Genomic DNA, 57,447 nt, shown 5'->3' with positions numbered 1-57,447 from the left:
AGAACGCATAATTCGGGAACGGATGACCGTATCTGACGCCGAAGTTCTTACACCTGCCTCCTTGGTCAACCCCAAACCATTAGTAGCGGCGATTAAAGAGTTCTTTGGCTCCAGCCAATTGAGTCAGTTCATGGATCAAACCAATCCCTTAGCAGAACTGACCCACAAACGCCGCCTCAGTGCCCTAGGTCCAGGGGGGCTAACCCGCGAACGAGCAGGCTTTGCCGTGCGAGATATTCACCCCAGCCACTACGGACGCATCTGCCCCATTGAAACACCAGAAGGACCCAACGCCGGCTTAATTGGTTCCCTAGCCACCCATGCCCGCGTTAACCTCTATGGATTTTTAGAAACACCCTTTAGACCAGTAGAAAACGCCCGCGTGCGGTTTGACCTCGCACCGGTTTACATGACTGCCGACGAAGAAGACGATTTGCGGGTAGCACCGGGAGATGTGCCAGTAGACGACAACGGCTACATCATAGGACCCCAAGTGCCCGTGCGCTATCGCCAAGAGTTCTCCACCACCACACCAGAGCAGGTGGATTACGTGGCAGTTTCTCCAGTGCAGATAGTCTCTGTGGCTACTAGCATGATTCCCTTCTTAGAACATGACGATGCCAACCGGGCACTCATGGGTTCTAACATGCAACGGCAGGCAGTGCCCCTACTCAAGCCAGAGCGCCCTTTAGTCGGCACTGGCTTAGAAGCACAGGGCGCCAGAGACTCCGGCATGGTGATAGTCTCCCGCACCGACGGCGATGTCACCTACGTCGATGCTGCCGAAATTCGCGTCAGAGTCCGTAATCAATCGTCAATCACCAGTGGCAAAACAACTGATAAAGCATCACAGACAACCGACAAAGTTCAAGAAATTAGATACACCCTTTCTAAATATCAGCGCTCTAACCAAGACACCTGTCTCAACCAAAAACCCCTAGTCCGCACCGGAGAGCGAGTAGTTGCTGGGCAAGTGCTGGCAGATGGCTCCTCTACCGAAGGCGGAGAATTAGCCCTAGGGCAAAACATCGTAGTCGCCTACATGCCTTGGGAAGGCTACAACTACGAAGACGCCATCTTAATTTCTGAGCGCCTAGTGCAAGACGATGTCTACACCTCAATTCACATCGAAAAATATGAAATTGAGGCCAGACAAACCAAACTAGGCCCAGAAGAAATCACTAGAGAAATTCCCAACGTCGGTGAAGATGCCCTGCGACAACTAGACGAACAGGGCATCATCCGCATTGGTGCCTGGGTAGAAGCTGGGGATATCTTAGTCGGCAAAGTCACCCCCAAAGGTGAATCTGACCAACCCCCAGAAGAAAAACTCCTGCGGGCCATCTTCGGCGAAAAAGCGCGAGATGTGCGCGACAACTCTCTGCGAGTGCCCAACGGCGAAAAAGGAAGGGTCGTCGATGTGCGCCTGTTTACCCGCGAACAAGGTGATGAACTGCCACCAGGAGCCAACATGGTAGTCCGGGTGTATGTCGCCCAAAAACGGAAAATCCAAGTCGGCGACAAAATGGCAGGACGCCACGGCAACAAAGGCATTATCTCGCGAATTCTCCCGGCTGAAGATATGCCCTACTTGCCCGACGGCTCCCCAGTAGATATAGTGCTCAATCCCTTGGGTGTACCCAGCCGGATGAATGTCGGCCAGGTGTTTGAGTGTCTCTTGGGTTGGGCGGGTCATAACTTAGGGGTGCGGTTTAAGATTACACCCTTTGACGAAATGTATGGTGAGGAGTCTTCTCGCCGCATTGTCCACGGCAAATTGCAAGAAGCCAGAGACGAAACCAGCAAACTCTGGGTATATAACCCCGATGACCCCGGCAAAATTATGGTCTTTGATGGTCGCACTGGCGAACCCTTTGACCGACCAATCACCATCGGCGTAGCTTATATGCTGAAGCTGGTGCATTTAGTCGATGACAAAATCCACGCCCGGTCAACAGGCCCCTACTCGCTGGTTACTCAGCAACCCTTGGGTGGTAAGGCCCAGCAAGGCGGCCAGCGGTTTGGAGAAATGGAAGTGTGGGCGCTGGAAGCATTTGGGGCAGCTTACACCTTGCAGGAGTTACTGACGGTGAAATCTGACGACATGCAAGGGCGGAATGAAGCCCTCAATGCCATTGTTAAAGGCAAGTCAATTTCCCGACCCGGTACTCCTGAATCCTTTAAGGTGTTGATGCGAGAACTACAATCTTTAGGCAAAACAAAAGTGGTTCAAAGCTGATCTTTCTTTTAGTCATGAAAAATCAGCTATTAGTTTTTAAAAATTAGAAAAGTTTCATCTGCTGGGGTTCTGTTTGTTTTGCAGCTGTCTTCCCTCCAGCCTCTGAAATCCAGGATGGTATATCAATACTATATTCTAGTGGGAAAATATAAAGAGGTATTCCTTTATAAACTGCATAAGCAATAGTTAGCCAGGTTCCGCTGCCTTCTCCGTTAGGATTTTTGCAGGGCTTGCAACCAGTTGGGCAAGATTTATTAGGAAAAGCAACCAGTAAAGGCTTATCCGACTCGGCGATCGCTTCTATCATCCTCTTGCTTCTATTAACAAAGTGCCATTTTTCATGCCCTTCTACTTCAAATTTTTTCAATGGCTTTTTATAATATCCTGCCGCTCTCACAATGAAATTATCTAAGCCTTCAGCATCGCCGACATACCAGTAAGAATTACTTTTTGTAATGAAATTGCCACTAATTTCTTTATAAATTCTCTTTTCCTCATGGGTTGTTAACTTTCTGGGCCCGGTAAATGCAATATCTAAAATCATGATTTTCTCCTCATTTCTTATTCTATTATAGCGTGACCCCATGCTATAATACAAGAAATTGAGGGAAAATTATGAAAGTTTCAAGCGAGTTAATGAGCCAGACAATGAGTAAGTATGTACTATCATCCTTGCTTTATCAAATGGATAGAACTAAATGGACAAAAAACTTTAATCAGCATGATCTAACTATTGAAGCTTGGGCCACTGGCGTATGGGTAAAACAAGCCGGACTGGTTAGTTATGCTGATTTGGCGAAAGTTTTGAAACTGGAGGCAGATACAAAAGCCTACCAGCTATCTGTGGAAAAAGTGCCGGGCGGTTTCTTGGTCAGCTCTTTTCAGGGTGGTGCTCGCAAATATTCTGTTTCTATTAAAAATAAAAAGTGGACTTGTGATTGCATGAGATATCGCTGCTGGTTTAATCGAATGCAGGAAGAACTACCGCAGCTTTACAAGGCTTTAAACCACAAGATATTTTGTCATCATATAGTTGCAGCTTACGAGCACCAAAAATTTTTAAAACAAAATTCTTAGGGGAAAATAGTAGAGGTGAGCGATCGCCTCTATTTTTCTCCGAGTGATTGACAACTTCATTGCCACCGGCTCCAAACCAGAATGGATGGTGATGGCAGTCATCCCCGTGATTCCCCCCGATTTGCGCCCAATGGTGCAGCTAGATGGCGGTCGGTTTGCCACCAGCGACTTAAATGATTTATATCGCCGGGTAATTAACCGCAACAACCGCTTGGCAAGACTACAAGAAATTTTGGCACCAGAAATCATCGTCCGCAACGAGAAGCGGATGCTGCAAGAAGCGGTTGATGCCTTAATTGACAACGGTCGCCGGGGTCGGACTGTGGTGGGGGCTAATAACCGCCCGCTGAAGTCGCTCTCAGACATTATTGAAGGTAAGCAAGGACGGTTCCGGCAAAACCTGTTGGGTAAACGGGTGGACTATTCGGGACGTTCGGTAATTGTCGTGGGTCCAAAGCTGAAGATTCACCAGTGCGGGTTGCCGAGAGAGATGGCAATTGAGCTATTTCAACCTTTTGTCATCAACCGCCTAATTAGAAGCGGCATGGTGAACAACATCAAGGCGGCTAAAAAGCTGATATCGCGCAATGACCCCAGCGTGTGGGATGTGTTGGAAGAAGTGATTGAGGGGCATCCAGTATTACTCAACCGCGCCCCGACTCTGCACCGCTTAGGCATTCAGTCTTTTGAACCGATTTTAGTTGAGGGGAGAGCGATTCAACTTCATCCCCTAGTTTGTCCGGCTTTTAACGCCGACTTTGATGGCGACCAAATGGCGGTGCATGTGCCCCTGTCGTTAGAGAGTCAGGCAGAGGCCAGGCTGTTGATGCTGGCTTCTAACAATATCCTCTCCCCTGCCACAGGTAAACCGATTATTACTCCCAGCCAAGACATGGTTTTGGGGGCGTATTATCTAACGGCGGAAAATCCCGGTGCGACCAAAGGCGCGGGCGGATATTATTTCTCCCTGGATGATGTGATTATGGCATACCAGCAGGAGCAAGTAGACCTCCACGCCTATATATATGTCCGCTTTGATGGCGAAATGGAGACAGACCAACCAGACACAGAACCTGTAGAGGTGACTGAAAACTCTGATGGTAGCCGGACTTTGCTTTATAAATTCCGCCGTGTCCGTCAAGACGCCAAAGGAAATTTACTTTCTCAGTATATCCGCACGACCCCTGGTCGAGTGATTTACAACAAAGCGATTCAAGAAGCACTTGCAAGTTAGGTAATGGGTAATGGGTAATGGGTAATGGGCAATAAGTAGAAAGGCGTAAATAAAAATAACTATTGTTTTGAATTCTGTTGAACAGTCTAAAACCCTCTTGCCCCTTGCCTCTTGCCTCAAGGCAAGACTCACAACTAACAAATAACTATTGTTTTGAATTCTGTTGAACAGTCTAAAACTCTCTTGCCTCATTGCCTCTTGCCTCTTGCCTTCTGCCTCTTACCAAGACTCACAACTAACAATTGATTGACAAATGACAGAAAAAATGATTTTTCGCAATCGTGTGGTTGACAAGGGTCAACTGAGAAATTTAATTTCCTGGGCGTTTACCCATTACGGGACTGCACGCACAGCGGTGATGGCGGATAAGTTGAAGGACTTGGGCTTTCGCTATGCCACCAAAGCCGGGGTTTCTATCAGTGTAGATGACTTGATGGTGCCGCCCACCAAGCGCCGATTGTTGGAAGCAGCCGAAGAAGAAATTCGCGCTACAGAGACTCGTTATCAGCGGGGAGAAATTACTGAAGTGGAACGGTTCCAAAAGGTAATTGACACCTGGAATGGAACTTCGGAACTGCTGAAAGATGAGGTGGTGGTCTACTTTAAAAAGACCAACCCCCTGAACTCTGTGTATATGATGGCATTCTCTGGGGCCCGGGGTAATATCTCTCAGGTGCGGCAGTTGGTGGGGATGCGGGGACTGATGGCAGACCCCCAAGGGGAAATTATTGACTTACCAATTAAAACCAACTTCCGGGAAGGGTTGACGGTTACAGAATATATTATTTCTTCTTATGGTGCCCGCAAGGGGTTGGTGGATACTGCCTTGCGGACTGCGGACTCTGGTTATCTCACCCGGCGGTTGGTGGATGTCTCCCAGGATGTGATTATTCGCGAATTTGACTGCGGCACCACTAGGGGTGTGCCGGTGCGGTCAATGACCGAGGGGGCTAAGGTGTTGATTCCCTTGGGAAATCGGTTGATGGGCAGGGTATTGGCAGAAGATGTGCTACACCCCACCACCAAGGAAATTATTGCTACCCGAAATACGCCGATTTCTGATGAATTGGCGATCAAAATTCACAAATCTAATGTAGTAGAAGTTGTAGTTCGCAGCCCCCTCACCTGCGAAGCTGCTCGTTCTGTGTGCCAACACTGCTATGGCTGGAGTTTGGCCCATGCGAAAATGGTAGATTTAGGGGAAGCAGTGGGGATTATTGCCGCCCAAAGTATCGGTGAACCTGGTACCCAGCTAACGATGCGGACATTCCACACCGGGGGTGTGTTCACCGGGGAAGTCGCCCAGCAGGTACGCTCGAAAACCGATGGCACAATTCGTCTGCCGCGCAAATTGCGGACTCGTCCTTACCGCACCCGTCATGGTGAAGACGCCATGTATGTAGAAGCCAACGGCGTGATTGTGTTGGAGCCGAAAAAAGAAGGCGGTGAGACCCCAGCCAACCAAGAAATTCATGTGACCCAAGGTTCTACACTTTATATAGTAGATGGGCAGCAGGTAAAAATCGGTCAGTTGCTGGCAGAGGTGGCTCTGGGGGGACGTACCACCCGCGCTAATACAGAGAAGGCGGTGAAGGATGTAGCCACCGACTTGGCGGGAGAAGTGCAGTTTGCCGAAGTGGTGCCAGAACAAAAAACCGACCGCCAAGGCAACACCACCATCACTGCCGCTAGGGGGGGTTTGATTTGGATTCTCTCTGGGGAAGTTTATAACTTGCCACCAGGGGCTGAGTTGGTAGTGCACAATGGAGATGCGATAGTCTTCAATGGCGTGTTAGCAGAAACCAAATTAACCACAGTCCACGGTGGTGTAGTGCGGTTGCCAGAAGCGACCCCCGGCAAGAGCACGCGCGAAATTGAAATTATCACCGCCTCTGTAGTTTTAGACAAAGCCTCAGTCACAGTCCAAAGCTCTCAAGGTCGGAATAATTATTTAGTTTCCACAGGGAATAATCAGGTATTTAACCTCAGAGCCACCCCAGGCACAAAAGTGCAAAATGGGCAAGTAGTTGCTGAGTTAATTGACGACCGCTACCGCACCACCACCGGCGGCTTTTTGAAATTTGCTGGGGTGGAAGTCCAGAAAAAAGGCAAAGCCAAGCTAGGCTATGAAGTAGTCCAGGGCGGTACTTTGTTGTGGATTCCTGAAGAAACCCACGAAGTCAACAAAGATATCTCTTTGCTGTTGGTAGAAGATGGGCAGTTTGTAGAAGCCGGCACTGAAGTTGTCAAAGATATTTTCTGCCAAACCAGCGGCGTGGTAGAAGTCACCCAGAAAAACGACATTTTGCGAGAAGTGGTGATTAAGCCAGGTGTACTGCTGATGGTAGATGACCCAGAAGCAGTGATGGGGCAAGATGGCACCTTTATTCAACCCGGTGAAGAATTTCAGGGGTCAGTGGCTACAGAGTTGCGCTATATCCAATATATAGAGTCACCAGAAGGTCCGGCGCTGTTAAGTCGTCCAGTTGTGGAGTTTGCCGTACCCAGCAACCCAGATGTGCCTTCCACTACCTCAATTAGTCAACAAACCGGGCGTTCTATTCAGTTGCGGGCAGTGCAACGGTTGCCTTACAAAGACTCTGAGCGAGTCAAGTCTGTGGAATCGGTGGAACTGCTGCGGACTCAACTGGTGTTAGAAATTGAGCAAGAGGGGGAACAAGACCACAACGCCTCACCTCTGGCTGCGGATATTGAATTAGTACCCGACACCGAAGATGACCAAGTGCAGCGTTTGCAGTTGGTGATTTTAGAATCTTTAGTCATTCGTCGCGACATCTCAGCCGACGCCACTCAAGGTAGCACCCAAACAACTCTAGAAGTAGAAGACGGGCTGACCATTGCCCCTGGCTCAGTGGTAGCGCGGACGCAAATCTTGTGTAAAGAGGGGGGTATTGTTAGGGGTGTGAATCGAGCTGCTGAAAACGTCCGCCGCTGTTTGGTGCTGCGTCACAGCGACATGATTTCTATCCCCACCCAAGGCCAACCGAAGGTGAAGAAGGGTGACTTGCTGGTAGAAAGTGCAGAAATTGCCCCTGGGGTGTTTGCACCAGAGTCTGGGCAGGTGGTGGAAGTGAAAAAGGCAATCTTGCAGACCTCCGAGTCAACAGGCGCTGATGATGGAACTTTAGCCTCTAGCTCTTCTCCTTACACTGTGACTCTGCGGGTTGGTCGCCCTTATCGAGTCAGCCCTGGGGCTGTGTTGCAAATAGAAGATGGAGACTTGGTGCAACGGGGCGATAACTTGGTGCTGTTGGTGTTTGAACGGGCGAAAACTGGAGACATTATTCAAGGTTTGCCCCGAATTGAAGAACTGCTAGAAGCCCGGAAACCGAAAGAAGCCTGTATTTTGGCTCGTCGGGCTGGAGAACTGAAAACGGTTTATGGTGATGGCGATGAAGCGATCGCCATTAAGGTTATAGAATCTAATGGAGTAGTCACCGATTATCCCCTTGGACCTGGACAAAACTTAATGGTGCCCGATGGTGCCCATATCTTAGCCGGACAACCCCTGAGTGATGGCCCCTCTAACCCCCACGAAATTTTGGAAATCTTCTTTAGCCTGGGTTCTGAGGATGGAATCTATGCCTGTGCCAGCCATGCCCTGCAAAAAGTGCAGACCTTTTTGGTGAACGAAGTGCAGATGGTTTATCAGTCTCAAGGCATTGATATTTCTGACAAGCACATTGAAGTAATTGTTCGCCAGATGACCAACAAGGTGCGGATTGATGATGGTGGTGACACCACCATGCTGCCTGGGGAGTTGGTGGAATTGCGCCAAGTTGAGCAAGTGAACGAAGCGATGGCGATTACCGGCGGTGCGAGGGCCCAATATACCCCCGTGTTGCTGGGTATCACCAAGGCATCGCTCAACACCGACAGCTTTATTTCTGCTGCATCGTTCCAAGAAACCACCAGAGTGCTAACTGAAGCCGCCATTGAAGGTAAATCTGACTGGCTGCGGGGGTTAAAAGAAAACGTGATTATTGGGCGGTTGATTCCTGCCGGGACTGGTTACAACGCCTATGAAGAAACCGGCGCCATTGAAGACTACGCGGTGTTAGAAACTAGCGGCGTTTTAGACGAAGTCGATGACCCCTTGGATATGGTGCTAGATGACCGCACCGCCCGCGCTTATAACTTAGATGCGCCAACTTTGAGTGAGTCTAGCTTTGGCAACAGACGCACAGAACGGTCAATTTTAGACGAAGAAGATGAATTGATTGCTGATGTTGAGACCCACCACCCACCCCCTCACCCCACCCGCTCACCCAAGCACGGACGGAGCGAAGCGGAGTCTGTGCCATCCGTCAACCCACGGACGGAGCGCAGCGGAGTCGGTGGTAGGGACTCACCAAGGTGTTTGTGTAGCTCTTGATTCGCTTTCTTTAGCCCCCACAAGGGGCGTCGGAGTTATGGAGTTTTGGCGATCACCCTCCTGCGGTGAGAGCTATTACATTTTCTTAGGACAAACCAAAATACAAGCGATCGCTCTTCTTGGTTACTCAACGCATAAGAGGCGATCGCCCTCCATTGTCTGCTAGTTAGACTGTGCTGGGGTTATGTTTTGGTACTCTTCCCATTGCCAGATAGCAGTGATCACAGATGGTTCTACACCAATAGCTTCTAGGTGCTTACATCTTGCCGCTAGCTCTTGGGCTGCGGCTTTTTCTACTTCGTAATCTCCCCGAAAAGAGTAGTGTTCAACGTGATCTCCTTTCCAATAGATATATCCATGATGGTCTTTAGTTAGACCTTCAATATCATGAAACCACTCTTGGTAATTGCCGCCTAAAACTTTCTTGTGTAGCTCACTAAAGCTTTCTTGTCCTACTTCAGATAAGAAACCATTAACGGACATTTCAAGCAGCTTTAGTTGTCGCGGTGATAGCTTGTCTCCGTCTTGCGTCAACTGCAAAATTTCAAGTGCTTTTTCGATGTTGTTCATTGTAACGCCAGTGTACTTTATTAAAGCAAATTGGGGAGGTATCGCTAGTAATTAAAATGGGTTGTCTCCCAAGTCTTCGCTGCTGTGTTGTTCACCTGTGGTTATTTCTGCGTAAACTGTGCCGTACCCGCTTATGGTTTTAATAGCAGCTTCGAGAGCCTCTAGAATCCAGTTATTAGGGTCAACGCTATCGCCACTAAACTGAAAATTTGTGAGATAGGCATTGTAGAGGATTTCGTCATAGGTTCCCGGTAGTTTATTAATGCATACTTTTACAGTGTTATCCTCTGCTGGGTCTGGTAGAGTTACCGTGATTTCGTGGTTTAGGTAGATGAGTTTTGCTTGCATAGGATCGAAATAATGGAGAGAACGCGACGGGCCGCACCACACCGGAGGCAATCGCTTATCTATGCGACTATCTCCGGTAGGACGTTCGGCGAAGCCGTTGTTAATTAGTTGTTTTCAAAAACTTGACTAATTAAGTACACAAAATGGGCTGGATCTTCTTGTTCTGCATTCTCAGAGATTTCGGGGTTGCCCTCTTCCCGCAATCTTGACAAAGGAGTAGGCTTAAACCATAAATCTCGCTCAATTGGTAATCCCATTGGGCCGCGAAATCCTCGCAGCTCTTGCAAAGAAAAATAGCCTAGTTCTTCCTCCTGTGCCTGGACTAAACCAAAGAAGAGATCCTCACCATCAAACTCTGTCCCGTACCAAGTCCAGTCAAAATCTGGGGTAAAAAACTTTACATAAGCTATGGGGTCAGGGTTTTTTTCTTGGGAATAGAGAGGCGGTAGTTGAGCGCGAATCTCAGCAGGTAGCAATTCCAGTGGTTTCATTGTTAAAATCTCCATAAGTCAGATGCTCGTGAAAAAGCGCTTACCTACTGCAATCGGGGGCGCTTTTTCCGTTGTTTGTGATAAAGAACTAGGCGATGGCTTGCAGTTCCAAACGAACGATCGCTTCTCTGCGTTCAAGTTTCAAAATTGAAAACTCATTGCGACGCAGACATAACTCAATAAAAGCCGTTTCTCGCCTGCTGCGGTATTGGCTCAAAATTTCCTGCTGCTCCCAGGCGCTGGGGTGTTCATCCAAAAGTTGCTGCTTTTTAGCTTTCCGCTGTGCATCGTTTTTGAGCGTTGCGTTAAAAGCAATCTCTGTGTCAATTTCTGCTTCAATCTGCTTGATTTTGCTGTGAGTCTGCTCAATTATTAGGTCAAAATCAAAAACTTGCGCTTGCAGTTTAGCGATCGCACTTGGGTATTCGCTCAAGTTCATGGTTACAATCCAATTAGTTAATTAATGTTCGGCTTGGGTAGTTTATCGATTTGCCCAGGTCGTTTTTTTACGCCCAGCTTGAATCATGGTAATCAGCTATCAAATCTTTTCTTTCTTGAATTAGCTCTTGTTCAAATTCCCGGTGGGCTGCTGTAGCATCACTTGCCAAGTCGGTAATTTTTTCAAGAATGCAAGTCATGTCTAAATCTTCAGACTCGCCCGAATAGTAGCGTCTGACAAAGTTATCAGCAACAGAAAGAAATTTCTCAAGATTAGTTACAAAGGTTTGCTCTGTAGCGATTGGTTCAAGCACGTTATCGGATGCCTTAAATTAGTTACCTTATAATAATAGCGCGATATCACGCTATTGCAGCATGTATGCAAACCTTCTTAATAATTTATTAGCAAGATATCACGCTATTATGTAAGCGTAGATTCAAGGAAAGATTATGGCGCGGAAGGGTGGAAATCCTGATTTGAGATCGCACTGCTTCACCGTCAAAGAAGAACCTAAGCCAAATCAATTGCTGGTGCGTATGTCTGACAATATGTATGCTGTTGTAAAATCTAAGGAAAATCCTTCAGAATACGTCAGGCAGGCGATCGCTGAGAAAATGGAGCGTGAAGGTGAAGCGCCCACGCCCACTGGAGGCGATCGCTAGATTGTTGCCTCTGCGAAGCGATGGCGCAAAGCGCCCGCTTTCTTGACATCGCCTGCTCCGCCTCTTTTCCCCTAAGAATTTCGCACAACTCTTTGGAGAGAGGAAACCTACATTCTTATATTTTGTATTCTTTATTACCTGTATTTACTTACTTCTGGGAGTGTAGGGAATACCCAGATGCTCAACCGCCCTGCGTTTGGTTTCCTCTCCCCTTCTGTCGTATTTGCTAGTAGTCACTGGTGAAGAGTGACCTGCTAACTTTTGCACAGTCACAATGTCAGTACCGGAGTCCAGCAGGTCTGAGCAAAATGTCCTTCTAAAGTCATGGGGGGAGAACGAGTCAACGCCAGCTTCAAGAGCGCGTTTCCTCAAAATCAGTAGCACCGCTTGGGGAGTCATGCGCCGCAGCTGCACTAATCCGCCTTTGCGAATGGGGCACAGCAGGGGGCCCGGTTTCATTCCCCGAACTGTGAGCCAATCTTCCACCACCACCACCGCCACAGTCGGCAGATATACCGTGCGGTCTTGACCACCCTTACCTTCTCGGATTTCTAAAGCGCCACTGTTTCTAAAATCTTTCAAATCCAAGTTAACCGCCTCAGCCCGCCGCAACCCAGCGCCGCGCAGTATGGCAATTAGCGCCGCATCTCTCGCCCCTTGCGGTGTTAGGTCTTCAATGCACACCCCCATGAGCGCTGCAATTTCCGCTTTCGTGAGCGCCCTGCCCCTAAGCCCTTTTTTTACTTTGACGGTAGGAAAATCCACAGCCTTAGCGTAATCATCTGCATTCATTAAATCCAGTCTACAGGCTTCTTTGAGAGTTCGCCGCAATGCACACAGCATTTTATTAGCTGTAGCCGGGGCGAATCTTTGCATTAAAGCTGTGCGGATAGCAGCTGTGTGTTGATAACGCAGTGCTGACCAGTCCAAAGTCATGGCATCACACTCACCGTTTGTTAGCAGGGATGCGATCGCATTTAATGCCCCCTCCATTGTTGGCCTAGATCCCACTCCAAGATGAGCCAAGTACACCGCTGCCGGGTGTAGAGTCAGTGGCGGCGGCTGGGCTAGAACGAGTGTTTTGCTTAGAAGCTGGCTCATTTGCTTATCAGAAGTACAGTTCTAGAAAGTAATTCTCTTGTCATCGAACGGGGTGATAAAGTTCATCCTCAGCATGAAATTCCCAGCCTACGCTCATGGGATCTCGGCTGCGTGTCCATCTGGTGAACTCTTTCTCACTCTGGTTTTCCCTTTCAGTAATCAGGCTTTGGGGACTCACAGCCAATCTTTGGGCTAGGTTTTCATTTTTGAATGGTTGCAGTTCGAGTTGAGTGTGGTGGTATGAGAAAGGCTGCTTGCGAGGTCTGGTGTTGTTATGTTTACCAGATACTATTGCCAATTCCATTTTTTCCAGGTGTTTGGTAATAGTTTCCAGTTTGGTTTCTATTTGTTGCAGCTTTTCTGTTTGCTGAGATTCACCGCCGGGGGCAATATCACTGCTATCAAACTGTGCTATCAATTCCTGTAAATCTTGCAGTAAGGCAATTGTATGTCCTTCTCGGTGCAGTTTGGATAATTGCCGTACTGCTGGAATCAAGGCAGTAGGCACACGAATCATTTCGCTAGGTGGAGTTTTGTTGGCAACCATTTGATATCAATTGCGATATCGACAACCTGATTGTAGACTCAAAGCGATGGCACCTGAACTTATAACCAATATTTTCTTAGGGGAAAACAAGCGATGAGGAAGGAGGCCCGCTGAACGCGAAGGGCCTTGCCGTGCCGGAGGCGATGGCGCGGAGCGATCGCTATTCCCCAGAGAAAAAAGTAAATTTCCCCTAAGAATTAAATGAGGCGATGGAAATACAATTCATTTATCTGAAGTGAATAAATATCTCTAGTAATGAAAATTCGCCGTTTTTGGAGCTTGGCTGTTGCCCTTGCGCTGTTAATTGGGTGTACTCCTGTACTAAGAAAATATCCAGCACTCTTAACACGAATGCCAGTTAAAATCAAATTGGCTTACACTACACCGTATCATCCATCCAGCCACATTCTGAGCAGTCCCAATGAACCCGTGAAACATAATCACGGTCAAAGGCAGCACCACACTGGGGGCACTTCCCGGTAAATATTGGGTGCCAATCAATCAGTTCTAATTGTTCTTGAGGCGTCCATCGCCCGTGCGGTTGAATTGTTTCCTCACCGTTGTAAAAACTGCGCTTCGGCACCAATTCATCATTTATATATCTTGCCCCTTCCGGTTCCCACTGTTCCTTGTCGGCGTTGGTGTCTTCTCGAAAGTCTAGGCAACTATTCCCCTCTACCCCACCAGGATGAACGGCACAAACCAAGTGGGGATTGTGGCAGTAGAGAAGGCAGCGATCGCATTCTGGAACTTTCGGCATTTGGGGTAAAACTTTCTTATTTCTTAGGGGAAACGAACTTGTTTCTTGCGGTGGCGAAACGCGAAAGCCCCCTGTGACAGCTTCCGTAACTATACCCCTACATAGCGCGCAACGCACCTAAGCTCTTAAACAATATTTTCTTAGGGGAAAGCGAGCGATAGGAAAGGAGTCCCACGAAAAAGGTGATGTTACCAGAACCGCATTTAATTCAAGTCAAACAACTTTCACAAATTCTGTTGATATCAAAGTGTCCAGCGATTCAGCGGTATCTTGTAAGTACTCATCTGCCATTTCCTTGCCCATATATTTGAGCAGTGTAGCGTAAGGGTTAACGGCTGAATAGTACAAAATCACTAATGCTTCATAACAGCTTTGAGGGCTGCTGTACACTTCCCATCCTTCTAGGAAGTAGGTATCAGCTTCTTCTTTGCAACCATTCATCACGTAGGCGAAATAATACCCTGTTTCGGTTTTTTTGTCGTTTTCGAGTTCAGCAAGGAATTTCTCCAGAGGTAGACTGGTGCATCCACCACCTGAAAGGGGGAGATGGGGAGCGTTAGGGAAGGGGCAGGACATAACCTCGATTCTTGGAGGATCTCCTTCCCAGGCGGACAAAAGTCGTGCTTTGAAGTTATCCATAGTTACCGCCATACCTTGAAGTTGCAATCCCAGCGTCCAGGGCGGTCTGTTGATGATACCTTTGCATCAGTGCCACCATATTCCTCAGCAGTTTCCTGGCACTTCTTTTGTGCTTGGGACTTATTTCTGGCACCAATTTCCTCGCTTTCAGTGCAAGGCTGGGCATCGCTATCTGGTAAATGTTCGCCTAGTTCGTTGTCAGTCCTGAGTTTAGAAAACCATCCCATCATTTTCTCCTGTGCTTGTTATATGCAATGGGAAACGAGGCTCGTCAGAGGCGGTGGTGCGGAGCGCACCTGGAGTAGGCGATTGGCACTTCTTCTGTGCCGATAGATTGCGTGGCGTAGACATAGGCGATTACCAGGGCGTACACAACGCGCAACGCCTAAAGAACCACCATAATCTAAGCCTAATAGGAATTTAACCCGCGTAAGCAATGCCGTTAGTTATCATCCTGCTGTGTTTCGGAATCAACTGCTGGACAAACGCAGGTTAAATCATACCTATGTTAGCAAATTTTTGGCGAAAAGTCTATCGTAGTGGGTGGTTGACGGGGATAGTAATAGTTTTACTAGTTACCTTCAACACCCTATTTAGTGCAAAAGGTGCCACCACTGTTGAGGGTTTTGAAACCGGCTCAAAGGGCAGTTATGCAGCGGCTGATGTCACCCTTAGTACAGGCGTGTGGAATTTAGATGATGCCTTGATTGGCAATTTAGCAGCCGATGCCAAAAGCGGAACCCAATCTACCCGCATTCGCAACAGTGGCAAAGCAACGATGAAATTTAACCGTACCACCGGGGCTGGTACAGTTACTATTAAGCATGGCAAGTATGGTAGTGATGCTAGTACCAATTGGAGTTTGTGGTGTTCTACTAATAGCGGTAGTTCATGGTCACAAGTAGGTTCTACAGTTACAACCAGTTCCACAACACTAGCCACAGCAACTTTTACGCCGAATATTTCTGGCACTGTTCGCTGTGAAGTTCGCAAGACTGATGGCACTACCAATAGAACCAACATTGATGATATTACTATCACTGATTACGGGACTTCTGGTGGTGGTAGTGCAAGTGTACATTTAACTATGGGTAATCCCAGCGGTGCGGTAACTAGCACTTCCTATCCTGGGAATTACTTGATGGAAAAAGACCAGTACGCGCTATCGTACAACAACACTACGAGAATCCCTAACTGGACATCGTGGCAATTAAATTCTTCATGGTTGGGCAGCACTCCAAGACAAGATGATTTTCGCAATGATACTACCTTGCCCAGTGGTTGGTATCAGGTGCTGGCAACTGATTATCAAGGTAGCGGATTTGATAGGGGACACATGACTCCTTCCGGCGACCGAACCAGCACAGTTGCTGTTAACTCCAGTACGTTTCTGATGACAAACATGATTCCCCAAGCACCCGATAACAATCAGGGCCCTTGGGCAATACTGGAAGGCTACGCTAGGGATTTGGTAGCTCAAGGCAAGGAGCTTTATATAATCTCTGGTGGTTACGGTGTTGGAGGTACAGGTTCTAATGGTTCTGCCAGCACAATCGCTAGTGGCAAAATCCAAGTGCCTGCAAGAACTTGGAAGGTGATCGTCGTTTTAGACACTCCAGGGTCTGGGGTAAGTGGGGTGACGACAAACACACGGGTTATTGCTGTTGATATGCCCAATGCACAAGGCATCAGAAACAACGACTGGAAAACCTACCGAGTTTCTGTTGATTCAATTGAAGGTAACACTGGCTTCAATTTCCTCTCTAATGTCTCTGTAGGAACTCAAGATGTGATTGAGTCCAGAGTAGACAACCTGTAATATTCGGGCGTTAATCAGTTCAACTAATTAGCCTGTCCAATTATTTTGGATGGGCATTTATTGTTCTTAAGTCTCTACAACTTTGGTTGATATTCCTGCTAGGTCGTCAGCTTCTGTCTTACCTAAAATGTAAGCATCAATGCTGATAGTACCAATGCGGTAAACTTTAATATCGCTCAAATTAGATTTTAATACTTCTACTAAGTTTTTGAATTTGTTAACAGTTTCCTTTTGTGGCTGGCTGTGCCACTCTTTTTCTACTGCACAGTTGCGGAAGAAATAATCTACATCTACTGTTTCAACAGGTGCATCTTGAGGATGACCAGTCAGTTCTAAAAGCTTTGCAGGAGTTAAATCAAGACCCGCACCTTTCCAAAGAACTGCTTGAAAAGGATAATCAGACTCGCTCATCATTAACAGACCAGCGCTGGCCTGCTCCAGTTTTTGGATAATTTCAGTAGTCATTAGTTATTGGCTGTTGGCAACGTCTACAATTTATCACGCCTATATTTTTGATTCATGCTTCTTTAGTAGGTAAGCGGCGATCAGTTTAACAGCACACTGCGCGATGGCGTAGGGCGATTACTAAAAGCGATCGCCTTTCTCGTAGGCTGCACAGCTTCGCCTTTACTAGGCCGAGTGTCCATCGCTTCTCTTTTTCTTTTGTACTAAGAAATCTACCCCACCGCACTCTTAACACGAATGCCAGTTAAAATCAAATTGGCTTACACTACAACGTATCATCCATCCAGCCACATTCACAATCCCAGTGCACCCGTGAAACATAATCACGGTTAAAGGCAGTACCACACTGGGGGCACTTCCCGGTAAATATTGGATGCCAATCAATCAGTTCTAATTGTTCTTGAGGCGTCCATCGCCCGTGCGGTTGAATTATTTCTTCACCGTTGTAAAAACTGCGGTTCGGCACCAATTCATCATTTATATATCTTGCCCCTTCCGGTTCCCACTGTTCCTTGTCAGCGTTGGGATCTTTCCTAAAATCCATGCAATTATTTCCCTCTACCCCACCAGGATGAACGGCACAAACCAAGTGGGGATTGTGGCAGTAGAAAAGGCAGCGATCGCACTCTGGAATTTTGGGCATTTGGGTAAAATTTTCTTAGGGGAAACGAACTTTAGCAGTAATCAGCAGTTGTTACCAGTTGAAACTTTATTCCAGGTTTTCCCTTTTTCTTTTTCCCCATACACCAGCACCATTGGCCTTCGCTATCTGTTCAGCCTTTTCAAAAGCATCGTGGTTGGGGCAATTAAGAGCATTGCTATCGAAGTAAGCATTACCAGACTTGAGCATTTCTTCTTGAAAACTCAACTCAATTCCCCACGCTCCGGAAACCTCAGCCACTACCTCAGCCACAGTTCGCCCGTAACGGTCTGTTTCGATAGGTATGATAATTACTTGGTTCTTTGCCAACGCCACCAGCGATCGCAGTTTCTCCTTAGCTTCGTCACCATGAGGTTGCCCTGTCGCTTTACCGTGCTTTCCTTCTGGGGCATTGATCCCACAAAGTCGAATTTTTTTGGTTTCATTCCCGCGCTTTACGGTGATGGTGTCTCCATCTGCAACACTCGTTGCTGTCCAGTCCTCGGATACTGGCATTAAGCGGGGTAATGTGGAATCAGCCACTTCTTCCACAAGTAATTTAGTTCTGGGGTAAAGTGCCGCCGCTGCACCAATTACACTCAAGGTAATCAACAAGTTGATGAACAGTGGCTTCATTTTTTAGGTTTTGAACTCCGACGTTATTTTAATGGGCTTTTTAGCATTTGACCAGGATTTTAGAAATGGGAAAACTTTCTTAGGGGAAATGAACTTGAGTTCAGGCGATATCTTGCACTACTTTGGCACAACCATCAATTCTTGCAGCATTGCTTGATTAATTCGTTGGGCTTCTTCCCCAGTGGTTTCATTAATGTCAAAAAACTGGTGTACCTGTTGCTGAATGTCTGCTGGTAGGGATTGGAACTTTTCAGCATTAACTACAAGCCGACAACCGGGGTAAGGTGTGAAGTCTTCAAAGGGTTCCATTCCAGCACTGATGAGCAGCCGTGATAATTTGGTGATGGGGTGATGGAGTTTTTGGTTGTCCTCAGTGCAGTTGATTTCTGAGCAGAAATAGCCGCACAACCAAGATAGGGCATCAGCATCTGGTTTTAGTGCAGCAATGAGTTTTGGTAACAACTGCTGATTGAGTTGGACAGGTTGATTATCAAAGATTTTATCTAGGCTTTCTGGGTTACGCTGCTGGCAATACCCGACAGCTGACTCAGCTAATATATCTAATTTTGATTTACTGCCTTTACCAAATCCCCCAGTCATGACCTCTACCTCATCAGTATGGGAATTTTACCAAAGTGTCTGTGACTGTGGCTCATTCTTAGGGGATAAATGGGGCTGTTTGTTCGGGGAGCCGTGCAGCCTACTGTAGGCGATGGCGCGGAGCGCACCTGGAGGAGGCGATCGCCTAAAATGGTTGGACTTGCAGCAAATTGAATCTGCTGAAAGTCAATGGCTCCACCCCATGCCTGTTGCAATTAACTCTGTTTCAGCTTGCGCTTGAGTGAACCAATACCGAAAGCGGCAAAACCTAATAAACTAGGCACAACAAACGGTTCAGGAACTGTTGCCACATTTGAGGGTTCCAAAGTAAGGTTGTCTAAGGCAAAATATGCTGGAGTATTTAGACCAAATGGCCCAATATCTGAAGAAGTGACTGCGAAGGAAAGCTTTGTGGCGCCTCCCAAACTCGATAGATCCACCAAATTCCATGTATCAACAAGATAGTCTTGTGAATTATCTGTAAAACGGTAATCTGCTAGATAAAAATCGACGCTACCTGTTTGTTGATTTGCAGCATCAAGACCCGTAATCTTCAATAGAAAAAAGTCAGGGTCGTTGCCGCTAGCACCACCAAATTTTTTAGCAAACTGGTCTCCGTTAAGTATTGATAAGGCGGCATAAGTTGTATTGGTAATTTGAGCCGACTTGGCACTAAAACCTGTTGGTAAATCGATATAAGCACTGCCAGGAGCGAAGGTAAAAGCAACTCCATAGTTACTAGAACCATTAAAGCCACCTCCAGTATAAGCACTATATTGGTTAAGGAATCCTGGTGTGGTTGTATCAGTAGTGTTGGAATAAGACCACCCAGACCAGCTTTGAAAGGTTGGGTTGTAATTGTTGTTGAAAAATGCACCTTGACTTGTGAAACCGCCAGCACCATCAGCACCATTGTAGAAAGATTCTGATGAAAGGGTTAAATCTTCAAAATCAACGACTTGTGCAGAAGATGCTGATGGCGAAGCTACAGCTGTTAAACAAAAAAACGGTAAGAAATAGAGCCATTTAATTTTCACAAAATTTTTCTCCATACAAACTATACAAATTGTACTGTGGCATGCGCGATGGCACAGACTGCCTAATATTACCAATTTAATTTGCTTTCTTGTGGGAATGTCTAACTTATTGATAGTACAAAAAAACTACTAAAATCTATTTTCAAGAATTTGCATAAAGAGTTGATTTAGCCCTGATAAGTATACAGACAACTTTCTTCATAGCAAGTTGTGGCCTCTCTTTCGGCGGTTAAATGTTTTTCTCTGGAAAAAGATTAAACAGCTTAATAGACGACGGTCAATTTTGTGCTATCTATGGGTAATTTTTATTATTGAAAAGCAGTTATTTGTTTATCTAAAATTTATAATTATGCGGTATTTACTGAGGGGTATTTACTGAGTAAAAATCAAAATTGCTGTAAAATTTAGTAACATTTTTATTGCAATTGGTCGTTATTACAACTATTGTTTGGTGTGATATATCACCTATTAAATTAAGCCTTGGGGCAGATGACAAACCAAATTTTGGTAGTCAAACAGCCGAAGATTGGGCGAATGATTCGAGAAATGCGGCTGCTGACGGGACTTACACAAGAACAGTTTGCAGCACATATAGGTGTCACTTATCCCACAATTAACCGTTGGGAAAATGGGCATTTTCAGCCGTCACCCCTGGCTATGGAGAAGATTGAAAAAAAGCTGCGGGACTTGGGAGAACAGGGAGAGAATTTGCAGCAGAAGTACCTCAATTAATTGGGGGTAAATCTGTGGCGGGTATGTTTGCAAACTGCTAACCGTTGGTAAAAGTGGAGTAACTAAGTGGCAACAAAAGAAACTAAAACTTCGGCTGCGGTCAGTTCTAGCAGTGAACGAAACCGAACTGCTAAAACTTCGGCTTCGCTCAGTTCTAAGGCAAACGGTAATGGTAGCAAGTTGGGGTTTGAGGAGAAATTATGGCAAACTGCCGATAAGTTGCGGGGTCACTTAGATGCTGCTGAATATAAACACGTGGTTTTGGGGTTGATATTTCTTAAATACATATCAGACGCTTTTAACGAACTCTACGAGAAATTGTCCCAGGACGAATACGCAGAACCTGAAGACAGGGACGAATATAGCGCTGAGAATATCTTTTATGTTCCCAAGGTTGCGCGGTGGTTGCATTTCCAGAGTCACGCCAAAAACCCACTGATTGGGCAGTTAATTGATGAGGGGATGGATGCAATCGAGAAAGAAAACGCTTCTTTGAAGGGGGTATTACCGAAAGAATATGGTAAACCTGCTTTAGATAAACGGTTGCTGGGGGAGTTGATAGACCTAATTGGGACTATTGGGTTAGGAGATGCCGAAAGTCGCAAAAATGATGTTCTCGGAAGAGTTTATGAGTATTTTTTAGGACAATTTGCCAATGCAGAGGGGAAGAAGGGGGGACAGTTTTACACTCCTCCGGCGGTGGTGAAGGTGTTAGTAGAAATGTTGGAACCCTACAAAGGGCGAGTTTATGACCCCTGCTGTGGTTCTGGGGGAATGTTTGTACAGTCGGAGAAGTTTATTAAAGCACATGAAGGCAAGATTGGGGATATTTCTATTTATGGTCAAGAGTCTAACCCCACGACTTGGAAGTTGTGCAAAATAAATTTAGCCATTAGGGGTATTGATGGCAATTTGGGGGCAAAAAATGCTGATAGTTTTCGCAATGATTTACATAAAGATTTAAAAGCAGATTATATTCTGGCGAATCCCCCTTTTAATATGAGCGATTGGGGAGGGGAAGGATTACGAGAAGATGGGCGTTGGATTTACGGCACACCCTCGGCTGGTAATGCCAATTATGCTTGGATTCAACATATCATCAGCCATCTTGCACCTCATGGTTATGCGGGGTTTGTGTTGGCTAATGGTTCCATGAGTTCTAATCAATCAGGGGAAGGGGAGATTAGAAAGGCTTTAATTGATGCTGACTTGGTTGATTGCATGGTGGCGTTACCAGGGCAGTTATTTTATAACACCCAAATTCCCGCTTGTTTATGGTTTTTGACTCGGAATAAATCAGGGGGTAAGTTCCGCAAGCGCCGAGGAGAAACTTTATTTATTGATGGGCGCAAATTGGGGGTTTTAATTGATAGGGTTCATCGGGATTTGACGGAGGAGGAGATAAAAAGAATTGCCCAAACTTATCATAATTGGCGGGGTACTGGGAAGGAAAAATATATAGATGTTCCTGGTTTTTGTAAGGGTGCAAGTTTTGAGGAAATTCAGGGACATGGTTATGTGTTAACGCCGGGGCGGTATGTGGGGGCTGAGGAGGTGGAAGAGGATGATGAGCCGTTTGAGGAAAAGATGGAACGGTTGACGCAGAAGTTAGAGGAGCAGTTTAGGAAGTCGGCAGATTTGGAGAGGAAGATTAAACAGAATTTACGGGGGTTGGGATATGGAATCTAACTACTTTCCCAACGGATGGGAAATGACAACATTATCCGTCATTGCCCGAAAAGATGGTCGTGGTTTAGTGGATGGCCCGTTTGGTTCAAATTTACCTGCTTCCGAATATGTACCTGTAGGTATACCAGTCATTAGAGGTGCAAACCTTTCGCTTGGAGATGTTCGCTTCAAAGGCGAGGAATTTGCTTTTATATCTGATGAAACTGCAAAACGTCTGGAAAGAAGTTTATGCAGTTTTGACGACATAATTTTTACAAAAAAAGGCACACTTGGTCAGTTAGGAATAATACCGCAAACACATCGATATAAAAAATTTCTCATTTCATCGAATCAGATGAAGTTATCTGTAGATCAGGATATTGCATCTCCACTTTTTGTCTACTATTACCTTTCATCTGCTGCGAGTCGAGAAAAGATTATTCGAGATTCAGAAGCAACTGGAGTCCCTAAAACAAACCTTACATATCTCCGCACATTTCCAATTTTGTTACCCCCCCTCCCTGAACAAAAAGCGATCGCACAAATCCTCTCCTCTCTGGATGACAAAATCGAACTGAACCAACAGATGAACGAAACCCTAGAAGCAATGGCTAGGGCAATGTTTAAGTCGTGGTTTGTAGATTTTGACCCTGTACGCGCCAAGATGGAAGGGAGACAACCCGCAGGTATGGACGCAGCAACAGCGGATTTATTCCCTGATGAGTTTGAGGAGTCGTCTTTGGGTTTAATTCCGAAGGGGTGGTCGTATCAACCTGCGGACACTATTTGCAGCATTGGAATTGGGAAAACTCCACCAAGAAAAGAATCAGAATGGTTTTCTACCAGTTGCAATGATATTCGCTGGGTATCGATCCGTGATATGGGAGAGAGTGGAACATTTATTTCCGACACGAAGGAATATTTAGTTTCAGAAGCCATAGCTCGGTTTAATGTGCGGGTCGTTCCAGACCATACAGTTCTTTTAAGTTTTAAGTTAACCATTGGCCGGGTTGCTATAACTGATGGAGAAATGAGTACAAATGAAGCGATTGCACATTTCAAATTAGGTAACAAAGTAGAATTATCGAGTGAGTACCTGTACCTATATTTGAAAACATTTGATTATAACCAGTTAGGGAGTACCTCATCTATTGCAGAAGCTGTTAATTCAAAAATTATAAAAGCTATGCCTATCTTGACTACTGATAGCAGATTGATGGAAAAATTCACAAATCAAGTAGCTAACATATTTGCAAGAATTAAGAGCAATCAAAGAGAATCGCATACACTTACTACTATCCGAGACACCCTATTACCAAAATTGATGTCAGGACAAATCCGAGTTAATCAAGTAGAAAAACTATTAGAGGCTATAGCAGCGTAATGGAAGATAGAGTACCTTTGTTTTCAGGTAGACAACTCGGATCTGTTCTACTAGAACGAGAACAGCAAATTTCTCAAGATATAGAAGAAACTGATAGTAATACTTTGCTCAACACAAGTGTAGAAGACTGGTGTGATTACTATGAGAATCATTGTAAATTTGAAATACTGCAACTCAAAGATAATGAAATTCGTGTTGATCAAGAAGAAGCATTAGTACCTGTAACAAATTTTTATCGAGGCTTGACCCACGAACAAGGAACTAAGTTTATTTATTTTATTTCATTTGAGGGTGAGCAAGAGCTATTCAGATACCAGCCATCTGTATATATTGGTGATTTTGCTAATCCATTGACAGCAAAAATATATAATGGTGAGCTTATACTCGAATATCCTGAATGGCAACCAGAAGTTACGATAATTCAATCAAGATTTAAACATGATTTGTCTAACATTCAAGAACATATAAATTTTATTAACAGAGACATTTTAACTTTTAATAACTCAATTCGCGCGAAAGTAAAGCCTAAAATTGAAAATCGTCGCCAAAAACTTTTAAAAGCTCAGGAGCTAGTAACAGCTTTAGGTTATCCCTTGAAACAAAGAGATAATATGCCACAGACTTATATTGTACCAACAGTTCAGAGAAAACTCATTGTTACCAGACCCTCTGCAAATACGACCTCTTTTGTTCCCGAACCTGACTTAGAGATGAAGGAGTATGAGCATATATTATCTGTAATTACCAATATGGTAATGGTGATGGAAAGGAGTCCCAAGGCATTTCAAACAATGGAAGAAGAACACCTCCGACAACATTTTCTCGTTCAGCTTAATGGACACTATGAGGGACAAGCTACCGGAGAGACTTTTAATGGTGACGGAAAAACAGATATATTAATCCGCGTTAATGGTCGGAATATTTTTATAGCAGAATGCAAATTTTGGAGGGGAGATAAGGGATTTCAAGAAACTATAGAGCAATTACTAGGCTATACAAAGTGGAGAGATACAAAAACTGCACTCATAATATTTAACCGTAACAAAGACTTCACAGCAGTAGTTCAGCAAATTCCAACAATAATAAAGTCTCATTCAAACTTTAAAAGGGAGCTTTCTTGTAATTTTGAAACTGGTTTTCGGTGTATGCTTCATAACCGCGACGATGTGAACCGCGAATTTATCCTGACAACTCTAGCTTTTGATGTGCCTACTAAATGAGCGCTACATTCACCGAATCCACAGTTGAACAAGCCACCCTAGACTGGCTAGAAGAACTCGGATACACCCCCCTTAATGGTGCTGAAATCGCCCCCGACATACCCCACAGCGAACGCCAAGAATATAACGATGTCGTCCTTATTAACCGCTTGCAAACCGCCTTAGAAATTATTAACCCCCAGATTCCCTTTGACGCAATCCAAGACACCATCAAAAAAATTACCCGCACCGAAACCCCCGTTTTAGAAGAAAATAACCGCCGCTTTCATCAATACCTCACAGAAGGGGTAGATGTTGAATACCAACAACACGGACAAACTCAATATAAAAAACTTTGGTTAATTGATTTTGATGAAATTGATAACAACGATTGGTTAGCAGTTAATCAATTTACCGTCATTGAAAATAAAAATAATCGCCGCCCTGATGTCATCATCTTTATTAATGGTTTACCCATCGCTGTAATTGAACTCAAAAACGCTGTTAAAGAATACGCCACCATCAAAGGTGCATTTAATCAACTGCAAACTTATAAAAAAGATATCCCCTGTTTATTTTCCTATAACGAAATCCTCGTAATATCAGACGTTGTTAATGCCAGAGTGGGAACCTTAACCGCAGATTGGGAACGGTTTATGCCTTGGCGTTCTGTAGATGGTGAAAATATCTTTCCTAAAGGACAATCAGAACTAGAAACAATTATCAAAGGCATCTTTAATAAAACTACTATATTAGATATTCTCCAATACTTTATCGTTTTTGAAGTAGACCAAGACACGATTATTAAAAAAATCGCCGGCTATCACCAATACCACGCTGTTAATAAAGCCATTACTGCTACCATCAAAGCCACCCGTCTTAATGGTGATCAAAAAGTTGGCGTAGTTTGGCATACTCAAGGCAGCGGTAAAAGCCTAACTATGGCCTTCTATGCGGGGAAACTCATTCAAGAACCAGACATGAGAAACCCCACTCTAGTTATCCTCACCGATAGAAACGACCTTGACGACCAATTATTTAATACCTTCTCATCCTGCGCTGATTTATTACGCCAAACCCCAGTTCAAGCAGAAAATAGGGAAAGTTTAACAGCATTACTCCAAGTTGCAGCGGGGGGAATTGTTTTTACCACCATCCAAAAATTTGCCCCAGAGACGGGTAACGAATACCCGGAACTTTCCCCCAGACGCAATATTGTTTTAATAGCCGATGAAGCACACAGAAGCCAATACGGTTTAAAAGCGAAAGTCGTTCAAAAAGATGATGCGGCTTATATTAAATACGGTTACGCTAAATATTTAAGAGACGCCATCCCTAACGCTTCCTTTGTGGGGTTCACAGGTACACCCATTAGCCAAACTGATAAAAATACTGCTGCCCTGTTTGGTAATTATATCGACATTTACGACATTCAACGCGCTGTGGAAGATGAAGCCACGGTCAAAATTTATTATGAGGGACGACTGGCTAAACTAGATTTGGAACCTTCAGAACGTCCGAAAATTGACCCGGAATTTGAAGAAATCACCGAGGACGAAGAACTCACCAGCAAGGAAAAGCTCAAAAGCAGATGGGCAAGATTAGAAGCTTTGGTGGGTGCAGAAAAACGCATTGCTCAAATTGCTAAAGATATTGTCGCACATTTCGAGAATCGCACCGCAGCACCGGAACTCAGAGATGGTAAGGGGATGATTGTTTGCATGAGTCGCAGGATTTGTGCAGACTTGTACAACGCCATCACCCAACTTAAACCAGAATGGCACAGTGAAGACGATAGCCAAGGTTTTCTCAAAGTGGTGATGACTGGTTCCGCTGCTGATGAAGAGAAAATGCAACCCCACATCCGCAATAAAAAACGCCGCAAAGATTTAGCTAAACGCTTCAAAAAAGCAGATGATCCTTTTAAATTAGTCATAGTCCGGGATATGTGGTTAACCGGCTTTGATGCCCCAAGTCTGCATAGTCTGTATGTAGATAAACCGATGCAGGGACACAATTTGATGCAAGCGATCGCTAGGGTAAATCGCGTCTTTAAAGACAAGCCAGGGGGGTTGGTGGTTGATTACCTGGGTATCGCTGAACAACTCAAGGAGGCACTGAAAGACTACACCGAAAGCGATAGAGGGGAAACAGGTATTCCTACAGAACTTGCTTTAGCTGTGTTGCAAGAAAAATATGAAGTGGTGCAAGGGATGTATCACGGCTTCAACTACCAGAAGTTCTTTACAGGTAAACCCACAGAACGAGTATCAATGATTCCCGCTGCCCTGAATCATATCTTGGGACTAGAGGACGGTAAACAACGCTATATCAAGGCTGTGACTGAATTATCCCAGGCTTTTGCCCTAGTTAGCAGCACTGATGAGGCGATCGCTATTCGGGATGAAGTGGGATTTTTTCAAGCTATCAAAGCAGCGATGGTGAAGCATACCACAATTAACGGCAAAAGTCCAGAAGATGTTGATGCAGCAGTTCGCCAGATTGTCTCGAAAGCGATCGCTAGTGACCAAGTAATAGACATCTTTGCATCTGCTGGACTGAACAAACCAAATATCGCTGTCCTGTCTGATGAATTTCTCGAAGAAGTGCGGGGTTTACCCTACCGGAATGTGGCCCTAGAAGCCTTACAAAAATTAATCAATGACCAAATCAAAGTTAGTTCCCGCAAAAATTTGATTCAATCTCGCTCTTTTCGAGAAATGTTAGAAAACACCATCAAAAGATACCAAAATCGTGCTATAGAAACCGCCCAAGTCATCAACGAATTCATTGAACTAGTAAAAGCCATGAGGGAGGCACAGAAACGGGGTGAAAACTTAGGACTAACTGAAGACGAAACTGCTTTTTATGATGCCCTGGAGGTGAATGACAGCGCGGTTATCAGCTTGGGAGACAACACCCTCAAAGCGATCGCTCGTGATTTGGTAAAAGCCATCCGCTCTAATTTAACCATTGATTGGACTGTGAAGGAAAATGTCCGGGCTAAGTTACGTGTGACAGTTAAACGATTACTCAAAAAATATGGCTATCCACCCGATAAACAGGAGAAGGCAACGGCAACAGTGTTGGAACAAGCGGAGTTGTTATGCAAAGACTGGGTAGCTTAGATGACGGCATACAAGCGGGGAAATGTCACTCTTGGGAATTCAAAGGTGCGATGGTGTACCCGCCCCCTGGAAGCGATCGCGCTCCTCTAGATCCAGCAATTAAGTAAACATCGTCCTAAATTTGTGCCTGTCACCTCAGTTAAATAATTTTAAAAGAGTGTTATATGATAAACAGACAAGAGAATGATAAAAGACGCCCATCAAATAAAATACAAGCCGCAAAGAGTATAGGTAGATTAACTTTAGCTGGAATAATCACTTTTACGGTTGGGGCATTTACAAGTTTAGACCGCTATAACAACTATTGGGACAAAACAATATTTCGTGTCCAAACTGTTGATTTTAACATCTTATCTCACACTTTACCAACGAAACTCTCTTATGCAATAACTCAAAACCAACCTGAAGAAGTACAACGCACCTTAGATAGTAATTACAGTCTGTTTGGGTTAATTGTGACAGATTCTAGTGGACAAAAAATTATTGCCTACTCTGGTAAAAATTCTGACCGTTCTTCCTCTTGGAAAGCTGCTCTCAATCCAGAAAAATTAAAAAATCATTCTTACGATTTGTTGCTTGACCCTCCTCCTGTCTTCTCTCAGTGGACTTATAGTAATTCTCATGCTATTAACCGTACCGCTACTAATTTAACAAATAAAGGTCGAGTTATTGGCAGAGTTTACTATGTTAGGGGTGTAAGACCAACCTTCCAGGATGATTTTTCAAACTGGTTGAGTAATCCCCTATCTGAAAGTAGTCGCATTCAAACTTACACAATGACCTTACTGGCCTGTGTCACAGGTGGCTTGGCTATTTGGACTTTTTTAGAATACATTCTTTACAAAAAACGGGTATCTGAAGCTAAAGCTAAAGAAAGAGAACAGACATTAAAAGATTACAATAAAGCCTTAGCAATTCAATTAGCTGAGAGAATAAATGAACTAACATTATCCCAAAATCAAAGAGAACGAGAAAAAAGTGAATTAATTAGGGATACTAATAAAGTTCGTAATCAGAATAATAAGCTTTATCAGGAAATTTCTCAACTGAAGGAATCGCTCAATAGGTTGCCAAAAAATGCAGAAGATTTAATGCCTCTGCAAGCCGAACTAGAAAAAACTAGATTAGAAGCTGAACAAAATCTAAATAAACAGAAACAATACCAACAAAATATTGGACAATTAAATGAGCGTTTGCGGCTTGCTCAGAAGAAACAACTAGAAGCTACTGAATCAAATGAAATTAAAGAAAATGAATTAGCTCAACTCCAAAAACAAATACAGGATATTGAAAATTCTCGTTCCTTGGCTGAATCTGAATTAGAAGAACTCCGAAGTAATGAAAAAGGTTCCCAAAAAATTATTACTGTATTAGAACAAAAATTATATAATCAAATATTGGTACAAGAACAACTTAACACTCAACTAGAGCTTTTGCAAAATTCTTTATTAGAATCTCAACAGCGAGAACAAGAATTAGCACAGCGTGAAAAGCAGACACAAGCTGAATTAGAGATTTTAGGCGAAGAAATTGAACGTATAAAAGAGGATGAAGGTCGGCACCCTTTAAATAATTTTGAAGTGTCCATTAAAAATACCTTAGAGCAGCATTTTTCTTCAGAAAGAGTATTGACACAATTTGATGTAGGTACTGGAAAGCAAGGGAGTAAGTTTACTGATTTCATAATTGTTATGAATAAGTGCTGTATCGTTATAGAAGCTAAATCTTATCAGGGAACAATTACATCTGTTGGTAATCCGCGTAATACTGGATGGACTTGTAATACAGGAACTAGAAAACTGTATATTTATGCTTGTTGGGGAGAAAACCCTTATCAGCAAGTTAAAACTTATGCCGATTCTTTGTACCAATATGTCAAATCGTCAAATCGGAATAGATTTCCTGTATATGGTGTTGTTGTATTTCCGGCGAACTCGGATATTGATAATGACATTGAATCTAATATAGGTGGTTTTTACAGAGTGACCACACTGAATAATTTGATTACTGTTATTGAACAATTAGACAACCAATCTCATTTACAAAATGCAAGAACTTATCAACAAATTTTGCAAAGACTTAATGGTGTACCTAATCAACAAGCAGCTTAATCGTAAAAATACAGGTGGTATCTAGTGTCTAATTCTAAAAACAATCATACTTTTATAAAGTTTATAGCATTTGCTGGAGTTTTGAGTTTATCAGGTTGTAAGCCTAATCTACCCAAACCCCCAGTTTCCTCACCTTATACTGTCATTGAAAATAAGCAGCAAGGCTTACAAACAAGTTCTTTAACCATAGGAATTTTGAGCAAGCCTGGTTACTATCAAGAACTAACTACTTACTTACGTTCTCAATTTGGTAATAAAGTTCAAATAGTCCTTGATGGTGATGAATCTATTTCTTATGAAGAAGTCCGAAAAAGGCTTATAAATAAAGAGTGGGATATTGCCTTTACTTTATCACCAATACTTTCTATAGCTGCTAAAAATAACGATTATCGTTTTGCAGCCCGAATGTTTCCTAATAATCCTCCATATTACCAAGCAGCTTTATTTGCCAAATCTAACAGTAGTATTCAATCACTCAGTGATTTAAAATCTACAAATACTATTGCTATGGGAGATTTTAATTCAGCATCCAGCTTCTACATACCTGCTTATGACTTATTTGGTAAAAGTCTAAAGGTAAACATGGGGCATCGAGGAAAAGATATTAAAGATTTAGTCAAAACTGGAAAAGCTGATTTAGGAGCAGCCGCTTATGACACAGTTAAAAATGATAAAGCTTTCAAAATTATTCACCTAAGCAAGCAAGTTCCTGGTTCTAGTGTTTACCTATCACCTAAACTTTCTGAATCTGACCGTGAGATTATTAAAAAACTTATGCTTGATGCACCTGATAATATTAAAAAACAAGCTAATTATGGTAGTGGCGAAGAACCTAATTACTCACAGTTGATACATATTTCTCGCAAGGCAGAAGAAGTTTTACGATGTGCCAATTTTCAGATAAACCCTGTTAACTTTTTTTGCTCTAAATCTAAAAATACTCCAGTTCAACCATTAAATACTTCTAATACAGAAATGTTAGGGCAAATTAATGGATGGAGTCGCAGAGATAGTGAAACTGAAACTTTCAATTTATCGGGAAAAGATAATAAAGTTTACCAAATAGTCATACCTCGAAAAATTCTCAATCAAGTTCCCGGTGCTTCTAATCCAATCGCTTTACAGGGTAAAGAAGTCAAGATAATAAATGTTGTACCTCAAAAAACACAACGAGGAATCTTAGAATTAAAAATTACACAGCCTAATCAATTGAATTTATTAGAAAATGTGTCCAATTCTCCTACTCAATCAAGCGTTCAAGTAAAACGAGTTATATCTAATTCTCCCTCTCAGTCAAGTTATCAGGTCAAGCAAGTTGATGACGGCGATACAATAACTGTCACTGATAAATCTGGTGAAGAAATTAGAGTGCGATTTGCTTGTATAGATACCGCAGAGATACCTCATTCTGATGCGGAAAAAAACAGTACCGCTCCTGCTAATAAAAATCAGTTTCTATGGGGCAATAAAGCCAAAGAACGATTAGAATCACTAATAAAACCAGATACTCAGGTAACACTAAATATAGTAGATACTGACCGCTATGGTCGTAAAGTTGCTGAAGTACGTTTACCAGATGGTACTTTTACTCAACAGATATTAGTTAAAGAAGGATTAGCTATGGTTTATCGAAAATACCTGAAAAGCTGCCCTAGTGCCACTATTGTAGAACAGGCTGAAGCTGAGGCTAAACAACAAAGTTTAAATATTTGGGGGGACTCACAATTTATCGCTCCTTGGGATTGGCGATCACAGAAAAAATCATCAAACAAACCTAAATTAAAAACACTGTAACCACCACAGGAAAAATGTCCAAATTACCATCTCAATTCCTGACCATTACTGCATTAGCACCAGTGCTATTACTGTCACAATTACAACAAGGCACACAAGAAGGCATTACCAACCAACAATTAAATGATCAATCAATGATAGCAGTTAATTGGGTGCAACAATCTGGAGAATACAGAGCTTTAGCTTATCAAGCATTCAATATAGCCAAACTCACCTTTGACCAAGCTAAATCAAAAGACATTTCCCGCCCAGCTATTATTGTTGATATTGACGAAACGGTTCTTGATAATAGCCCTTATCAAGCTGGGTTATTTGATAGTGATAATGTTTTTCAACCCGATACTTGGAATCAATGGGTCAAGGAAGCAAAGAACAAATCTATTCCAGGAGCACTTGAATTTGTTAATTATGTAAATAGCAATGGAGGGAAGGTATTTTTTATTTCAGACCGAGACGGAAAGAGAGTTAATAAATATCAAAAAAGCGCTGTAGAAACAGCCACTATCAGTAATTTAAAATCAGTTGGATTCACAGGAGTAAATGAACAGACAGTTTTGCTAAAAGGAAAGTTTAGTAAAATAATTGATGGTAAAGAAAATACTTCTAAACAATGGCGAATAGAAGCAGTAAAGAATGGTAGTGCCGACGGAAAAAAGTATACAGTAATCGCTTTAATTGGGGATAACCTCAACGACTTTGATGAAACAGCAGGTAAGAAAAATCAACAACGTCGTGACCATGTAGACAAGAATCGCAATTTTTATGGTGTGCTTGATGCCATACCAAATGGGGTGATTGAACCTGCTTACATTGCCATTCCTAATCCTATGTATGGAAACTGGGAAACAGGAATGTATAACCCGCAAGCATTTAAAAAACAAAGTCCTTTAGAAATGAGTCCAGGAGAGAAAAATCAACAACGGAAAGAATCTTTAAACCGCTGGTTGCCCAAGTAATATCAAGTCCGGTTGATTAGTTATAATTCCCGCAAATGTGCAAAACAGCAATTAGCAATACTGGAATTGGGAATCTCTCTTGAGTAGAGTTAGGTTTTTGCGATTACCTACGGTAGGCTGCGCCAACGCACCTCTACAAAATTCTTAGGGGAAATATAGCGATCGCGAAGCGCTACGCCCTGGAATCGCCCTTCTATCCAATACAAGCGTGGAAACCACAATACAAACTAACTATAGCCAGAGTGATATGGATTTTGTAGTTGTCGATACAAAGGTAAAGTTAGTTGAGAAGAAATAAGTAAGCTAAATAATATGTCAAATGGCAAGTTTCGCTTTTTGAATAAAAACGACAGAATCTATTTAGAATTAGTTTATCAATTAATTATCGATATTCAAAATCGAGACTTAGATGTGAGTTTAGAGTCAGCTTTAAAGGTGCTGATAACTCATCAAGAATGGCATCACTGGCTATTGACCATGTTTGGCTTCAGTCAGGCTAAACCCGAACATTAAAGCATAAGGTAGAAGTGAGTAGAGAGTAGTTCACCTCTCGGTATTCACCACCCTCACCCAGAACACAGCCTCCAGCACCACCTCAAATGCCGGGTCAAACTGCTGTTAAGAAAGATAGATAATGAAGCTTTTTTCCGTTACTCAGAGAAAAATATCAACAACCACCGCTTGTCTTTCTTGAGTAAAAATTGCTTAGAGTTCAGTATTACCATATAAACCTTTGCTAGGATAATTTAAAGAGTACTAACTGCTTTTTGAAAGCTATAGGAATCTGAAAAAAATAATTCAACTAGGTAAAAGCATGGCAAAGATCAATGGTACTAGTGATAACGACTTCCTCAATGGCACGACAAGCAATGATTTGATTAGAGGCTTGGCGGGTGATGATATTTTATTTGGTAACGGGGGCAGCGATACCCTCGAAGGTGGGACTGGTGACGATTTCTTAGATGTTAGCAATTCAACAGGCGATAGTCTGCTTTTTGGTGGCGCTGACAATGATAATCTCTTTGCTACTAACACCTTGGGCGATAACACCCTTTATGGTGGCACTGGAGATGATAATTTGTATGTTGACTTTTCAGCAGGCAATAATCTACTTTTTGGTGGCGATGGCAATGATTTTCTTTCTGCCTCCACCTTTCTGATAGCTTTAGATTTCAACGGCCCTAAGCCGTCTGGCAATAACACCCTCATTGGTGGGGCTGGTGACGATTTCTTAGATGTTAGCAATTCAACAGGCGATAACCTGCTATTTGGTGGAATTGGAAATGATTCTCTGTCTGCGGAATTCTCATCTGGCAATAATACTCTCAATGGTGGTGCTGGCGACGATTACTTGAGTGTTGAATATGCAACAGGCGATAACCTGCTATTTGGTGGGATTGGCAATGATTCCCTGTCTGCGGAATTCTCATCTGGCAATAATACTCTCAATGGTGGTGCTGGAAAAGACACCCTTCGTGGTGGTTTTGCTGCTGATGTCCTCTTTGGAGATGGCGGTGCAGATACCTTAATTGGTAATGGCGGTAATGACACTTTAATCGGTGGCGCGGGTGATGATATTCTGATTGGTGTGGATTCTTCCGAGGAACAACCAGGTCAGTTAGAGCGGGATACACTCATTGGCGGTGCGGGCAGAGATACCTTTGTTCTGGGAGAGCCTTTCAAGCTTTATTACGATGATAGTCAGATTAGGTTCATCATCGCGCCCCCTCCAAATGAACCACCACCAAGCTATGCTTTAATTGCTGACTTTGAGCCAGGGAAAGATATTATTCAGCTTAAAGGAGCAATCGAGTATGAGCTAGAAAAAGTAAGTCTACCAAATGGTGTTTCTGGTCTAGGCATTTTCTTTGATGCTGATCGCTTTGATGGTAATGGTTCTGAACAATTGATTGGTATTATTCAAAGTCAACAATCTCTAAATAATCTGCAAATAAGTAATGGTCGAGCAATCACAACTATCACCTAACAACTCTGATAACTAAGCTATTACGCTTGTATAGCAGGGAACCCCACCATTTCCCTTAAGAAAATTATCAAAGTGTTCCTTGGGGCAAACCCTCCCCCAACACAATCAGGGAAACCATGCGATCGCTTCCAGCGGGGCGTAGCCCATCGCCTGCGGTAGGCTGCACAATCGCTTTTCCACCATTTCCCTCAAGAAATTATCGTAGTGTCCCTTGAGCGATCGCCCCACCCAATTCTTAGTACAAAAGAGGCGATCGCCTACGGTAGGCTGCACGGGGTATTGCAACGATTCACGAAAAATTCCGCCATATCGCTTAAAACACTTATCCAGAGAGCATTCCAGTGATTTTAGAATTCCTCTCTCATTTAACATCCAAAACATTGCCTGGTTTGAGCCAATTTAGGCAATGTTTAATAATTACTCTTTGCAATCATCAAGGTTTTGGGCGTTTCTCTGATGAGGTATCAGCTTCCGTTTTAGGCAATGAATAACTCTCTCAAAGAAATAGACCACTGGCAGTGATCACTTTTGGCGCACCGCAGATGAGCGCAACCTGTTATGAGTGAAAAGCTTCCTAGACAAGCATTTCACGCCAAATGGCGGAATTTTTCATCAATCTTTGCTATACCCCATCTAAGCCCCAGCGATACCCATTTCTACGTCTAAGGATACAAGTTTATTTAATTTTAAGAGATTAATGAGATATTAAGTTGAAAACCTAATTCAGATAGAAACTTATGACAACCGAGCAAGAGCTTCAATCTCTTTTTAATACCTTAGATCGCGATCAAGACGGTAAAGTGTCCATTAATGAGCTTTTTTTAAGTCCTGGCTTAAGTGCAATCATCTCATCAGAAACAAATACCAGTAGCCCCCAGGAGTTACTAATACGGTATGATTCAGACGAAGACGGTAGTATTACCTTTGAAGAGTTAAAGGAAGCAGTTGAGAAAGCAAATAATTTAACCTAGCAGTCAAAAAACCCAATACGGGGTACAGTTAGGTCGAGGGGGAGTATTATCTCCTTCTCCCGCAATTCTTAGTGGAATAATAGAACAGCACCTACTGTTCAAAACTATGGTTAAGAAATTATTTAATAAAGAATTTGGTCGCAGCCGGAAGCAAGCACTTGAAGAGAACGAAATTAGCACAGGTATAGTGCAGCATCCAGTCACGGGACGCTGGCAGACCTGGATTACCTTTACCGGGTTAGACATTCAGTGCATCACCGCCCACAACCAACGGGATGATGCTGATAAAGTAGCAAAAGCGATCGCTGATGCCTGGACTGAGGGGAAGTACCAAAGTGGGGAGGAGGTAACAGCATTTATTAAATCGCTGCCCTCAGACGCGCTAATTGACCCATTACCCCAAGAGGTAGTAGTGAAACTGAGTCAGCAGGCACTAAGGGCAAGAAAATAGGCTTTCATGTTTTCTTGTTGAAAAGTGATAACTCGGCTGTGGTTGTTGGTACCAGTAAATTGGGTGAAGATGCGGCAGAAGTCATCATCAGTAATATCTGGCAATAACTCGTAAACACTTCTACTTCAAGGATTGAGTAAATGTATAGCAGACAGCACAGAACTTTTAAAAATTCTTCCAATTCCTCAGACAAACCAGCAAAGAGTCAATTTGCACCGCGTCCCTTTGCCGCTTACCCTCCAAGCGAAGCGACACCCCAACAACAGCAAACGCCAAACTTACAGACTCAAAAGTCAGACGTAAATGAGTATAAAAGCGGCCTTATAGATGGCTCAAAACTTACACCCCGTACAACTCCAGCCCGGACACCAAGAATTCAGATGAAGCTCACCATCGGTCAGCCTGGGGATAAGTATGAACAAGAGGCAGATCAGATGGCGCAGGATGTGGTGCAGCGAATTAATGCCCCTCAGAGTGAAAGTGTTCAGCGTCAGGAAACACCTGAAGAAGAACTGCGAATGAAACCGCTGTCTGGTACTCTTGGGCGTCAGGAAATACCTGAAGAAGGAGTGCAAATGAAGTCAATGGTGCAACGTCTGTCTGTTGGAGGTGGGACAGATGCCACACCAGATATTGAAGAATCCATCCAGGGGGCAAAGGGTAGCGGACAGCCACTGACAGAAAATATCAAAGAACCGATGGAACGGGCGTTTGGGGCTGATTTCAGTGGAGTGAAGGTTCACACAGATACTCAATCTGACCAGTTGAACCAATCGATTCAGGCAAAGGCGTTTACCACAGGTGAGGATGTGTTCTTTCGCCAGGGGGAATATAATCCTGGGAGTCGAGGGGGGCAGGAGTTGTTAGCCCATGAGTTGACTCATGTGGTGCAGCAGAAGGGAAAAGGGACGGAGGGAGATGGGCAAGGAAAAGCGTTGCTACAGAGAAAGATCATGTTTGAGAAAGGTACGGAGTACCTAAACACCGAGGGAAGTGACCAAAAAGTATTTGGATTGAAAGTACCCGATATCTATAGGCAGCAATTATCGGAGGTGTCCAAATTGGAGAAAGAAGTATTGGTTATTGCCGAGCAACCAGGAAGTGGATCGGCGAGTTACAGTTACGACGAGGATAGACAAAAAGGAATAATCAAAGTGGGAGTATTAGACGAAAACTACGACGAAGAGACAAAGCAAAGTGTAGCGAAAAGTAAGATCATCGCCATGTGCCATGAAATGCAACATGCGATAGATGATTTAAAGGTTGGCAGCCCACAGGAAGGAAGGGTGAGAGGGAGTGGCCCGTGGTACGACAAGATCATGAGTGAACTACAAGCGCACGCGGTGCAGGCACAGGCAGGGAAGGAGATAATGAAAGAGGGTGTGAAAATATCACAGAATGATGAAATACTGGCATCGGGTTTTAATGAAGAGGGATTCAATCAAGGCGGTGTGATGTATAACAAATTGTTGTTGTACTTTAAAATGTACGGAGTGGATCTCGATGTGGGAATGGGGACAGGTGTAACGGAAGAAGAAAAAAATCAAGCACAAGTGAGCCAATTCATCTTCCTTAACTGGGATGTGATCAATGCCCTAATTGAGAAGGTGAATCCTACGGAGTCCAAGGGAAAGGGAGAAGAACTACAGCCCCTGGGAAAAAGGAAAAGAGAATAAAGAGTGATAGCCACTCTTATAGTGCGATCAGCTACGACAAGAGCTTTTCGCCATCGCCTCCTATTGTAGGGTGAGTTAACAAGGTAATGCACCGAACCAATCATCAGGTGCCCTACGGCGTAAACCACCAAATATCTTGTCAAATATCCTTTCTCATTTCCCCTAAGAAAATTATTGCAGTGTTCCTTGGGGAAACGCTCCCACCAATACAATCAGGGAAATATAGCGATGGAAAAGGAGGCCCACCATAGGTAATGGCATCCTAGATTTTCTGCTAGGAATCTTCTTTTAGAACATTAGCGACAACTATTAGCGCCTCTGCCATTTGCTCTTTTGAAGAGAGATTAAATAGAAAGGCGTTTTTGGCTGTGGTTTGATTCTGGCCTATTACTATTTGGGTTGTATTTTCACCACCCAGCAGCTTTGCCACTAGCTTTGCCTTTGTGTCTAAGTCCATGCACTTGGTCATTTCCGCAATAACCGTGGCCTTTAGCTCTGCATCCAAACTCTGGAATATTTGCTGCAAGAGTGCAGTCTTCTCTTCAGTAGTCAAGGCTTCCCACCCGATAGTCAATTTAAAATACCCTACCCTATTACAAAGTGCTTTTTATTTTTCTCCCTTCAGATAAAAGTACTTATGCAGAAATTTACAAATATTTATACTTAAGCGGGTACTTTTAACTTTGTTTCTGCCTTTTGGAGCAACATAGAGTGAGCGATCGCCTCTAGTATCTTGGCTTTATCGTTTCCAGAGAGGTGCGGCACAATCTGTGCAATTTCATCGCCTGTAAGGTAAATTGCTATTTCATTGGCTTCTACTTTTTCGATGCCTAGCCGCCGCATTGCTTCTTGTTTGATAGGTTCTTCTAGGCAGTTAATCAGGTTGAAGTAGTGGCTGGTCATAAGATCTTGCTGCTTGCCCGAAATAAGCTTGGAAATTACAGCATCGTTCACGCCACTTTCTCTCGATATCTGCGCCGCAGATTTTCCAGCAGCGATCGCCTTCTTGAGACTTTCCACTAGGATTTTTCTGTGATCAACCATTGATTTATGTAAGAGTTTAGTGTAATATCTTATTTATATCAAAGTTTTTGACTGGCTGCAATGGTGCAGGACTCTCTAATAAATCACACCCCCACTATTTAGGCATATTGGGGGCGGAACTTTTGCGTTTGTCTTTATATTATGTCACAAAAAACCGTTTCCCCATCCCCTCCTCTAAATTTGGAGGGTGCATGACTGAGCAGCACTATAGAATTACGCTTGATGAAGCCATTGCACACTATCAAGCTGGATGGATTACGACAACAGAACTGCTCGGTTTTTACTTTAAAATTTTCCCAAACTTTCCAGTTAAGTCTCAAAAAGAAATTTGCCAAGAATTAGGCATCAAAAAATCAGCTTTTTATGCAGCAATTATAAAGCTTGATAGTGCTGGATTATTACCTGATTCATACAAACGAGATATTTATGAAAATTCTGAACGCCAAGTAGTTAAGCAGCTTCAGCTTAAATTAGGTGGAGAAACTGAGGTTGTAACAACTATTGGCAGAATTGATTTACTGACTGATACAGAAATTATTGAGGTCAAACAAATTTCTGACTGGAAAGCTGCACTAGGCCAAGTTCTTACATACTCAGCATTTTTCCCAGAGCATACTAAACGAATTCATCTTTTTGGTGACTGTACACCAGAGAAACAAGAGGTTATTTGCTCAACTGTTTCAAGCTTTGGTGTTGTTGCAACTTTTGAAGAGGTGGAATCATGAAATTTTACAAGTTATCAGAATCTGATCTACCTCTAATTTTCTCTCTTAACGAGTCAGAGATTAAGGTTTGGTGTTGGTTGAGTGTGCATCTACCTTTTAATAACAGTAAGGATTTAGAGATTGATACATCGCAATTAGCTGAAGAAATTGGAATCAGCCGCCGCAGCGTCCAAAGGGCTTTGAAGACAATTCAGGAAAATGAAATCTTCGATGTTGAATTTACCAAAGCCAAGGTCAGAAGAAAAACGACACAGATGTCGCCTAACGACACAGATGTCGCCGAAACGTCATCAATGTCGCCGAAACGTCATCAATGTCGCCGAAACGACACAGATGTCGCCGAAACGACACAGATGTCGCCAAAGAACGCTGAAACCTTTACACAGCAAGCATCTCAAAACCCTAAGAATATTCAGACTTATACAGACTATATAGACTCTCTCTCAGACAGCGATAGAGAGAGTTTTTTAGAATTTGGCAATAAAAAGGCAAATCAGCTTCCTAGAGTTCCAGAACTTCCCCTGAAGTGGATTGAGTCACACTTCGAGGAGCTGCGATCGCAGTGGGAGAAGTCACGGGGCAAGATTCCTGCCAGTCAGTCGCAGAAGTGGGAAAATCACCCGCTGCGGGAAGAATGGTTAGAGAAGATTAGGCAGCTTGGGCCCCTTGGATTTCGGTCTGAGGATATGCCTAACGAGAAACTGAGATTTGAGTTTGTCAAGTGGGCCGAGGCTAATAACTTAATTTGGGGGGCAGATTCATGAATTTTGAAGATTTACCCCAATTAGAGCCTTTACCCCTAAATCCAGAGTCGGAAGGGGAAGATAAAGAGATTTTCTACCCTAGTTGGCAATGCTTTTGCTGTCATGATTCAGGAATTGTGCAGCAGCATCTAGCGCGGCTAATAATGCCCAAGTATTGCTCAAATCGCGACAAATGGCCTGCCTGCCAAAACTGCGGTGCTTTTAACGAGCGCTGGAGTGGCGCGGGGTTACAAAACTTTGATACCCGCTTTAACCTCAGAGTTTGCCAAAAATTAGACCTGATTAGCCGCAACGACTGGAAAGAAACTGTGCAGCGGCAAATTGATATTAAGGCTCTAGCCAAAAATATGGCCATGCCTGGGGTGAGCGATCGCACTGCCAACGATGCAGCAGAAGTACAGCAGCGCAAGCAAAATGCTGAAGCTTACAACTGGGCAGCCGCATCAACAGCTTATTTAGGTGGTGGTGAAGATGAATAAACGTGAGGGTTTAAAAAAGGCTGTAAAAATTTCCACCCTTGATGAGGAAAGCGATAAGCTACGGCCCGCTGAAAATATGGAGAGCAATCACAGTGTTGTTCGTAACCATAGTAACAACCCTTGGGATATTTACCCGCAGCAGTGGCAGATTGAGGGGGTTAATTGCTCCTATGATGGCAACACAATATTTTGGGGCGATAAAGAAATACTAGCTACTCCCAAAATCAAAAAAGAGTACCTAAACCCCATGTGGTATCTGCACCTGCTTAATGATAGTTGGCTGCATATACAAGCGATCGCGCTATTTTTAGCAGATGGCTCAAATTTAAGCAAAAGTGAATTAGCCTCTGCTTTAGCAATAAAGCGATCGCAAGTCTGCGATGCAGTGGATTTGGGCACTTCGATTAATTATTTCTCTGAGAAGAGTAAAAAAGTTCACCTCATTTTCTTAGGGGAAATTCAAGAAAGCGATGAGCTACGCCTCACCATAGATGAACGCCTATTTTCTGAAAGCGAAAACCGAAGCGGCACTGTTGTAAGCGTCGGTAAATCGGGATTTTCAATGCAGTGGGATGGCTGGCTAAAGGTTCCCTATAGTTTTGCCCAAGTTAAAGACTTAAAACTGGTTAAAGAGGAAAAACTCTTATGCAACAACTTGACCTCTGCTCAGGAGTTGGCGGCGGATTCTGCCTTGCAGGAATGCAAGCTGGATGGGAACTTGTTGGAGTTGCAGACAACAACGAGTTCTGCTCAGACATTCTCTCAAAACGATTCCCCAGCATCCACAACTATGGAGACGTGCGATCGCTTGCAGAACAAATCAGAGTTGGACGGCAGCCAATTGTTGGAAGAGAAATCGACGTTATCACCGCCTCACCTCCATGCCCCCCATTCTCAATTAACGGTCAAAGACTCGGAGCATCTGACGAGCGAGACTGTTTCCCCGCAATCCTCGAAACTTTTAGAGAATTGCAGCCAAGATTCGCAGTCTTTGAAAACGTCTCAGGGCTTCTTAACTGTCCCTACAGGCCAGACACAAACAACCTCTATTTTTCTTACCTACTCAGGCAGCTTGCCCTCAGCGGGTACGATGCGGAATGGATTACTATCACCAGCGGACACTTTAGCGCCCCCTTCCTTAGAGAAAGATTACTTTTGGTTGCCGTCTCCCAGCGCCTTATCATCGAGTGGGAAAGGGCGGCCTCCTGGGCAGACCAAGCTAGAGGTAGACTTAAAGAATTGCAAATTGCTTCAGAAAGGAGAGGTGTTAAACCCGGTTATCCTCTCAGGGTGGTACAGTCTCCCGGAGACCTGGTGCGACCCCTCGGAGTCAAGAGCCGCAACGGAATTATTAGAAAGCAGAGACAAGCACTTGGAAATCTTCTCGATCCAAGAGTCGCAGCCGTCGCCGTTGCCAGAGTCCAGTATCTTAACTCAATCGCCGCAGCTAGAGAACAAGCAGCGGTTTAGAGCTGTTACTGTCCGCCAACCTCGCGCTTCACTGATAGGTATCCACAAGTTTTTCGAGTGCCGATCTAAACCAACTAATTACCGGGGAAAAATATTAATTCACGCCGGGGCTAAGTACTCAGACACAAAAAAGCTTTATCAAAAATTTGCTGATTTGCTACCACCACTTGAAAAGCTGCCATTTAAAGCAGTAGTAGCTGTTGCGAACTTAGTTGATTGCTTGCCGATAACTCCAGAGCTTATTGCTCAACAGTCAGAGTTAGAAATCAGGTGTGGAGATTGGCAAGTTGGTATGTATGCGTGGAAGCTAGAAAATGTTCAAATTCTTTCAGTACCAGTTTTCGCTGCTGGTAAGGAGGGGATGTGGAATTTGGAAATTCCCGCTTACCGGCTAGCCCTTCAGCCTGTAACTCAAGAAAGCCTCAAAACCGCAGAGTTTATTATTAATCCTCAAGAGCAGATTGGTAGAGTACAGCACCACTCGCCAAATTTATTTTCCCTTGTTTGGGCTGATGGTGAGATTGATTCTTATAGATGGGAAAGAGATGAAACTCTGATCCAAGAGTTAGCGATCGCCCCGTCTGATTTAGCGCAAAAATTAACATCAGCTTGTACTAATAAACCTTCTCCTTTTTCTGAGGGTGACCCAATCAGAGTTAAAAAGAGGGGGAAACTGAAGGGCAAGTTTGGGACTATTACCAAAGTCTTTCAAGCTAAAAGAGAAGTGCTTGTCAAGTTTGACGGATGCTTTTACAACATCGGGTTTCAGTTTGGCGATGTTGAAAAGATTGATCTCCCGGCTGAAGCTTCTGCTTACTCGGTAGAAATACAAGCTGGTGAGTCCAAACCTACTGCTCCTCTGGATACGGGCACCATCGCACCCCAAGCATTTTTAGGTGATAGGGAAGCTGATCGCTCTTCATCAAGAGTACAAAAACCTGACCTGCGTACCCGATGCAGAATACTGCCAACTAGTAGCCATCAAAAATACAAAAATCAGCAGGGTTATGTTTGTGGTTATCACACAGCGGACAGCTCTGAACTTTGGGTAAAATTGGATAACCACAACAAATCCCTTCGGGTATTTCCTGATGAGGTGGAATTCTTAGGGGAAATGCAGCCAAACTTTCAGAGTGGCGATCGCATTTCTTACCAAGATAAACTGGCTATTTTTTTTAGCTACAATGGAGCTACCAAAGAAGCTTTAATTAAACTTCATAACGAAGCCGAGTGTATTAGTGTTCCTATTGTCGCCATTCAAAAAGAAAATAAGCTCCCCTCTTTAATTTCCACCCTAGATAAATCAAAAGCATCTGGACACCTTTACAAATACATTGAAAATAAGAAACTCAAGGATGGCTGTATTGTTTCTTATCCTAAAGTTGAAATTCGCGATTCTGATAATATTACTCATTGGCGGTGGGGTTACCAATGGGAATACAAAGACGAAGATGGTAGGTGGCGCAACAAATCTATTGCTTGCCCAGTTAGTCTAGTTCCACTAGTTAAACAGATGATTGAACGCAACCATCCAGTGGTTAAAATTAGGGAATTTATTGAATCTTCAAAGCCGAAAAAGGCTAAAGAGAAAGTATGACAATTTGCTCTAAGTGCGGTAGTAAAGAGGTTTATAGAAAGCACCCCAGTGATTTAGTTTTGTGGTGCGATATGTGTGGCAACTCTTGGCAAGACAATCAAACTCTGCGTCCATTGAAACAACACAGTTTTTGGAAATCTAAAAATCCTTACAAGGGCAGACATCATGTTGATGTTTGTCTGTGCCCTACTGATTCTCAAAAGTACTCATTTTCTTTGAGGTATGGAAATTCATTTCCTCTTGAATGGGAAAATCCAGATTATCCTGAATATCCTCGCTTAAAAGGTTGCTTTAACTCTCCAGATGAGGCAATTGATGCGGGTATTGAGGAGATTTATTCTGAGGATTAATGTGCTAAAATCCTTGAATGAGGAGTAAATGAGAGCAAAAAAAATAGCTGAGACAACGCCATTAGCATTACTATAAGGAGGGGAAATGACTAATTTAAAAAAACTAGCAAATTATGCAGATCCAAACTGGGATTACTCTAGTGTTTACGGCATTATTTTAAGCTCTGGCTTTGATGATTTGATTAAGGAGATGGCATCTGTAGAAGATGCTACGCCAGAGAGCGATGCACAATTAGTTAAAAAACTGGACTTTGTGATTGCACAGTTGCAATCTGCCAGAATTACTCTTGGTAAGGAGTTAATTTAAGTAATAAATTTATTTAATAGGTAAACACTTGGAAAAAAGGAGGACTAATTAGTTTATCCTCCTTTTTTTATAATATTTTTTATAATACAAAATTGTCATGTTTGTAACCATTATAATCTATCTACTCTTCAAGACTAACGAAATTTGATTCAACATCTCTTACTCTAATTGATTCTCTTGTGAGATGGTTTTGTCTTTTTTCAGCTATTATGATCCGTTGTTTCTTCATATCGCAAATACTAATTACTCTCCACACAGCGTTAGGATCTGAGTTTTCATACCTTACGAAGTCATAGAGTTTTATCACTGTTTTACTTTCCTAGTACAAAGTTGTTAGAGTAGTGATGGCGTTTTTGTTGCTGCTCTCACTCACTACAGGCTTGTTTGAAAGCTTCTATACCGCCGCTGTAGTGGCGCTGAATTCCTCTCTCTATTTCTTCGTCGCTTAGTAGTTCTATGTCATCTTCAGTAATATCGCGCCAAGTGCAATCAGCTATCCACTCTTTGGCTGCCTTAATAAGCTGGGGTGATAGTTTTAGATTCTGTGTGTGTATGTTCATGTTTCACAATTCTTAGTGGATGAATATTATGGCGGCGATCGCTCCCATCACTAGCCCAGCTATTAATAAAGCTGCACCAATCTCTGGGAGCTCAATATTAGATTCATTTAAAAATATTACCTTCACTCCTATTTTACGGAAATTTGCTGCTACTTTTGCAGCTGCTTCGATAGCAATTGAGTCAGTTTTGGTTATTCCTGTTACATGAAACACACATTTATATTTGATGCTAATTACAGTTTTTTTACTGTGCTAATGCCATAAGTAGCAGTAACGGTACATTATAAAAACGTTTCTTTGATGTACTCACACAGTAGAGCTACTGCATAGAGTTAAATCAATGCAATAGCCCTATTTATAAAGCTGTACTTATGGTTAGTTGACTAAGTAAGAAAATCAGCTAAGAAAAAGATTTATAAGTAAATATACTATAACTAATGTATTCTTTTTCTGGTTTAATTATATAAACAGCTTCGCTAGACAAGGAAGTTTTACTATGAGTCAAAAAGCTCAAACTGCCTCTGATATTCAGTCTGAATCAAAGATTGTTTGGTTAAAGAATATCGATGCTATTCCTTATGTTAGAGAGCATTTTGATACTTGTTGTACAAGAAGAAAGGGAAAGGTTAAATATCAAGACCATGAGATCATTGGCTATGCAGAACTAGAAGACAACGCTCCTAACACTGGTAGAAGTGGGTGTTTTGCTCGGCGGATATTTTGGCTTGCAAAGCATGATCGCTTTTATGAGCCTGATGGAACTTATAGGGAAGGATGTCCAATGGAAGCTATAGATCCATTAACTGTTTTTCCAAAAGTTCTAGGGCAGAAAACAGCAAGAGCTTGGAATGGAACATTGCCACAAAACGTTGACTAATCAAGGTAAATCAGCACAGTGCTTTTAGTGGAGGCAAGCTTGGTTCGGACTCATATAGGGTTGGTGTCACCAACCCTATATGAGGTAGAAAGCGATCGCAAAAATTAGCAAACACTGGAACGTAACGGTAATGATGCTTGAGGATAATGCCCTGAACAATGTATTTCAGTTGTGCTGAATCAGGTTTAGGAGAAACGTTTCTCCTAAATTCATTTCAAGGTTAATCATGTCGCAAAGGAGCGAGACAGGAAGCGTTAGCAGCGAACGCTCCCAGACATGAAGGTAGCAAGAGAAAACACACTCAATAAGTGATTGCTGGCAGGGGTTTGGTGACTGGTAGAATTAAGAGGCAGATGTATCGAATGACTTAATAAAAACACTGTAAAGCTTGTTGGTTGCGCGGGTGGGTAGGTGTTCAAAATGAGATTAATGCGAATATGGCTGTAATCCCTTCAATGCAAGACTTCAACGGCAATCGGTCTAAGGCTACCCTACTTCAAAGTTCCGGTGTATTGCGGTTGTTATGCATCTCGGCATAAACCGAACTTACTCCTAGACAACTCATGTATCACGTGCTTCAATATCCATGCATTTTTACTGGAGAGGTAATTCATGCTGAAGGATAGCTAATAACTTCTTTGCATGAAACTCAGAAACATTGAATGCACGCAGATCAGAGCCAAGTTCTGTGTACACTTTTGCATTAGAACATTCAAAGCAAAGCGTAGTTGTAAATAAAAGCTTCTCCTTATCGTAGAATGCTAATCCCCAGGGTGGGTTGTGACACCGTGCCGATTCACCCGCACAGAGACCTTGAAACAGTTGGACGATGTGTTGCGCTTCATTGCCATCAAGCAATCGACGGTCTTGTATATAGTTCCAGAAGGACTCTGGCCAGCCGTTTTGCGGAATAATATCTTGGTTATGTAGCCTGAGCAACTCAACCTTAACTGCTTTATCAATCGGAACGTCCCAAGCCGGAACCTTCCAGAAACTCGTACTCATAACATCACTCCTAGTTTTGAAACGGGAACCTAGTAAACTAGACAAATAGCAAGAATAATCAGGTTTAGGAGAAACGTTTCTCCTAAATTCATTTCAAGGTTAATCATGTCGCAATAGGCGCTCCTAATCTTTCACAGCTTGTCAATATAAGGGTTCAAGTCATAGTAATGGTTAGCGGAAAGCCAAATAGGGGTAAAACCGTGCAGCCTACAGTAAGTGATCGCCCCTCTCCTAACTGCCCAACAAAAAAGCGATGGGCACTCGGCTCGCCTTCTTGCGATCGCTCTTTGCGAGTTTTAATCCTCTTGCGGGGAATTAGTTAGTGCGATCGCTTGATGTGGTGATTACTTCTTTATTAGGCGGTTGGCATTACAACATTCTTAGTACAAAGAGGGCAATTGATCTGTTCCCCTGGTGTCGCTAAAGGTAAGGGTAGACAACAGTGTAACGACTGTGAAAAAACTTATATAGTATAAAATAAATAACCAATACCACTAAGTATAGGTTACACGATATCAGTGTCAAATTGCGTTTTAGTTTTCTGTAAACTCTAATTGTACTTCATTTCTGGAGTGAGGGAACTTGTTAACAAGTTTTGTTTTGGAAAGAGGACGCTGGTAACGAGTAATGTTTGGACAAGCTTCTGGTTCCCCGCATCCAAATGTTGATGAACTAAGTCGTTTAAATTAGGCTTTGGTAGCTTCTATCTTCTGCCTTTTAGATAGTTCTCTTTTTTTTAAAATAGCCCCAAATCCTAATGCTGTAATTGTGCCAAAAATGCTAAGAGGTTCGGGAACAGGAACTTCGCTGTACCTCCAACTAGGAGCATAATTATATGGGCCAGTTCCAATCTGATTTTCAGATATAGATCCAGATGGGCTACATGAACCTGTGTAATTACTACAATCCTGTGCCCTTGTCTTTCCTGATACTATTAAATCTGCTAACCATTGAAATGTTAATGTTCCAACACTTTTAGGACTAATGGTGTATGTTGCAGTATCTGTTTTAGAGTACGAGTCTGTAAAAGAAATTTTTGCAACATTCCATTCGGCTCCAGCAGTTAGAGAAATAGTTCGTGTATCAGAATTTTGCCTTGTAATAGCTGAATTACTGTCGTTTGTTTGCTGCCAAACTGTATACACAGGTTGTTGTGCTACACCTAAACTATTCTCATATTCGTAATTGATTTGTTGAGAATTGTAGCCCAGAAGTGTTTTTGTGATGTAACTGCCTTTAACTGTTACAGCCATTGATATTTGACTTTGAAAAATAATAGAACCAACAGTTAAAAAACCAGCAGTAAATTTTACTATATTTAGACTGGATTTCATCCTCATCATTTTCTCCAAGTGTTTGAAAAACTGCGTTATTTACACAAAAGGTGGTTTAAGCCAGGGTTTGTATATACGTAGTAAGAACGAAAAGGAAGAATCTCACGAATTAGTCGTGGGGCTTGAATGGTTAATTACAAATTGCAATGACCATCCGATAAAACTAAATAATAAGTGAGTATTTTTACCTTACCTTTTCTTTAAAGAAGAATAATCTATTTACTGTTAAATAAAATACCTTGCCTACTTAAGTTTATCAAATCTTTAATTATATAATTAAAGAAGCTTTGACGCATAAAAAGAGATAATTGCGTTTAAGAATATCGTGAAGTTTTTGAAGATTCTTTTATCAGGAAATGTAAAGCAAGTAGGGGCAAGGTAACTTGGGGATGTGGGGACAACTTTTGATGACCTGCTGGTAACATCCTGTCAAGCAGGGGGAAACCTGTACCAATTGAAGGGAATATAATTTAGGAGCTTCAAACCCCTACTGTTCGCTATGCAGATTGGTTTGGGGCAGCGCATTCAAATCGGAAGTGACAATTGCCCCGGTGAAACGTTACCTCGCCGCCACCGATGGTAACTGAGATGACATCCAGTACACAAGCATACTAAGTTTTCCCGCCTATTGTCTGATGGGTCACAATTCCAATGGTGTACCTGTAGCGCGTAGGCTTTGCGCTCTGATGTAGACAAATCATGCTTCTCACCAGGACGCAGGCAAATTTTACCGCACCTTTGGCAGCACCACCCAGAGGCTTCTTTAATTCCTACGGCTATTTCTTTCCAGTTTTCTGGATATCTGCTCATCAATGTATAAAATTTAACTTAATTTAATAACTGGTCTAACTCGGTTAAAAGTTTCTCTAGCTTTTTTACCTTTTCTGGATTTTCCCACACCTGGGTAGTTTTTAGCTGCTTGCCAATGTCTGAGTATTTAGCCTTTAAAGTTTCTTTTGATGTCGTCGGTGTTTTTTTGGGTTGTAGACTTTGAATCATTTCCTTAATCTCGCTGAGTGAGAGATTTTGGCTAATTGCCACATTCACCAAGTACTTGCGATCGCTCTCTTGCTTCACCTTAGCGATCGCTCTTGCTTTAGTGTATTCTAGTTTCCCTAGCCTTAATGCCTCTAGCACATCATCAGGAAGATTAAGCAGGGGTAAACGGCTGGTACGAAAGCTTTCAGCAGTAAACCTGCCGACAGTAGCTAGTAGAGATTCAATAGTTTCCAGTTGACGGGAAACGTTTTCCGTCAGTTCTAACCCCCGTCTTTTGGCATTAGCGGCTTGGTTAAGGATTGGGGCGATTTCATTGGCATCAATTCCCAATTCCGTTGCCAACAGTTCCAGAATCCCCTCAGTTTCATCAATCGGGTTTAAATCTTCCCGCTGTAAGTTTTCAATCAGTGCAATTTGTCTTGCTTGTTTATCGTCCAGGTCTTTGCTAATGATGGGGACTTCAGTTAGTTGAGCTTCTGTAGCTGCCCTCAAACGTCTTTCCCCCGCTACCAACTCATATTCTCCACCTTCTAAAGGGCGAACCAGCAAAGGCTCTAAAATACCGTGTTGCTTCACTGACTCAACCAGTTGAGCCAACTTATCAGGGTCAAAGTAGCGGCGGGGTTGCCTCGGATTAACTCTAATTTTTTCTATGGGAACTGTAGCCGATGGGGTGGTTGTTTCTACTGGACTCATACTCATAGACAGTAAATCTTCTACCCCTTTCATTTGTGGCACTTCACCGAGTTTCTTTTTAACCATTACAATTTTTCCATCCCTTCAGCAATTTGATTGAGGACTTCTATAGCTGGGTGCTTCGGCTGATAAACGGCTAATGGCTCGCGATTCATAGCAGCATCAGCAAAAGCAGTGGCGCGGGGAATTGCTGGGTATACCCTTGCTAGGGATGACAACTGCTCCTGTAATGCTTGGAGAATGACTTTATCTTGATTAGCATTACTGAATAGAGTAGGTACAAAACCAGCGATCGCTAGTCCTGGGTTAACGTGCTTTTTCACCTGCTTGATGGTTTGCAGCAATAACTCAGTTCCTTTAAACGCCTTGAAGTGGGTTTGAGTGGGAACAAGTACGTGAGTTGCCGCACTCAGTCCTAAAATGCTGAGAATGCCCAAGGACGGAGGGCAGTCTATCAGAATAAAGTCGTACTGCTCAACAACAGACTCCAAAGCTTGCTTGAGCCTATATTCTCTACCCATTGCTGACGCTAACTGCAACTCTACAGCGCTGAGGGTGATGTTGGCTGGTGCCAAGTCTACACTGTGTAAATTGTGGTGAATTAGTGGTGCAGTTGGTTCTTCTGCCAAAATTGCACCTCCCACTGTTTCCTCTAACTCGTGGGGTTCTAGTCCCATAAACGTTGTTAGAGATGCTTGGGGGTCTATATCAACTAGTAGCACCTTGAAGTTGTTTAGGTGTAAGTGATACCCCAGATTCATAGTCAGGGTAGTTTTCATTACCCCACCAGCTTGGTTAAAAATTGAAATAATTTTAGCCACAGGTCTTCACTAGTTCATGGTGAAAGTCTATCTTAAATGGAGTAGTGCAACATTGAACCAGAGAAGGTAGATGCTGTAATGGCATTGAGCCGAGATAAGGGCGAGTGCGATTCGTTCTGGAGAAACCCAGTTTCTGGGGGGATTCCAGGCTTTAGTAGAGTAACCCTTATGGGGCTGAGTCCGCACTTTAATCCTCTACTAATGACAACTTGATATCCATGTAAGTGAGGTTCTCAAAGAATCAATTCTTACTGCCCTGGTGCGGGGTTAAAAGCACATAAACTACCAATAATGGTAGCCCCTACGGAGAAGACTGACTATCAAATCTGTAAAGCGGGGATGAAAGCGGTTAATGGTGGTAATTGCTGAAAGCACCAACTGCAAGCAAGAGTTTATGGGGAGAGTAAACGAAGTGTCGTTGAGCCATCGTCAAATCTCGCCAAGGGATATAAGCTTGTGTTTCGGACACACCTTGGGTTGGAAATAACTGGCATGGGGTTTTGGACTGTTAGGATCTTGCTACCGAAGCAGCGTACCTCCTAGACCCCCGGTGGATAGACACCCTCTAAAGACTCAAAATAATGGATATCAGGAACGAAATAACCCAAATTATAGTTCCTATAGTGGTCGATATGTAGGTAAGCAGTCAAGCTAAAAGCTTATTTGGGAGGGATGGGTTAAGAAGCAAAAGCCTAGACCGAAATAACGGTCAAAGCCTGAAAAGGGATGGAGTAATGTCCGGGATAAGCAGACGTAACCCGCAATGTGTCTGTATATAGGGGTGTAAATAGCAATGAATAAGCCTAAATCAGATTCAACATTGAATACTGAGGGATGGAAAACTATCAACTGGCGACAAGTCGAGCGATATGTTTTCAAATTGCAAAAACGCATCTATGCCGCTTCACGTTGTGGTGATATTCAACGAGTTCGCTTTCCTCCAGAAAACCCTAATGAGGTCTTGGTCGAATAGGGCATTAGCAGTCAGAAGGGTAACACAAGACAACCAGGGAAAAAAGACCGCAGGAGTGGATGGTATTAAATCACTATCCCCAGCAGCACGCCTTGACTTGGTGAAAGGTCTATTCATTAACGGTAAATCCAAACCTACAAGGAGAATATGGATACCAAAACCAGGGAAAACCGAATTTAGACCGCTCTCGATACCCACTATTTTTGACCGTGCCTTACAAGCAGTAGTGAAAGCTACCCTTGAACCGGAATGGGAGGCTCGTTTTGAACCATCAAGCTACGGTTTTCGACCCGGTAGGTCATGCCATGATGCTATTAAACACATCAAAAACTGCATAGTATCAAAATCTAAATTTGTTTTAGATGCAGATATCTCGCAATGTTTTGACCGAATAAATCAGGAAGCATTACTTCTGAAATTAAACATGAACGGTTCAGTCAGGCAACAAATTAAAGCTTGGCTCAAATCGGGAGTGATAGATTCAGGAAAATTTGCAGCTACTACGGCTGGAACACCACAAGGCGGTGTAATTTCGCCATTATTGGCATCCATCGCTTTACATGGATTAGAAAGCCTGATAAACCAAGAATTTCCTGTCAACTCAGCCGGGAAAATCAGAGGGGCTAAAAGCAAATTTGGCTGCGAAATATCTCAAGTAACCTGTATTAGGTACGCGGACGATTTTGTAGTTTTAAATGAATCTTTAGCGGTCATTAAGAGGTGTGAGGAATTAATCAAAGATTGGCTCAAAGGTATTGGCTTAGAGTTGAAACCAGAAAAGACGCGAATAGCACATACGCTATATCCACACCTAAGTGAAGATGGTAAACCAGGATTTGATTTTCTGGGACATCATATTCAACAGATAAAAGTGGGTAAATACCGAGACAATAAAAATAGTCAAGGTAAAAAGCTTGGTTTCATCACCCTCATTACCCCTTCTAAGAAGGCAATTGAGGCTCATAAATATGAGATGAAAAGTATCATCACAAAACACAGGTCTCGTTCCCAAGCGGAATTAATTAAAGACCTTAATCCTATTATCAGGGGATGGACTTCATATTATAGAGTCTCAGATGCTGGAACTACTGGGGACTTCTCCCACTTAGATAGAATCACCTATCTTCGGTTGAGAAGATGGGCTAAAAGACAAACTGGAAGCATTAATTTAGGTCATCAAAAATACTGGCACACCATAGGCGATAACCATTGGGTATTTACCACCAGGTCAGAAAGTAATCCTTTACGGTTACTAACACATATCGAATTTCACTCTAGTGTGAATGATTATGTTAAAGTTCGCGGTGATAAAAGTCCTTTTGATGGTGACTTAATTTACTGGAGTTTAAGACTAAGCAAACACCCTGAGATGCCTACTACTAAAGCGAAGCTTCTCAAACAACAAAAGGGTAAATGTGCTTGGTGTAATTTGCATTTTCAAGAAGGCGATTTATTGGAAATTGATCATATTAAACCCATTTCTTGTGGAGGTAAGAAGGAATGGCAAAATCTCCAATTACTACATCGTCATTGCCACGATGATAAAACTGCCAATGATGGCAGCTTGAAGTCCCATATTGACAAATGGAAACACATTGAGTAGCCGTGTGCTGGGAAACTGGCAAGCACGGTTTCGGACGGGAGGGGTGGAACAGTAATGTTCCCCTCGACCCTCTCAAGCGGAAATAGAAGCTGAAAAAGCTTACCAGTTCTAGGTTTCAAAAATTTCGAGAGGGAGAGGCGTAGCGGCTTCCTTCATGTTGGGGAATATTTTGTAGATTCACCACATAATCGCCATACCGCTTGATATGTCTGGTGAGATAGCGATGATTGACTGGATATCCTTGTGCCACTAAAGTCTGAATTGCCAACGACATATCCACAGTATTCTGTAAAACCATAGCACTATCAACCAAATCGTAATTCTCCTCAAAAATCAGGGATAGAGGTATGCTGTTTGGTCAAAAGAACACATTTTCATCGCGTTAAGGTTAGTCTCAATTCCTTTTGAAGCTGCAATTCATGTAAGTACCTAAATCTTTGATACCTATAATAAGCAAGGCTTTTCAGCCTCTATTTCCGTTTTAGCGGTATCTCAGCTCAATGCCTGGAAGGCTGCCAAGCGTGCTGGGACTAAAGAGCGTATTTCTTTAGCGCTGGATAAATTTACAGCTGAACTTGTCAGGACTTTAATATCTTAGTATTTATAAGATTTTAAAAAAAATTTATTTCAAATTTTTTACCAAAAACACATTTATCTAATTAAATCGGCTCTTTAGTCCATTTTGCTGCATAAACCTCAAAACCATACCTATTAAACAACTAAGGAAGAGTAAAAATAAAATTGCTTAAAAAAGCAAAGGATTGAAACTGTGATTAACTTGTCACTTAAAAAACTAAAAGTGCTTTCTCTAGCATCTTTGCTTACGATACTTGCTTCTTCAACAGCATCAGCAGAGCCTTATTACCATACTTTTAGAATCTATGTTGCTGGGCCTGATGCTGGTACAGTTATATACCATACAGACTCACCATATAAAGGTAATCAGTTTCCGCACAAAGCTTGCGGAGTCATAATACACTACCCAATACAAGACCCAAAAGACCCAGAAGCATTATGGTACTGGGCAAAGAATGGAAATACAGCAATGACACAAGCAGAATTACCCGGAAATGGAATAAAAACTGAACAATTGAAATTTACAGGGCCATACGAAGGATGTAAACAATCGCCTCCAATTTTTACTACTCCAGCAACTCCAGATGGTAATGCGCCAGAAAAAGCAGAAGTACTAGTTATACAAGCAGATCCTACGGATATAGAGTGGCTAGATTCTCATTATGAACCAATTCCACCAATTCCACACTATAATCCTTGGGAGCATGGGCCAAAAGACTTTGCAGATCCTTGTAAGGAGAAAGAATTTTGTGAACCAATGCCAACACCACCATGTAGTGACCTTTCTGCCAGCTTATTTGACTGTAAACCCAGTTTGCGTACAAATGAAACTGAAACAGGAAAAAATGGAGTTAAACGATCAGGCAGAGTTAATAGCTCAAAACAAAATCTAAAGTTTTTACAATAGACGCCTATTGGAACGGGGTGAAATAAGTGTTGGTGGGACGATAAGATTGCCGCTGTCGAGAAGTCATACGTGCGACCCGAAGTCGCACGTACGATTGCTCCCTTTATGCCCACTACAACAGGTAATGATCCTCTGATTTCTCCTCCAAGGGGTTAAATGAGTAGGTTCCGCGTTCTAAACGACCAGTTCAGGTCGCACTTGCTCATTTACCCCCTGATCTGAGTACCCACCACCAGCCTTAATTTGTGCCACCTGCGATCGCTTTTAAAGCGGGCGACCCGCACTAATAACTGCTAACTGCGTAGCGCTTCACAGCACCGCGTATTTTTTTGTAAAGATTAAAAACTATCGACCCTACCATCCGGTAGGTAGTACCAGATAATATGGTGTGAGTGTGTAGTATGTAGAGCAAAAATGGCAGACAATCATCCAGACAATCATCCAGATAATCTGGCGGTTACAGAGCTAGATCATCCAGATAATCTGGTAGAAACTCCAGATTTTGAAAAATTTTCCATAGCAAAATTAAAAGAAAAATATTCGGTTAAGCAGGATGCGCTCTACAAGCGATTGAATTATCTACAGATAACAACGCACAAGTACATGGGTAAGGCTTATCTGGATGCCGACCAGATAACCCAGATGGACGGACTACACGAATACATCCAAAAGCACAGAACGATGGAAGGCTATCCGGTGCCAGAACCATCTGGTCCAGCAGAGGAGCAGCCAGGAGGAAAGTTAGCAAAAGCTGAGTCTTCTGATTTGATCGAAGTTGAAACTGAAACTCAGCAACTAAAAGCAGAGAGTCAGTCTACTGCGAAAACTGATGTTAACCCTATAATTGTTTCCGCGCAGAATATGGCAGCCGGGGTGTTAATGGCTGAAAGAATCCTGGCAAAACAATATATTGAAAATCCTGATCTTCTCCCTCAGCATTTACAAGAGCAAATTCAGCAGGTCGGGGAGGTTGGGCCTGTTGACCCTTTAGAATACGCCAACAAATTGGTAAACTTAGCCAGGGGCGCTGGAGGGGGATAAAGTTTTTTGGCACGATGTTGGCTGGGGTTACTCTGGCGCTTGGCAGTTTTAATCCTCTGCTGTGGTTAGGTGCTGCTGTCTATGGAGTGTGGCGGATGATTGCTGCTGTCCCCAAAGTTTCCACTCTTGATGAAGAGCAAGAGTTGTCACCAGCATCAGACGAATTCGTGTATAGAAAGCCAGAGCTAGACCGCGCCACAGCCGCCTTATTAGCTGGTGGTGCTATCCTCATTTGTGGGGAAGAGGGTAGTGGCAAATCTATATTAGGGGACGCAATTGTGAAAAAGTTGAGGGAAGATGGTTTTTTAGTCGCCTCAATTGAACCATCTACCCCCAAACAGATGTGCTTGCAGATTGCTGAGGACTTGGGAATTGCAACTGAGAATTTAGAAGGAAAGGCATTAACAACGGACAAGTTGAAGGTTGCGATCGCTCAATTCCTAGTACAAAACACAGCAATTGTAGTAGTTGATGATGCTCACCACTGTGATGGAAAGTTCAGGGTGTGGCTCAAACAACTGCGCCGAAAGTCAACAGTCCCCATGCTGCTGCTGGCAACTGACCCACCGCGTAGTGATGTTTTTATCAACATTCCCAGAATTGAACTCAAGCCCCTGCCTGAAAAAGCAATTAGGGAAATTATGAAGCAAGCAGCACATCAGCGACAGATAAATCTATCAGCTGCTGACCTTGCCAAACTACAAGAAAGGGCTGGCGGCAACCCGATGCTTGCCATTAGAGCAATTGAGGAGGAATTTTTTGGACTAGACATCGAGGCGGGAGATCATCGAAGGTACTTCGATATCACCCCATTAATATTGATAGGCGCGATGGTTTTTGTGATCATGCGCTTTATCGGTCTCGGGACGAATGACCAGGCACTTTATATCTTTGCTGGTATTGGGGGGACTGTTATGCTGGGAATCTCTCGAATTCTCTATACCCTTCCCCGTGAAAGTAGGAGGATTTAGATGTTGGGGATATCTCACCTATTAATCAGCGGTACATCTGCAAGCTTGTTGCTCGGCACGGCTGACCCTGCTGTAATTGCCGTGGGTGCGATCGCTGGACTTTTACCTGATGTTGATGTGAGTACTTCACCAGCGGGGCGAGTTTTGCCTTGGGTAAGTGGATACCTTGAGGAGAGAATGCCCCACCGCAGCTGCACCCACTCGCTAGCCTCTAGTGCAGCGTTAGCTTGTGCGAGTTACATTGTTGTATTCTTCTTTCCCCAATTCGTTACCTTTGCCCATGCCCTCAATGTGGGCTACTTCTTTGGCTGGTTTGCCGATTGTTTCACTAGGGGCGGTGTGGAGATGTTCTGGCCTTCACCCATAAGGTGCGTATGTCCGGGAAACAGAAATTTAAGATTGAGAACTGGTAGCAATGCAGAATACTTTGTACTAGTAATTTTAGTAGCGATCGCTCTGTCCGCATTTAGCGTTAACAGCAGCGGTGGGATTTTCACCAACTTTAACCGCTTGATAGCATCCCCCAGTGGCGTGACTCACATTTATAATGAGTCCGGTTCGGCTCACAAAATCGTTGCCAATATTACGGGT

The 57,447-nt window shown here is 43.2% G+C and carries 60 protein-coding genes and 1 pseudogene (2 of these 61 cut by a window edge); 34 read left to right on the top strand and 27 right to left on the bottom strand.

The genetic code is table 11. The features are described from left to right. Positions 1-2,239: the 3' portion of a DNA-directed RNA polymerase subunit beta gene (gene rpoB / locus CYLST_RS24920; RefSeq protein WP_245587431.1), read on the top strand. 986 nt of this gene lie to the left of the window's left edge; the window shows 2,239 of its 3,225 coding nt (coding positions 987-3,225); the start codon falls outside the window, past its left edge; its stop codon occupies positions 2,237-2,239. A gap of 43 nt (positions 2,240-2,282) precedes the next feature. Here the strand turns inward: rpoB and CYLST_RS24915 are convergent, their stop codons facing one another. Beyond that, on the bottom strand, positions 2,283-2,783 hold the full coding sequence (locus tag CYLST_RS24915; RefSeq protein ID WP_015210513.1) for a hypothetical protein: 501 nt from the start codon (positions 2,781-2,783) through the stop codon (positions 2,283-2,285). 71 nt (positions 2,784-2,854) lie between these two features. On the opposite strand from CYLST_RS24915, the gene CYLST_RS24910 reads away from it, so the two are divergent. The 3 genes and pseudogenes from CYLST_RS24910 to CYLST_RS24900 all read left to right on the top strand — a co-directional run bounded on the left by CYLST_RS24910 (position 2,855) and on the right by CYLST_RS24900 (position 8,946). Next, the gene (locus CYLST_RS24910; RefSeq protein WP_015210512.1) at positions 2,855-3,316 is read left to right on the top strand and encodes a hypothetical protein; all 462 of its coding nucleotides are present in this window, start codon (positions 2,855-2,857) and stop codon (positions 3,314-3,316) included. Positions 3,317-3,353: 37 nt separating this feature from the next. Next, positions 3,354-4,550, top strand: a pseudogene (rpoC1, locus tag CYLST_RS24905) (DNA-directed RNA polymerase subunit gamma); the annotation flags it as partial. 253 nt (positions 4,551-4,803) lie between these two features. Continuing rightward, positions 4,804-8,946, top strand: coding sequence for a DNA-directed RNA polymerase subunit beta'' (locus CYLST_RS24900; RefSeq protein ID WP_015210511.1), 4,143 nt, complete (start codon positions 4,804-4,806; stop codon positions 8,944-8,946). Between the two features lie 162 nt (positions 8,947-9,108). Here the strand turns inward: CYLST_RS24900 and CYLST_RS24895 are convergent, their stop codons facing one another. The 5 genes from CYLST_RS24895 to CYLST_RS24875 form a co-directional block, all read right to left on the bottom strand. Continuing rightward, positions 9,109-9,516, bottom strand: a complete 408-nt coding sequence (locus CYLST_RS24895; protein ID WP_015210510.1) for a hypothetical protein — start codon at positions 9,514-9,516, stop codon at positions 9,109-9,111. A 51-nt stretch (positions 9,517-9,567) separates the two neighbouring features. Next, positions 9,568-9,864 carry a hypothetical protein gene (locus tag CYLST_RS24890; RefSeq protein WP_015210509.1) on the bottom strand — a complete coding sequence of 99 codons (297 nt, stop codon included), beginning with the start codon at positions 9,862-9,864 and terminating at the stop codon, positions 9,568-9,570. A 104-nt stretch (positions 9,865-9,968) separates the two neighbouring features. Next, the gene (locus CYLST_RS24885) at positions 9,969-10,355 is read right to left on the bottom strand and encodes a DUF2958 domain-containing protein (protein ID WP_015210508.1); all 387 of its coding nucleotides are present in this window, start codon (positions 10,353-10,355) and stop codon (positions 9,969-9,971) included. Positions 10,356-10,443: 88 nt separating this feature from the next. Then, positions 10,444-10,794: a hypothetical protein gene (locus CYLST_RS24880; RefSeq protein WP_015210507.1), complete on the bottom strand. Its 351-nt coding sequence runs from the start codon at positions 10,792-10,794 to the stop codon at positions 10,444-10,446. A 67-nt stretch (positions 10,795-10,861) separates the two neighbouring features. Then, on the bottom strand, positions 10,862-11,107 hold the full coding sequence (locus tag CYLST_RS24875) for a hypothetical protein (protein ID WP_015210506.1): 246 nt from the start codon (positions 11,105-11,107) through the stop codon (positions 10,862-10,864). 136 nt (positions 11,108-11,243) lie between these two features. Here CYLST_RS24875 and CYLST_RS24870 point away from each other — a divergent pair, with 136 nt between their 5' ends. Then, positions 11,244-11,456 carry a hypothetical protein gene (locus tag CYLST_RS24870; protein WP_015210505.1) on the top strand — a complete coding sequence of 71 codons (213 nt, stop codon included), beginning with the start codon at positions 11,244-11,246 and terminating at the stop codon, positions 11,454-11,456. 144 nt (positions 11,457-11,600) lie between these two features. Here the strand turns inward: CYLST_RS24870 and CYLST_RS24865 are convergent, their stop codons facing one another. From CYLST_RS24865 to CYLST_RS24845, 5 genes are all read right to left on the bottom strand, one after another. Then, positions 11,601-12,557 carry a tyrosine-type recombinase/integrase gene (locus tag CYLST_RS24865; protein WP_015210504.1) on the bottom strand — a complete coding sequence of 319 codons (957 nt, stop codon included), beginning with the start codon at positions 12,555-12,557 and terminating at the stop codon, positions 11,601-11,603. A gap of 40 nt (positions 12,558-12,597) precedes the next feature. Next, a complete protein-coding gene (locus tag CYLST_RS24860; RefSeq protein ID WP_015210503.1) occupies positions 12,598-13,104 on the bottom strand; it encodes a hypothetical protein in 507 nt (168 codons plus the stop codon). A 379-nt stretch (positions 13,105-13,483) separates the two neighbouring features. Next, on the bottom strand, positions 13,484-13,864 hold the full coding sequence (locus tag CYLST_RS24855; protein ID WP_015210502.1) for a hypothetical protein: 381 nt from the start codon (positions 13,862-13,864) through the stop codon (positions 13,484-13,486). Positions 13,865-14,077: 213 nt separating this feature from the next. Continuing rightward, the gene (locus CYLST_RS24850; protein ID WP_015210501.1) at positions 14,078-14,503 is read right to left on the bottom strand and encodes a hypothetical protein; all 426 of its coding nucleotides are present in this window, start codon (positions 14,501-14,503) and stop codon (positions 14,078-14,080) included. A gap of 2 nt (positions 14,504-14,505) precedes the next feature. Further along, positions 14,506-14,733 carry a hypothetical protein gene (locus CYLST_RS24845; RefSeq protein WP_245587430.1) on the bottom strand — a complete coding sequence of 76 codons (228 nt, stop codon included), beginning with the start codon at positions 14,731-14,733 and terminating at the stop codon, positions 14,506-14,508. Between the two features lie 275 nt (positions 14,734-15,008). Here CYLST_RS24845 and CYLST_RS24840 point away from each other — a divergent pair, with 275 nt between their 5' ends. After that, positions 15,009-16,322 (top strand): DNA/RNA non-specific endonuclease, encoded by a 1,314-nt coding sequence (locus tag CYLST_RS24840; RefSeq protein WP_015210499.1) that lies wholly within the window; start codon positions 15,009-15,011, stop codon positions 16,320-16,322. Positions 16,323-16,388: 66 nt separating this feature from the next. On the opposite strand, the gene CYLST_RS24835 is transcribed toward CYLST_RS24840, so the two are convergent. The 5 genes from CYLST_RS24835 to CYLST_RS24815 all read right to left on the bottom strand — a co-directional run bounded on the left by CYLST_RS24835 (position 16,389) and on the right by CYLST_RS24815 (position 19,700). After that, positions 16,389-16,787, bottom strand: a complete 399-nt coding sequence (locus CYLST_RS24835; protein WP_015210498.1) for a nuclease A inhibitor family protein — start codon at positions 16,785-16,787, stop codon at positions 16,389-16,391. Positions 16,788-17,052: 265 nt separating this feature from the next. Further along, entirely contained in the window at positions 17,053-17,430 is a 378-nt protein-coding gene (locus CYLST_RS24830) for a hypothetical protein (RefSeq protein WP_015210497.1), read from the bottom strand. A 66-nt stretch (positions 17,431-17,496) separates the two neighbouring features. Next, positions 17,497-18,063, bottom strand: coding sequence for a thermonuclease family protein (locus CYLST_RS24825; protein ID WP_015210496.1), 567 nt, complete (start codon positions 18,061-18,063; stop codon positions 17,497-17,499). Positions 18,064-18,180: 117 nt separating this feature from the next. Then, entirely contained in the window at positions 18,181-18,663 is a 483-nt protein-coding gene (locus CYLST_RS24820; RefSeq protein ID WP_015210495.1) for a response regulator, read from the bottom strand. A gap of 215 nt (positions 18,664-18,878) precedes the next feature. Beyond that, a complete protein-coding gene (locus tag CYLST_RS24815) occupies positions 18,879-19,700 on the bottom strand; it encodes a DUF4465 domain-containing protein (protein ID WP_041233878.1) in 822 nt (273 codons plus the stop codon). Between the two features lie 489 nt (positions 19,701-20,189). Between CYLST_RS24815 and CYLST_RS24810 the strand changes: the two genes are divergently transcribed. The 11 genes from CYLST_RS24810 (at position 20,190) to CYLST_RS24765 (ending at position 34,659) form a co-directional block, all read left to right on the top strand. Further along, the gene (locus CYLST_RS24810; protein WP_015210493.1) at positions 20,190-20,432 is read left to right on the top strand and encodes a helix-turn-helix domain-containing protein; all 243 of its coding nucleotides are present in this window, start codon (positions 20,190-20,192) and stop codon (positions 20,430-20,432) included. A 66-nt stretch (positions 20,433-20,498) separates the two neighbouring features. Beyond that, positions 20,499-22,121 carry a class I SAM-dependent DNA methyltransferase gene (locus CYLST_RS24805; protein ID WP_015210492.1) on the top strand — a complete coding sequence of 541 codons (1,623 nt, stop codon included), beginning with the start codon at positions 20,499-20,501 and terminating at the stop codon, positions 22,119-22,121. Further along, on the top strand, positions 22,111-23,484 hold the full coding sequence (locus tag CYLST_RS24800; RefSeq protein WP_015210491.1) for a restriction endonuclease subunit S: 1,374 nt from the start codon (positions 22,111-22,113) through the stop codon (positions 23,482-23,484). The genes CYLST_RS24805 and CYLST_RS24800 overlap by 11 nt, the downstream gene beginning before the upstream one ends. Further along, positions 23,484-24,704, top strand: a complete 1,221-nt coding sequence (locus tag CYLST_RS24795; RefSeq protein ID WP_015210490.1) for a hypothetical protein — start codon at positions 23,484-23,486, stop codon at positions 24,702-24,704. Before CYLST_RS24800 ends, CYLST_RS24795 begins: the two co-directional genes overlap by 1 nt. Further along, the gene (locus CYLST_RS24790; RefSeq protein WP_015210489.1) at positions 24,701-27,811 is read left to right on the top strand and encodes a type I restriction endonuclease subunit R; all 3,111 of its coding nucleotides are present in this window, start codon (positions 24,701-24,703) and stop codon (positions 27,809-27,811) included. The genes CYLST_RS24795 and CYLST_RS24790 overlap by 4 nt, the downstream gene beginning before the upstream one ends. Continuing rightward, complete coding sequence (locus CYLST_RS36420; protein WP_015210488.1) at positions 27,790-27,918, top strand: hypothetical protein; 129 nt, start codon at positions 27,790-27,792, stop codon at positions 27,916-27,918. Before CYLST_RS24790 ends, CYLST_RS36420 begins: the two co-directional genes overlap by 22 nt. A gap of 57 nt (positions 27,919-27,975) precedes the next feature. Then, a complete protein-coding gene (locus CYLST_RS24785; protein ID WP_015210487.1) occupies positions 27,976-29,922 on the top strand; it encodes an NERD domain-containing protein in 1,947 nt (648 codons plus the stop codon). A 24-nt stretch (positions 29,923-29,946) separates the two neighbouring features. Next, positions 29,947-31,716 (top strand): PhnD/SsuA/transferrin family substrate-binding protein, encoded by a 1,770-nt coding sequence (locus tag CYLST_RS24780; RefSeq protein WP_015210486.1) that lies wholly within the window; start codon positions 29,947-29,949, stop codon positions 31,714-31,716. Positions 31,717-31,730: 14 nt separating this feature from the next. Then, the gene (locus tag CYLST_RS24775; RefSeq protein ID WP_015210485.1) at positions 31,731-32,672 is read left to right on the top strand and encodes a 5'-nucleotidase, lipoprotein e(P4) family; all 942 of its coding nucleotides are present in this window, start codon (positions 31,731-31,733) and stop codon (positions 32,670-32,672) included. Positions 32,673-32,984: 312 nt separating this feature from the next. Next, positions 32,985-33,185 (top strand): hypothetical protein, encoded by a 201-nt coding sequence (locus CYLST_RS24770; RefSeq protein ID WP_041233255.1) that lies wholly within the window; start codon positions 32,985-32,987, stop codon positions 33,183-33,185. 301 nt (positions 33,186-33,486) lie between these two features. Continuing rightward, a complete protein-coding gene (locus CYLST_RS24765; RefSeq protein WP_015210484.1) occupies positions 33,487-34,659 on the top strand; it encodes a calcium-binding protein in 1,173 nt (390 codons plus the stop codon). A gap of 105 nt (positions 34,660-34,764) precedes the next feature. On the opposite strand, the gene CYLST_RS24760 is transcribed toward CYLST_RS24765, so the two are convergent. After that, a complete protein-coding gene (locus tag CYLST_RS24760; RefSeq protein ID WP_015210483.1) occupies positions 34,765-35,031 on the bottom strand; it encodes a hypothetical protein in 267 nt (88 codons plus the stop codon). Between the two features lie 365 nt (positions 35,032-35,396). On the opposite strand from CYLST_RS24760, the gene CYLST_RS24755 reads away from it, so the two are divergent. The 3 genes from CYLST_RS24755 (at position 35,397) to CYLST_RS32515 (ending at position 37,757) form a co-directional block, all read left to right on the top strand. Continuing rightward, positions 35,397-35,630 carry an EF-hand domain-containing protein gene (locus CYLST_RS24755; RefSeq protein ID WP_015210482.1) on the top strand — a complete coding sequence of 78 codons (234 nt, stop codon included), beginning with the start codon at positions 35,397-35,399 and terminating at the stop codon, positions 35,628-35,630. Positions 35,631-35,736: 106 nt separating this feature from the next. Then, on the top strand, positions 35,737-36,081 hold the full coding sequence (locus tag CYLST_RS24750; protein WP_015210481.1) for a hypothetical protein: 345 nt from the start codon (positions 35,737-35,739) through the stop codon (positions 36,079-36,081). Positions 36,082-36,221: 140 nt separating this feature from the next. After that, positions 36,222-37,757: an eCIS core domain-containing protein gene (locus tag CYLST_RS32515; RefSeq protein WP_015210480.1), complete on the top strand. Its 1,536-nt coding sequence runs from the start codon at positions 36,222-36,224 to the stop codon at positions 37,755-37,757. A gap of 274 nt (positions 37,758-38,031) precedes the next feature. On the opposite strand, the gene CYLST_RS24740 is transcribed toward CYLST_RS32515, so the two are convergent. Further along, positions 38,032-38,331, bottom strand: coding sequence for a hypothetical protein (locus CYLST_RS24740; protein ID WP_015210479.1), 300 nt, complete (start codon positions 38,329-38,331; stop codon positions 38,032-38,034). Positions 38,332-38,420: 89 nt separating this feature from the next. Beyond that, entirely contained in the window at positions 38,421-38,777 is a 357-nt protein-coding gene (locus CYLST_RS24735; protein ID WP_157162638.1) for a hypothetical protein, read from the bottom strand. 215 nt (positions 38,778-38,992) lie between these two features. Here CYLST_RS24735 and CYLST_RS32510 point away from each other — a divergent pair, with 215 nt between their 5' ends. From CYLST_RS32510 to CYLST_RS24705, 7 genes are all read left to right on the top strand, one after another. After that, on the top strand, positions 38,993-39,526 hold the full coding sequence (locus tag CYLST_RS32510; protein ID WP_015210477.1) for a hypothetical protein: 534 nt from the start codon (positions 38,993-38,995) through the stop codon (positions 39,524-39,526). After that, entirely contained in the window at positions 39,523-40,290 is a 768-nt protein-coding gene (locus CYLST_RS24725) for an HTH domain-containing protein (protein ID WP_015210476.1), read from the top strand. The genes CYLST_RS32510 and CYLST_RS24725 overlap by 4 nt, the downstream gene beginning before the upstream one ends. After that, entirely contained in the window at positions 40,287-40,769 is a 483-nt protein-coding gene (locus CYLST_RS24720) for a hypothetical protein (RefSeq protein WP_015210475.1), read from the top strand. The genes CYLST_RS24725 and CYLST_RS24720 overlap by 4 nt, the downstream gene beginning before the upstream one ends. Before the next feature lie 645 nt (positions 40,770-41,414). After that, the gene (locus CYLST_RS36860) at positions 41,415-42,239 is read left to right on the top strand and encodes a DNA cytosine methyltransferase (RefSeq protein ID WP_085960699.1); all 825 of its coding nucleotides are present in this window, start codon (positions 41,415-41,417) and stop codon (positions 42,237-42,239) included. Continuing rightward, the gene (locus tag CYLST_RS36855) at positions 42,181-43,836 is read left to right on the top strand and encodes an ASCH domain-containing protein (protein WP_085960697.1); all 1,656 of its coding nucleotides are present in this window, start codon (positions 42,181-42,183) and stop codon (positions 43,834-43,836) included. Before CYLST_RS36860 ends, CYLST_RS36855 begins: the two co-directional genes overlap by 59 nt. Next, positions 43,833-44,186 carry a hypothetical protein gene (locus CYLST_RS24710; RefSeq protein ID WP_015210473.1) on the top strand — a complete coding sequence of 118 codons (354 nt, stop codon included), beginning with the start codon at positions 43,833-43,835 and terminating at the stop codon, positions 44,184-44,186. Before CYLST_RS36855 ends, CYLST_RS24710 begins: the two co-directional genes overlap by 4 nt. 85 nt (positions 44,187-44,271) lie before the next feature. Beyond that, entirely contained in the window at positions 44,272-44,493 is a 222-nt protein-coding gene (locus CYLST_RS24705; RefSeq protein WP_015210472.1) for a hypothetical protein, read from the top strand. 365 nt (positions 44,494-44,858) lie between these two features. On the opposite strand, the gene CYLST_RS24695 is transcribed toward CYLST_RS24705, so the two are convergent. Next, complete coding sequence (locus CYLST_RS24695) at positions 44,859-45,053, bottom strand: hypothetical protein (RefSeq protein ID WP_015210471.1); 195 nt, start codon at positions 45,051-45,053, stop codon at positions 44,859-44,861. 12 nt (positions 45,054-45,065) lie between these two features. Continuing rightward, complete coding sequence (locus CYLST_RS24690; RefSeq protein ID WP_041233253.1) at positions 45,066-45,266, bottom strand: hypothetical protein; 201 nt, start codon at positions 45,264-45,266, stop codon at positions 45,066-45,068. Between the two features lie 283 nt (positions 45,267-45,549). Between CYLST_RS24690 and CYLST_RS24685 the strand changes: the two genes are divergently transcribed. Further along, positions 45,550-45,930: a DUF6009 family protein gene (locus CYLST_RS24685; RefSeq protein ID WP_015210469.1), complete on the top strand. Its 381-nt coding sequence runs from the start codon at positions 45,550-45,552 to the stop codon at positions 45,928-45,930. A gap of 594 nt (positions 45,931-46,524) precedes the next feature. On the opposite strand, the gene CYLST_RS24680 is transcribed toward CYLST_RS24685, so the two are convergent. From CYLST_RS24680 to CYLST_RS24665, 5 genes are all read right to left on the bottom strand, one after another. After that, positions 46,525-46,935, bottom strand: coding sequence for a hypothetical protein (locus CYLST_RS24680; RefSeq protein ID WP_015210468.1), 411 nt, complete (start codon positions 46,933-46,935; stop codon positions 46,525-46,527). Positions 46,936-47,621: 686 nt separating this feature from the next. Continuing rightward, positions 47,622-48,269: a PEP-CTERM sorting domain-containing protein gene (locus CYLST_RS24675; RefSeq protein WP_041233252.1), complete on the bottom strand. Its 648-nt coding sequence runs from the start codon at positions 48,267-48,269 to the stop codon at positions 47,622-47,624. Positions 48,270-48,794: 525 nt separating this feature from the next. Beyond that, positions 48,795-49,079: an HNH endonuclease gene (locus tag CYLST_RS33700; RefSeq protein ID WP_085960693.1), complete on the bottom strand. Its 285-nt coding sequence runs from the start codon at positions 49,077-49,079 to the stop codon at positions 48,795-48,797. 18 nt (positions 49,080-49,097) lie between these two features. Then, entirely contained in the window at positions 49,098-50,030 is a 933-nt protein-coding gene (locus CYLST_RS24670) for a ParB/RepB/Spo0J family partition protein (protein ID WP_015210465.1), read from the bottom strand. Then, the gene (locus CYLST_RS24665; RefSeq protein WP_015210464.1) at positions 50,030-50,785 is read right to left on the bottom strand and encodes a ParA family protein; all 756 of its coding nucleotides are present in this window, start codon (positions 50,783-50,785) and stop codon (positions 50,030-50,032) included. Before CYLST_RS24665 ends, CYLST_RS24670 begins: the two co-directional genes overlap by 1 nt. A gap of 793 nt (positions 50,786-51,578) precedes the next feature. Between CYLST_RS24665 and CYLST_RS36415 the strand changes: the two genes are divergently transcribed. Continuing rightward, positions 51,579-51,758, top strand: a complete 180-nt coding sequence (locus CYLST_RS36415; protein ID WP_281172797.1) for a reverse transcriptase N-terminal domain-containing protein — start codon at positions 51,579-51,581, stop codon at positions 51,756-51,758. Continuing rightward, positions 51,739-53,361, top strand: a complete 1,623-nt coding sequence (gene ltrA / locus CYLST_RS24660; RefSeq protein WP_281172796.1) for a group II intron reverse transcriptase/maturase — start codon at positions 51,739-51,741, stop codon at positions 53,359-53,361. Before CYLST_RS36415 ends, ltrA begins: the two co-directional genes overlap by 20 nt. Positions 53,362-53,476: 115 nt before the next feature. Here ltrA and CYLST_RS24655 read toward each other — a convergent pair whose 3' ends face one another. Next, the gene (locus CYLST_RS24655) at positions 53,477-53,674 is read right to left on the bottom strand and encodes a hypothetical protein (protein WP_041233251.1); all 198 of its coding nucleotides are present in this window, start codon (positions 53,672-53,674) and stop codon (positions 53,477-53,479) included. A 456-nt stretch (positions 53,675-54,130) separates the two neighbouring features. On the opposite strand from CYLST_RS24655, the gene CYLST_RS24650 reads away from it, so the two are divergent. The 4 genes from CYLST_RS24650 to CYLST_RS24635 form a co-directional block, all read left to right on the top strand. Next, on the top strand, positions 54,131-54,844 hold the full coding sequence (locus CYLST_RS24650; RefSeq protein ID WP_015210463.1) for a hypothetical protein: 714 nt from the start codon (positions 54,131-54,133) through the stop codon (positions 54,842-54,844). A 414-nt stretch (positions 54,845-55,258) separates the two neighbouring features. Then, on the top strand, positions 55,259-55,885 hold the full coding sequence (locus CYLST_RS32500; protein WP_015210462.1) for a hypothetical protein: 627 nt from the start codon (positions 55,259-55,261) through the stop codon (positions 55,883-55,885). A gap of 14 nt (positions 55,886-55,899) precedes the next feature. After that, on the top strand, positions 55,900-56,856 hold the full coding sequence (locus tag CYLST_RS24640; protein WP_015210461.1) for an ATP-binding protein: 957 nt from the start codon (positions 55,900-55,902) through the stop codon (positions 56,854-56,856). Beyond that, positions 56,857-57,447, top strand: the 5' portion of a protein-coding gene (locus CYLST_RS24635; protein WP_015210460.1) for a metal-dependent hydrolase. Its footprint extends 453 nt past the window's final position; the window shows 591 of its 1,044 coding nt (coding positions 1-591); its start codon is at positions 56,857-56,859; its stop codon lies off the right edge, out of view.

The organism is Cylindrospermum stagnale PCC 7417, from assembly GCF_000317535.1.
GTDB lineage: Bacteria > Cyanobacteriota > Cyanobacteriia > Cyanobacteriales > Nostocaceae > Cylindrospermum > Cylindrospermum stagnale.
Note: the sequence above shows the minus strand (reverse complement) of the source record. Positions and strands in the feature narration are given on the sequence as shown.

Bases quoted from the DNA above. Each gene is read 5' to 3' on its own strand.
- CYLST_RS24915 (WP_015210513.1), bottom strand. From the start codon at position 2,783: ATGATTTTAGATATTGCATTTACCGGGCCCAGAAAGTTAACAACCCAT.
- CYLST_RS24910 (WP_015210512.1), top strand. From the start codon at position 2,855: ATGAAAGTTTCAAGCGAGTTAATGAGCCAGACAATGAGTAAGTATGTA.
- CYLST_RS24900 (WP_015210511.1), top strand. From the start codon at position 4,804: ATGACAGAAAAAATGATTTTTCGCAATCGTGTGGTTGACAAGGGTCAA.
- CYLST_RS24895 (WP_015210510.1), bottom strand. From the start codon at position 9,516: ATGAACAACATCGAAAAAGCACTTGAAATTTTGCAGTTGACGCAAGAC.
- CYLST_RS24890 (WP_015210509.1), bottom strand. From the start codon at position 9,864: ATGCAAGCAAAACTCATCTACCTAAACCACGAAATCACGGTAACTCTA.
- CYLST_RS24885 (WP_015210508.1), bottom strand. From the start codon at position 10,355: ATGAAACCACTGGAATTGCTACCTGCTGAGATTCGCGCTCAACTACCG.
- CYLST_RS24880 (WP_015210507.1), bottom strand. From the start codon at position 10,794: ATGAACTTGAGCGAATACCCAAGTGCGATCGCTAAACTGCAAGCGCAA.
- CYLST_RS24870 (WP_015210505.1), top strand. From the start codon at position 11,244: ATGGCGCGGAAGGGTGGAAATCCTGATTTGAGATCGCACTGCTTCACC.
- CYLST_RS24865 (WP_015210504.1), bottom strand. From the start codon at position 12,557: ATGAGCCAGCTTCTAAGCAAAACACTCGTTCTAGCCCAGCCGCCGCCA.
- CYLST_RS24860 (WP_015210503.1), bottom strand. From the start codon at position 13,104: ATGGTTGCCAACAAAACTCCACCTAGCGAAATGATTCGTGTGCCTACT.
- CYLST_RS24855 (WP_015210502.1), bottom strand. From the start codon at position 13,864: ATGCCGAAAGTTCCAGAATGCGATCGCTGCCTTCTCTACTGCCACAAT.
- CYLST_RS24850 (WP_015210501.1), bottom strand. From the start codon at position 14,503: ATGGATAACTTCAAAGCACGACTTTTGTCCGCCTGGGAAGGAGATCCT.
- CYLST_RS24845 (WP_245587430.1), bottom strand. From the start codon at position 14,733: ATGATGGGATGGTTTTCTAAACTCAGGACTGACAACGAACTAGGCGAA.
- CYLST_RS24840 (WP_015210499.1), top strand. From the start codon at position 15,009: ATGTTAGCAAATTTTTGGCGAAAAGTCTATCGTAGTGGGTGGTTGACG.
- CYLST_RS24835 (WP_015210498.1), bottom strand. From the start codon at position 16,787: ATGACTACTGAAATTATCCAAAAACTGGAGCAGGCCAGCGCTGGTCTG.
- CYLST_RS24830 (WP_015210497.1), bottom strand. From the start codon at position 17,430: ATGCCCAAAATTCCAGAGTGCGATCGCTGCCTTTTCTACTGCCACAAT.
- CYLST_RS24825 (WP_015210496.1), bottom strand. From the start codon at position 18,063: ATGAAGCCACTGTTCATCAACTTGTTGATTACCTTGAGTGTAATTGGT.
- CYLST_RS24820 (WP_015210495.1), bottom strand. From the start codon at position 18,663: ATGACTGGGGGATTTGGTAAAGGCAGTAAATCAAAATTAGATATATTA.
- CYLST_RS24810 (WP_015210493.1), top strand. From the start codon at position 20,190: ATGACAAACCAAATTTTGGTAGTCAAACAGCCGAAGATTGGGCGAATG.
- CYLST_RS24800 (WP_015210491.1), top strand. From the start codon at position 22,111: ATGGAATCTAACTACTTTCCCAACGGATGGGAAATGACAACATTATCC.
- CYLST_RS24795 (WP_015210490.1), top strand. From the start codon at position 23,484: ATGGAAGATAGAGTACCTTTGTTTTCAGGTAGACAACTCGGATCTGTT.
- CYLST_RS24790 (WP_015210489.1), top strand. From the start codon at position 24,701: ATGAGCGCTACATTCACCGAATCCACAGTTGAACAAGCCACCCTAGAC.
- CYLST_RS36420 (WP_015210488.1), top strand. From the start codon at position 27,790: ATGCAAAGACTGGGTAGCTTAGATGACGGCATACAAGCGGGGAAATGT.
- CYLST_RS24785 (WP_015210487.1), top strand. From the start codon at position 27,976: ATGATAAACAGACAAGAGAATGATAAAAGACGCCCATCAAATAAAATA.
- CYLST_RS24775 (WP_015210485.1), top strand. From the start codon at position 31,731: ATGTCCAAATTACCATCTCAATTCCTGACCATTACTGCATTAGCACCA.
- CYLST_RS24770 (WP_041233255.1), top strand. From the start codon at position 32,985: ATGTCAAATGGCAAGTTTCGCTTTTTGAATAAAAACGACAGAATCTAT.
- CYLST_RS24765 (WP_015210484.1), top strand. From the start codon at position 33,487: ATGGCAAAGATCAATGGTACTAGTGATAACGACTTCCTCAATGGCACG.
- CYLST_RS24760 (WP_015210483.1), bottom strand. From the start codon at position 35,031: ATGTTAAATGAGAGAGGAATTCTAAAATCACTGGAATGCTCTCTGGAT.
- CYLST_RS24755 (WP_015210482.1), top strand. From the start codon at position 35,397: ATGACAACCGAGCAAGAGCTTCAATCTCTTTTTAATACCTTAGATCGC.
- CYLST_RS24750 (WP_015210481.1), top strand. From the start codon at position 35,737: ATGGTTAAGAAATTATTTAATAAAGAATTTGGTCGCAGCCGGAAGCAA.
- CYLST_RS32515 (WP_015210480.1), top strand. From the start codon at position 36,222: ATGTATAGCAGACAGCACAGAACTTTTAAAAATTCTTCCAATTCCTCA.
- CYLST_RS32510 (WP_015210477.1), top strand. From the start codon at position 38,993: ATGACTGAGCAGCACTATAGAATTACGCTTGATGAAGCCATTGCACAC.
- CYLST_RS24725 (WP_015210476.1), top strand. From the start codon at position 39,523: ATGAAATTTTACAAGTTATCAGAATCTGATCTACCTCTAATTTTCTCT.
- CYLST_RS24720 (WP_015210475.1), top strand. From the start codon at position 40,287: ATGAATTTTGAAGATTTACCCCAATTAGAGCCTTTACCCCTAAATCCA.
- CYLST_RS36860 (WP_085960699.1), top strand. From the start codon at position 41,415: ATGCAACAACTTGACCTCTGCTCAGGAGTTGGCGGCGGATTCTGCCTT.
- CYLST_RS24710 (WP_015210473.1), top strand. From the start codon at position 43,833: ATGACAATTTGCTCTAAGTGCGGTAGTAAAGAGGTTTATAGAAAGCAC.
- CYLST_RS24705 (WP_015210472.1), top strand. From the start codon at position 44,272: ATGACTAATTTAAAAAAACTAGCAAATTATGCAGATCCAAACTGGGAT.
- CYLST_RS24695 (WP_015210471.1), bottom strand. From the start codon at position 45,053: ATGAACATACACACACAGAATCTAAAACTATCACCCCAGCTTATTAAG.
- CYLST_RS24685 (WP_015210469.1), top strand. From the start codon at position 45,550: ATGAGTCAAAAAGCTCAAACTGCCTCTGATATTCAGTCTGAATCAAAG.
- CYLST_RS24680 (WP_015210468.1), bottom strand. From the start codon at position 46,935: ATGAGTACGAGTTTCTGGAAGGTTCCGGCTTGGGACGTTCCGATTGAT.
- CYLST_RS24675 (WP_041233252.1), bottom strand. From the start codon at position 48,269: ATGAAATCCAGTCTAAATATAGTAAAATTTACTGCTGGTTTTTTAACT.
- CYLST_RS33700 (WP_085960693.1), bottom strand. From the start codon at position 49,079: ATGAGCAGATATCCAGAAAACTGGAAAGAAATAGCCGTAGGAATTAAA.
- CYLST_RS24670 (WP_015210465.1), bottom strand. From the start codon at position 50,030: ATGGTTAAAAAGAAACTCGGTGAAGTGCCACAAATGAAAGGGGTAGAA.
- CYLST_RS36415 (WP_281172797.1), top strand. From the start codon at position 51,579: ATGAATAAGCCTAAATCAGATTCAACATTGAATACTGAGGGATGGAAA.
- ltrA (WP_281172796.1), top strand. From the start codon at position 51,739: ATGAGGTCTTGGTCGAATAGGGCATTAGCAGTCAGAAGGGTAACACAA.
- CYLST_RS32500 (WP_015210462.1), top strand. From the start codon at position 55,259: ATGGCAGACAATCATCCAGACAATCATCCAGATAATCTGGCGGTTACA.
- CYLST_RS24640 (WP_015210461.1), top strand. From the start codon at position 55,900: ATGTTGGCTGGGGTTACTCTGGCGCTTGGCAGTTTTAATCCTCTGCTG.